45 protein-coding genes and 1 pseudogene (2 of these 46 cut by a window edge) are annotated in these 57,671 nt (G+C 70.8%); 18 read left to right on the forward strand and 28 right to left on the reverse strand.

Annotated features, from left to right (window positions below; genetic code table 11):
- Positions 1-393, forward strand: the 3' portion of a protein-coding gene (locus ABTW64_RS04140) for a DUF6418 domain-containing protein (protein ID WP_350619469.1). Its footprint begins 948 nt before the window's first position; 393 of the gene's 1,341 nt are visible here — the last part of the coding sequence; its start codon lies off the left edge, out of view; its stop codon occupies positions 391-393.
- 6 nt (positions 394-399) lie between these two features.
- Here ABTW64_RS04140 and ABTW64_RS04145 read toward each other — a convergent pair whose 3' ends face one another.
- The 5 genes from ABTW64_RS04145 to ABTW64_RS04165 are packed head-to-tail and all read right to left on the reverse strand — an operon-like array spanning position 400 to position 6,708.
- Complete coding sequence (locus tag ABTW64_RS04145; protein WP_350619471.1) at positions 400-1,809, reverse strand: lipopolysaccharide biosynthesis protein; 1,410 nt, start codon at positions 1,807-1,809, stop codon at positions 400-402.
- A gap of 28 nt (positions 1,810-1,837) precedes the next feature.
- Positions 1,838-2,896: an N-acetylneuraminate synthase family protein gene (locus ABTW64_RS04150; protein WP_350619473.1), complete on the reverse strand. Its 1,059-nt coding sequence runs from the start codon at positions 2,894-2,896 to the stop codon at positions 1,838-1,840.
- Positions 2,897-2,933: 37 nt separating this feature from the next.
- Entirely contained in the window at positions 2,934-4,637 is a 1,704-nt protein-coding gene (locus ABTW64_RS04155) for a cytidylyltransferase domain-containing protein (RefSeq protein WP_350619475.1), read from the reverse strand.
- A complete protein-coding gene (locus ABTW64_RS04160) occupies positions 4,634-5,677 on the reverse strand; it encodes a hypothetical protein (RefSeq protein WP_350619477.1) in 1,044 nt (347 codons plus the stop codon). Before ABTW64_RS04160 ends, ABTW64_RS04155 begins: the two co-directional genes overlap by 4 nt.
- Complete coding sequence (locus ABTW64_RS04165) at positions 5,674-6,708, reverse strand: polysaccharide pyruvyl transferase family protein (protein ID WP_350619479.1); 1,035 nt, start codon at positions 6,706-6,708, stop codon at positions 5,674-5,676. The genes ABTW64_RS04160 and ABTW64_RS04165 overlap by 4 nt, the downstream gene beginning before the upstream one ends.
- A gap of 137 nt (positions 6,709-6,845) precedes the next feature.
- Between ABTW64_RS04165 and galE the strand changes: the two genes are divergently transcribed.
- The gene (gene galE, locus ABTW64_RS04170) at positions 6,846-7,859 is read left to right on the forward strand and encodes a UDP-glucose 4-epimerase GalE (RefSeq protein WP_350619481.1); all 1,014 of its coding nucleotides are present in this window, start codon (positions 6,846-6,848) and stop codon (positions 7,857-7,859) included.
- Here galE and ABTW64_RS04175 read toward each other — a convergent pair.
- From ABTW64_RS04175 to ABTW64_RS04240, 14 genes and pseudogenes are all read right to left on the reverse strand, one after another.
- Complete coding sequence (locus tag ABTW64_RS04175; RefSeq protein WP_350619483.1) at positions 7,856-9,904, reverse strand: acyltransferase family protein; 2,049 nt, start codon at positions 9,902-9,904, stop codon at positions 7,856-7,858. The two genes, galE and ABTW64_RS04175, sit on opposite strands and share 4 nt — an antisense overlap.
- A gap of 257 nt (positions 9,905-10,161) precedes the next feature.
- Positions 10,162-10,282 (reverse strand): annotated as a pseudogene (locus ABTW64_RS15325) (DapH/DapD/GlmU-related protein); the annotation flags it as partial.
- A gap of 399 nt (positions 10,283-10,681) precedes the next feature.
- Positions 10,682-12,721, reverse strand: a complete 2,040-nt coding sequence (locus tag ABTW64_RS04185; RefSeq protein ID WP_350619487.1) for an acyltransferase family protein — start codon at positions 12,719-12,721, stop codon at positions 10,682-10,684.
- A 75-nt stretch (positions 12,722-12,796) separates the two neighbouring features.
- Positions 12,797-13,432: a VanZ family protein gene (locus tag ABTW64_RS04190; protein WP_350619489.1), complete on the reverse strand. Its 636-nt coding sequence runs from the start codon at positions 13,430-13,432 to the stop codon at positions 12,797-12,799.
- A 148-nt stretch (positions 13,433-13,580) separates the two neighbouring features.
- Positions 13,581-14,774 (reverse strand): elongation factor Tu, encoded by a 1,194-nt coding sequence (gene tuf / locus ABTW64_RS04195; RefSeq protein ID WP_350619491.1) that lies wholly within the window; start codon positions 14,772-14,774, stop codon positions 13,581-13,583.
- Between the two features lie 196 nt (positions 14,775-14,970).
- Positions 14,971-17,085: an elongation factor G gene (gene fusA, locus ABTW64_RS04200; RefSeq protein WP_350619493.1), complete on the reverse strand. Its 2,115-nt coding sequence runs from the start codon at positions 17,083-17,085 to the stop codon at positions 14,971-14,973.
- Positions 17,086-17,214: 129 nt separating this feature from the next.
- Positions 17,215-17,688 (reverse strand): 30S ribosomal protein S7, encoded by a 474-nt coding sequence (gene rpsG / locus ABTW64_RS04205; protein ID WP_350619495.1) that lies wholly within the window; start codon positions 17,686-17,688, stop codon positions 17,215-17,217.
- A 5-nt stretch (positions 17,689-17,693) separates the two neighbouring features.
- On the reverse strand, positions 17,694-18,062 hold the full coding sequence (gene rpsL, locus ABTW64_RS04210) for a 30S ribosomal protein S12 (protein ID WP_018171438.1): 369 nt from the start codon (positions 18,060-18,062) through the stop codon (positions 17,694-17,696).
- A gap of 301 nt (positions 18,063-18,363) precedes the next feature.
- Positions 18,364-19,020 (reverse strand): spermidine/putrescine ABC transporter substrate-binding protein, encoded by a 657-nt coding sequence (locus ABTW64_RS04215; RefSeq protein ID WP_350619499.1) that lies wholly within the window; start codon positions 19,018-19,020, stop codon positions 18,364-18,366.
- Between the two features lie 58 nt (positions 19,021-19,078).
- Positions 19,079-19,675 (reverse strand): DUF6121 family protein, encoded by a 597-nt coding sequence (locus tag ABTW64_RS04220; protein WP_502892298.1) that lies wholly within the window; start codon positions 19,673-19,675, stop codon positions 19,079-19,081.
- Positions 19,579-20,748 (reverse strand): ABC transporter, encoded by a 1,170-nt coding sequence (locus tag ABTW64_RS04225; RefSeq protein ID WP_350619503.1) that lies wholly within the window; start codon positions 20,746-20,748, stop codon positions 19,579-19,581. The genes ABTW64_RS04220 and ABTW64_RS04225 overlap by 97 nt, the downstream gene beginning before the upstream one ends.
- 169 nt (positions 20,749-20,917) lie before the next feature.
- The gene (locus ABTW64_RS04230; protein ID WP_350619505.1) at positions 20,918-24,793 is read right to left on the reverse strand and encodes a DNA-directed RNA polymerase subunit beta'; all 3,876 of its coding nucleotides are present in this window, start codon (positions 24,791-24,793) and stop codon (positions 20,918-20,920) included.
- A gap of 39 nt (positions 24,794-24,832) precedes the next feature.
- Positions 24,833-28,324 carry a DNA-directed RNA polymerase subunit beta gene (rpoB, locus tag ABTW64_RS04235; RefSeq protein WP_350619507.1) on the reverse strand — a complete coding sequence of 1,164 codons (3,492 nt, stop codon included), beginning with the start codon at positions 28,322-28,324 and terminating at the stop codon, positions 24,833-24,835.
- A gap of 273 nt (positions 28,325-28,597) precedes the next feature.
- A complete protein-coding gene (locus tag ABTW64_RS04240; RefSeq protein WP_350619509.1) occupies positions 28,598-29,770 on the reverse strand; it encodes a benzoate/H(+) symporter BenE family transporter in 1,173 nt (390 codons plus the stop codon).
- A 105-nt stretch (positions 29,771-29,875) separates the two neighbouring features.
- Here ABTW64_RS04240 and ABTW64_RS04245 point away from each other — a divergent pair, with 105 nt between their 5' ends.
- The 4 genes from ABTW64_RS04245 (at position 29,876) to ABTW64_RS04260 (ending at position 35,496) form a co-directional block, all read left to right on the forward strand.
- Positions 29,876-32,683 (forward strand): cation-translocating P-type ATPase, encoded by a 2,808-nt coding sequence (locus ABTW64_RS04245; RefSeq protein ID WP_350619512.1) that lies wholly within the window; start codon positions 29,876-29,878, stop codon positions 32,681-32,683.
- Between the two features lie 139 nt (positions 32,684-32,822).
- Positions 32,823-33,881 carry a hypothetical protein gene (locus tag ABTW64_RS04250; protein WP_350619514.1) on the forward strand — a complete coding sequence of 353 codons (1,059 nt, stop codon included), beginning with the start codon at positions 32,823-32,825 and terminating at the stop codon, positions 33,879-33,881.
- Between the two features lie 29 nt (positions 33,882-33,910).
- Positions 33,911-34,771, forward strand: coding sequence for a spermidine synthase (locus ABTW64_RS04255; protein WP_350619516.1), 861 nt, complete (start codon positions 33,911-33,913; stop codon positions 34,769-34,771).
- A 203-nt stretch (positions 34,772-34,974) separates the two neighbouring features.
- On the forward strand, positions 34,975-35,496 hold the full coding sequence (locus ABTW64_RS04260) for a hypothetical protein (RefSeq protein WP_350619518.1): 522 nt from the start codon (positions 34,975-34,977) through the stop codon (positions 35,494-35,496).
- Positions 35,497-35,590: 94 nt separating this feature from the next.
- Here ABTW64_RS04260 and ABTW64_RS04265 read toward each other — a convergent pair whose 3' ends face one another.
- On the reverse strand, positions 35,591-36,157 hold the full coding sequence (locus tag ABTW64_RS04265; protein WP_350619520.1) for a dihydrofolate reductase family protein: 567 nt from the start codon (positions 36,155-36,157) through the stop codon (positions 35,591-35,593).
- A gap of 77 nt (positions 36,158-36,234) precedes the next feature.
- Here ABTW64_RS04265 and ABTW64_RS04270 point away from each other — a divergent pair, with 77 nt between their 5' ends.
- The 4 genes from ABTW64_RS04270 (at position 36,235) to ABTW64_RS04285 (ending at position 39,261) form a co-directional block, all read left to right on the forward strand.
- Positions 36,235-36,801 carry a TetR/AcrR family transcriptional regulator gene (locus ABTW64_RS04270; RefSeq protein WP_350619522.1) on the forward strand — a complete coding sequence of 189 codons (567 nt, stop codon included), beginning with the start codon at positions 36,235-36,237 and terminating at the stop codon, positions 36,799-36,801.
- Positions 36,802-36,894: 93 nt separating this feature from the next.
- Positions 36,895-37,503 (forward strand): helix-turn-helix domain-containing protein, encoded by a 609-nt coding sequence (locus ABTW64_RS04275; RefSeq protein ID WP_350619525.1) that lies wholly within the window; start codon positions 36,895-36,897, stop codon positions 37,501-37,503.
- Entirely contained in the window at positions 37,503-38,762 is a 1,260-nt protein-coding gene (locus tag ABTW64_RS04280) for an MFS transporter (RefSeq protein WP_350619527.1), read from the forward strand. Before ABTW64_RS04275 ends, ABTW64_RS04280 begins: the two co-directional genes overlap by 1 nt.
- A gap of 10 nt (positions 38,763-38,772) precedes the next feature.
- Positions 38,773-39,261 (forward strand): SprT-like domain-containing protein, encoded by a 489-nt coding sequence (locus ABTW64_RS04285; protein WP_350619529.1) that lies wholly within the window; start codon positions 38,773-38,775, stop codon positions 39,259-39,261.
- Between the two features lie 217 nt (positions 39,262-39,478).
- On the opposite strand, the gene ABTW64_RS04290 is transcribed toward ABTW64_RS04285, so the two are convergent.
- On the reverse strand, positions 39,479-40,111 hold the full coding sequence (locus ABTW64_RS04290; protein WP_350619531.1) for a 2-phosphosulfolactate phosphatase: 633 nt from the start codon (positions 40,109-40,111) through the stop codon (positions 39,479-39,481).
- 249 nt (positions 40,112-40,360) lie between these two features.
- Here ABTW64_RS04290 and ABTW64_RS04295 point away from each other — a divergent pair, with 249 nt between their 5' ends.
- Together ABTW64_RS04295 and ABTW64_RS04300 are read left to right on the forward strand one after the other, a co-directional pair.
- Complete coding sequence (locus ABTW64_RS04295) at positions 40,361-40,918, forward strand: hypothetical protein (protein WP_350619533.1); 558 nt, start codon at positions 40,361-40,363, stop codon at positions 40,916-40,918.
- The gene (locus tag ABTW64_RS04300; RefSeq protein ID WP_350619535.1) at positions 40,911-41,447 is read left to right on the forward strand and encodes a GNAT family N-acetyltransferase; all 537 of its coding nucleotides are present in this window, start codon (positions 40,911-40,913) and stop codon (positions 41,445-41,447) included. The genes ABTW64_RS04295 and ABTW64_RS04300 overlap by 8 nt, the downstream gene beginning before the upstream one ends.
- 103 nt (positions 41,448-41,550) lie before the next feature.
- Here ABTW64_RS04300 and ABTW64_RS04305 read toward each other — a convergent pair whose 3' ends face one another.
- Together ABTW64_RS04305 and ABTW64_RS04310 are read right to left on the reverse strand one after the other, a co-directional pair.
- Positions 41,551-43,041: an ABC transporter permease gene (locus ABTW64_RS04305; protein ID WP_502892299.1), complete on the reverse strand. Its 1,491-nt coding sequence runs from the start codon at positions 43,039-43,041 to the stop codon at positions 41,551-41,553.
- Positions 43,038-43,823 (reverse strand): ABC transporter ATP-binding protein, encoded by a 786-nt coding sequence (locus ABTW64_RS04310; RefSeq protein ID WP_350619537.1) that lies wholly within the window; start codon positions 43,821-43,823, stop codon positions 43,038-43,040. The genes ABTW64_RS04305 and ABTW64_RS04310 overlap by 4 nt, the downstream gene beginning before the upstream one ends.
- Before the next feature lie 183 nt (positions 43,824-44,006).
- Between ABTW64_RS04310 and ABTW64_RS04315 the strand changes: the two genes are divergently transcribed.
- Entirely contained in the window at positions 44,007-44,471 is a 465-nt protein-coding gene (locus ABTW64_RS04315) for a Fur family transcriptional regulator (protein WP_350619539.1), read from the forward strand.
- Positions 44,472-44,514: 43 nt separating this feature from the next.
- The gene (katG, locus tag ABTW64_RS04320; protein ID WP_502892300.1) at positions 44,515-46,764 is read left to right on the forward strand and encodes a catalase/peroxidase HPI; all 2,250 of its coding nucleotides are present in this window, start codon (positions 44,515-44,517) and stop codon (positions 46,762-46,764) included.
- A 205-nt stretch (positions 46,765-46,969) separates the two neighbouring features.
- Here katG and ABTW64_RS04325 read toward each other — a convergent pair whose 3' ends face one another.
- On the reverse strand, positions 46,970-47,605 hold the full coding sequence (locus ABTW64_RS04325; protein ID WP_350619541.1) for a response regulator: 636 nt from the start codon (positions 47,603-47,605) through the stop codon (positions 46,970-46,972).
- Entirely contained in the window at positions 47,602-48,849 is a 1,248-nt protein-coding gene (locus ABTW64_RS04330; RefSeq protein WP_350619543.1) for a sensor histidine kinase, read from the reverse strand. Before ABTW64_RS04330 ends, ABTW64_RS04325 begins: the two co-directional genes overlap by 4 nt.
- A gap of 184 nt (positions 48,850-49,033) precedes the next feature.
- Here ABTW64_RS04330 and ABTW64_RS04335 point away from each other — a divergent pair, with 184 nt between their 5' ends.
- Positions 49,034-50,104: a threonine aldolase family protein gene (locus ABTW64_RS04335; RefSeq protein WP_350619545.1), complete on the forward strand. Its 1,071-nt coding sequence runs from the start codon at positions 49,034-49,036 to the stop codon at positions 50,102-50,104.
- 75 nt (positions 50,105-50,179) lie between these two features.
- Here the strand turns inward: ABTW64_RS04335 and ABTW64_RS04340 are convergent, their stop codons facing one another.
- Positions 50,180-50,815, reverse strand: a complete 636-nt coding sequence (locus ABTW64_RS04340) for an NUDIX hydrolase family protein (RefSeq protein ID WP_350619547.1) — start codon at positions 50,813-50,815, stop codon at positions 50,180-50,182.
- A gap of 106 nt (positions 50,816-50,921) precedes the next feature.
- On the opposite strand from ABTW64_RS04340, the gene ABTW64_RS04345 reads away from it, so the two are divergent.
- Complete coding sequence (locus ABTW64_RS04345) at positions 50,922-51,554, forward strand: alpha/beta hydrolase (RefSeq protein WP_350619732.1); 633 nt, start codon at positions 50,922-50,924, stop codon at positions 51,552-51,554.
- Here ABTW64_RS04345 and ABTW64_RS04350 read toward each other — a convergent pair.
- Positions 51,542-51,781 carry a glycine zipper domain-containing protein gene (locus tag ABTW64_RS04350; protein ID WP_350619549.1) on the reverse strand — a complete coding sequence of 80 codons (240 nt, stop codon included), beginning with the start codon at positions 51,779-51,781 and terminating at the stop codon, positions 51,542-51,544. The genes ABTW64_RS04345 and ABTW64_RS04350 overlap by 13 nt on opposite strands.
- A 124-nt stretch (positions 51,782-51,905) precedes the next feature.
- On the opposite strand from ABTW64_RS04350, the gene ABTW64_RS04355 reads away from it, so the two are divergent.
- On the forward strand, positions 51,906-56,513 hold the full coding sequence (locus ABTW64_RS04355; protein WP_350619551.1) for an ATP-dependent helicase: 4,608 nt from the start codon (positions 51,906-51,908) through the stop codon (positions 56,511-56,513).
- A gap of 53 nt (positions 56,514-56,566) precedes the next feature.
- Positions 56,567-57,343, forward strand: coding sequence for a DNA-formamidopyrimidine glycosylase family protein (locus ABTW64_RS04360; protein ID WP_350619553.1), 777 nt, complete (start codon positions 56,567-56,569; stop codon positions 57,341-57,343).
- Positions 57,344-57,397: 54 nt separating this feature from the next.
- On the opposite strand, the gene ABTW64_RS04365 is transcribed toward ABTW64_RS04360, so the two are convergent.
- Positions 57,398-57,671 carry the end of a YitT family protein gene (locus tag ABTW64_RS04365; RefSeq protein WP_350619555.1) on the reverse strand. It continues 365 nt past the right edge of the window, so 274 of the gene's 639 nt are visible here — the last part of the coding sequence; its start codon lies beyond the right edge, outside the window; it ends in the stop codon at positions 57,398-57,400.

Raw genomic sequence — 57,671 nt, forward strand, 5'->3', positions numbered from 1 at the left:
GATTGGGGCGGCGTGACGCTGCTCATGTACGAGATCTCTCCGACGGCATTCGTCGACCGCATGGTCGCCAATGGCCTGCGCTTCACGATGGGCGGGCCCGGGCTGATCTCGTACGTCTTCGGGTACGGCGCCGGCGCCGTGGTCTTCGCCGTGGCCGGCCTGATGGCGGGGGCCGTGCTGGGCTACCTGCTCTTCGCGATCGCACGCCTGCGGACCATCAGCTTGCTGGTGGGCCTCTACGGCGTGCGGCTGATGATCAACGTCTTCATGCTGGGCGACGTGACCGACCTCTGGAAGCCGCTGTCCTTCGCCTTCTGGGGGTGGGTCGCGATCGACCTGCTCCTCGTCCGGCTCGGCCGCAGCCGACGCGATTCCGCCCTGGCGACCGCCTGATCGGCGTCACGCGGACGCGCGGCTCCTGTGCTTGCGCGCGATCCACACAGCAGCGACGCAGCAGAAGACGACCGCCGCAGCCGCCGCCGTTCGGCCCCATAGCCAAGGGCCGCTCGAGGGCAGTATCGCCACACCCACGGACAGGGCGGTCGCTGCCATCCAGATGCCGCTCGTCCACAGCACCGGACGCGCCGGAACGTCGGCGAACCGCCGAACCGCTGCCAGGCACAGTGCGGAGAGCACCGCATACGAGAACGCAGAAGCGATCGCTGCGGCGATGACGCCGATCGACGGGATCAGCAGGAAGTTGAGCCCCAGCGCGACGGCCGCCGAGATGGCCGTCGCGATGGCGGTCGAGCGGGCGTCCTTGTGGTCGTTCATGACGGCCACTGCGAGAAGATAGGCAGGTCGGTACGTCGCGCAGAGCGAGACGACGGCGATCACCGAGGCGGCCCAATCGGGAGCGCTCGGAGCGGCGATGACGACGAGCAACGGCGCGGCCAGCGCGATCGCCAGTGAGAGCGTCGCCACCACCGCCGAATACGGCACGAGGGCGCGCGACAGCAGCCCCCGCTTCGCGTCGCGATCTCGCGAGGCGAAGAACCGCGGAACCCACGCCGACTGCGCGGCGTCGAGCACGAGGCTGAGCCCGGTTCCGATCACGTACGCCACGTAGTAGGCGCCCACCACCTCTGCCCCGAGGAAGCCCTCGACGATCAGCCGGTCGCTCATGTTCAGGACCCACAGCGTGACCCACTGGAAGACGAACCACGCGCTGAATGCGACGATCTGCCGTCCGTCGGCAAGCCCCCACTGCAGGGGGACGCGCTGGATGGTCAGGCCGATCACAGCGCTCACCAGGGCGCCGGCGAGCATGCCCGCCAGGTAGCCGACGGCCCCCCACAGCACTGCGAGGCTCAGGCCCACGATCTGACCCACGACGGCCTGGACCACGGTCATGACGAGGAAGAGCCCGACCCGCCGCGACGTGCGTGCGAGGCTCAGCATGATCCCCTGCGCCGACAGCACCCATCCGAGAGCCAGAGCGATCAGGAGCACCGCACCCCGGGTGCCGTCCGGCGCGACGAGCCCCGCCCAGAGCGGCGCGGAGCCCGCGACGACGACCAGCGCAGCGCCCGAGAACGCGAGCTGCCGCCACACCAGGGCGGGCCACGACGCCCGCCGATCGCTCGCGTCGTCATGCACGAGACGCACGATGGCGAACTGCACGCCGAGGCCGAACAGGATGGAGGCCAGGTTCGAGACGGCGAGCCCGAGCGCAACCTCGCCCACATCGCTCGGCACCAGCATGCGGGTCAGGAACGGCAGGACCAGCACGGGCAGCCCGCGCTGCACGACCGTGGCCGCGAGATAGACGGCGCCTTCTCGCCGGATGCCCCGGGCCGCGTCGCTCATGGCCACGCTCCCGGCCCCACCGCCCGGCTCAACGGGCGCTGATGTCGGTGTCGAGGATCGGCTCGCCGGCCTTCTTGTCGACGGTGAGCGCGGCGCCCACGACCTCGTCCCAGCGGGCGATCTCAACGCCGACGTTGGCGCGCAGCGGAATGAGGTGCTCCTCGGTCAGGACCGTGCCGGCGGCGAGATCGGCGTGCGCGATCACGCGGCGGCGCGCGTTGTCCACCGCCGCCTGCTGCGACGCCACATCCGGCGTGTCCGACCCGGCCAGCACCCGCATGAGCGCGAGCTCCTCGGTGAACGCCTGCAGGCCCGCCTCGTCGAACGCGTGGTAGTGATCGTTGCCGATGCCGGTCCGGTCATCGGTGTAGTGCTTCTCGAGGATCGTCGCCCCGTATGCAAGAGCGAGCTTCAGCGCGGGCACGTCACCGCTTTCCGTGGGCGGCACGTGGTCCGAGTACCCGATCGCCACCTGGTCGCCGAACTCGGCGGCCAGCGTCCGGATCGCCGAGATGTTGGCGATCTCAGCGGGAGTCGGATAGCGCAGCACGCAGTGCAGCAGCGCGATCTGAGTGGCGCCGGCCTCGCGGAGCACGGCGAGCGACGCCCGGATCTCATCGTGCGTCGCCGCACCGACGGAGACGATCACCGGCTTGCCGGTGCGGGCGATGCGACGCAGCAGCGGCACGTTCGTGAGGTCGGCGGACGCGACCTTGAACTGCGGGACGAGCGGCTCCAGGTAGTCGACGGCCTCGAAGTCGAACGGCGTCGACATGAAGTCGACTCCCTCGGCGGCGCAGTGATCGGCCAGCTCCTGGTACTGCGCCGGCCCGAACGCATCGAAGCGCTGGAACAGCTCGTGCTGAGACTGCGTCGCCTCCTTGGTCGTGTCCCAGTAGGCCGGGCTGTGCTCGCGACTGGCGAGCGTGTCGGCCTTGTAGGTCTGGAACTTGGCCGCGTGGCCACCGGCGCGGGCGACCGCGGAGATCATCTCCTTGGCACGGGACATGGACCCCTCGTAGTTCATGCCGATCTCGGCGATGATGTAGGGGTCGAGCGAGGTGGCTTCGAAAGCGTTCTTGGCCATGGACATGCCTCTCGTTCAGGCGCGCAGCGCCAGTGGGTCAGAGATTCGGGAACGGATCGAGACCCAGCAGGTCGAAGATCCGCCCCAACGTGCGGTGGTTGCTGCGCCCCGCCACGGCGCGCAGCGCAGATTCTCGCAGCTCCCGCCGAAGCGCGCTGTCCTCGACCATACGCCGCACGGCGTCGTCGAGAACGGCCGGCTCCGTCTGCGATCCGAGACCCAGCATCAGCACGCCGTTGGCGGCCGTGGCGTGGGTATGCGTGAGCTCCTTCTCGTTCTGCGCCATGCCGATCGAGGGCACGCCGAGGGTGGCGAGCTCGATCACCGTGCGGCCGGCCGACGTGAACGCGAGGTCGGCTCGCCCGATGACGCTCGGCATATGACGCACGTCGGTGAGGACCTCGAGGCGGAAGGGACGGTCCACCTCGGGCAAGGGGGCCGCCCCCAGCCCTCGGACGGCCGTGACATCGCCCGTGAAGCCGATGCGCGCGAGAGCGTCGAGCGCGCGCTCACCGAGCCGCGACGGGTCTGTGCCGCCGAACAGCACCAGCACGTGCTCGACCGCGTCCCGGAGTGGGTTCGGCGCGCGAACGTAGTCGAACCCGGGCGCGAGGATGGCGTTGTCGATCCCTGTGAGGGCGCGACGCGCTCCTTCGTGCACCGGGATGAACTCGGCCACGACGAGATCGGCCCGCGCTGCCCCCGTTCCCAGGTCTTCGAAGGTGAGCACGCGCACGCCCGGCACGCGCTCTCGGATGGCGTCGATGAGCTCCGCGGACGTGTCCAGCACATCGAAGATCACGAGATCCGGTCGGAACGCGGCGAGCTCGGCGACGAACTCGTCATCGCCATCCACCTCGCGGTTCTCGAAGGGGAGCCGATCGAAGAATCGCCGCCCGAGCGGCTTGTGCCGCGACGTGTACAGCCGCAGATCATGACGTGCCAGCTCCGTCGCCACGGCCATCGAGCGGTACACATGCCCCATGCCGAGCTCGGGAGCCGCATCGGTGCGCACGACGATCCGCAGACGGGTCATCAGATGGGCGGCGGCGTAGAGGTCGGAGAACGAGTCGATGTCGATCGCCTCCTCCGCCGAGAGCTCGATCAGCGTGATCGGGGCGATGACGCGGGTCTGGTGCGCTTCGATGTCGGCGAGACGCGCGCCGATGACGCCGCCGGTCTCGCGCAGCTCGGCCGGCAGCTGCTGCCGATTGACGCGCGCCGCGTACAGCGGGACGTTCTCTCCGTGCTCATCCCGCCCCCATCGAAGGTGGCGATCATCCGTGACGGTCATGGCTGAGCGGCTCTCTCCGCGGGAGAGGACCTCGGAGGCCCGGACGATCGCGGAAGCGGGAAGCAGCGGCGATGTGGGCTGGACGGTCAGGATGGGGTCGGTGTCGCGTGCCCCCATCCGCCGCAGGAGGGGCAGGTTGCGGATGATCTTGGTGTCGAGCGTCTCGCCCGGCGGCGTCGGCTGGTCCTCGTAGATCACGACCGCGCCGGCGCTCCGCGCGATCGCCTCGATCTCGCGGTCGTCCGTGATGACGATCACCCGGTCGGCCGCGACAGCGGACTGCGCGGTCTGAATGGCGTGCACGATCAGCGGCCGTCCGGCGATGAGGCGCACGTTCTTGCGAGGCACGCCCACCGACCCCCCGCGCGCAGGAATCACCACCCACGCATCGGATCCGGGATCGTGGTGCAGTGCGTTTCCCGCTTTCGGGCCGCCGGCCGTGCTCACGATGCCCCCACGAGCACCTGAGCCGCCACGGTCTCGTCGATCGCCGAGAAGACCTTGACGTGCGTGGCTTCTCCCGCCCGAGCCCTCTGCACGGCCGAGGCGAGGTCGTCGAGCGGGTGCGGGGTGATGCCCAGTGCCCGATAAGCCTTGGTCAGGTCGTCCGTCACGCCCTCCGCCGTGAAGAAGACCACGCGAGCACCCACGTGCAGCGCCTCGAACGCCATGGTCGACAGCGGGGAGATGAGGATGTCGGCCTGCGTCAGCGACAGCAGGAACTCGCGCGGGGTGGACCTGGCCACGCTCACGTCGCGCAGGGCGGCGTCCTCCTCATACGCGTAGAAGTCGCGCGGATGCGCTCGGATGCACAGCTGTCCCGGGAAGGAGGCCGCGAGCTGCCGGATCGTCTCCGTCTGCCGCCGATGCGCCTCGTCCACGCCGTGTGCCTCGAACGCCTTCGTCACGAAGAACACGCGGCCCGAATCCTGCGTGGCACGCGCCGGCGGCACGTCGCGCAGCCACACCGGGCCCACCTGATGGATGCGCTCGCGATCGACGCCGCGCGCGACCATGAAGTCCTCGTTGATCTGCGCGACGGTCAGCACGTGCGACGCCTCGAACGCATTCAGGACGCGGACGTTCCGGCCTCGGAAGACGCCGTAGCGCAGTTTGTCGGAGATGCCGAGCTTCGTGTCCGGGTTGAACATGAGACCGCGGATGTACGAGACGTGCGGGATGCGCAGGACCCGCGACATCACACGGTGCTTCATCATGGAGAAGCCGGACATGATGACACGGGGGCGGGTGCGCAGGACCAGCGCGATGAATTCCGCCAGCCCCGACAGCTTGGGAAGCACCCGCGCACGATACGAGAACGCCTTGACCGGCACGATGGTCAGCCCGAAGTGATGGGAGATCCGCGCCTTCTCGAGGACAGCGGCCGGGGCGTGGACGACGATCTGCTCGGTCTGGGTGGCCGCGCGGGCCAGAAGAATGGCCTCCTCGATCTCCTCGGCGACCTCGCTGCTCAGGAGGATCGTCATCGTGCGCGCGCCCCGATCGAGGAGACGGCCTCCTTCATCAGGGGCAGGGACGATTCGATCACATCCACCGCCTGGTGCAGGGACGGCCAGTTGGTCCTCTCCTCGCTGCTGAGGAGGTCGTCCACGCGGTCGACGATGCCCTCCTCGCCGTTCCAGATCGCGGAGTCCTCGCCGTTCAGGGTCACGGACTGCCCGTAGCCGCGGCCGTCCTCGGTCAGCAGCACGCTGGGGCGGTGCTGGCTGACGAAGGCGAGGTGCGCATGAACGCGGTAGCCCACGTGGAGATCGGCTTCGCCGTAGAAGTCGATCTTCGAGAGGTCATAGGCGGCGTCGAGCACCTCGAAGCCCAGGGCTCGCGCGGCCACGGCCTGCGCCACCAGGGCGGCAGAGCGCGCGGGGTCGGTCTGGCGGTCGGGAAGCACGCCGCGGTGGAAGCTGGCGACGAGCCGTGCGCCCGCGTAGCGCTTCTTGAGCAGGCCCATCAGCTTGATCGCTTCGAGCGTGTTCTGCGGGCGGGCGGGGGTGGTGAAGACGACGGTCTTGGGGGCGCCGAACGCCGGCACCGGCGTGCCCAGATGCGGGACCGAATACCAGGCCGTGCACCCGCTGCGGACCGTCTCGATCCCCATACGAGTGAGGATGCCGTGCGTGACGTCGTCGCGGACGGTCAGGGGCGCCCCGTTCGCGTTGATGCCTCGCAGCACCTCCAGGCTCCCCGCGCTCATGGAGAACTCCTGGGGCGCTCGCGCCGGAAGACCCGACCATCCGAGCCCGATCCCCGCCAGCGTCAGCCCGTTCTCCACTGCGGCGCGGACGATCGGGAAGGTGTCCTCCACCATGCGGGTTGAGACGCCGGGTCCGCCGCACATCACGAGAGCCTTCGCGTCCTCGGGCAGCTCGCCGCGCTGCCAGCGCGCCACCGACTTGATCTCGGCATCCGGCAGGAGATGCGCGAGCAGCGCGCGCCCGCGAGCGTGGATGAGGTAGTCGCCTACGTTCTTCTTCGCTCCGTGCGTGACGTAAATCGCCAAAGTGGGGTCCCCTCGTACGCTGCGTGCTGAGCCGCTGCTCACAGCGCCCCATCATCCAACGTACGAGACTACGCGGTTCTCCTGGGCACGCCCGGCGCCCGTCAGTCGTGCGAAGACCTCCTTGTATGCTGTGGCCCATGCGTGTGCTACTGACCGGAGGGGCCGGTTTCATCGGCACACACACCGCTCTCGAGCTGATCGCCGCGGGCCACGAGCCGATCATCCTGGACGATCTCTCCAATGCCGACCGCGATGCCGTCGCCCGAACCGAGTCGCTCGCCGGGGCATCCATTCCCTTCTATGAGGCGGACGCCCGGTCGGAGGTCGAGGTGCGCCGGGTGCTCCAGGCGCACGCTCCCGTGGACGCCGTCATCCATCTCGCGAGCCTGAAGTCGGTCTCCGAATCCACGTCGGATCCCCTCCGTTACTACGACGTGAATCTGGCCTCCGCCGTGTCGGTGCTCAAGGCGATGCTCTCGACCGGTGTCAGCACCTTCGTCCTGTCCAGCTCGGCGACGGTCTACGGGCTCCCCGAGCAGCTGCCCGTGACCGAGGAGACGCCGACCACACTCGCCCTGTCGAACCCGTACGGCAAGACCAAGCGCGTCATCGAGGAGATCCTCGCCGACGTCGTCACGGCGAACCCCGCGTTCCGCGCCATCAGCCTGCGCTACTTCAATCCCGTGGGCGCACACCCGTCGGGGCTGATCGGCGAGGATCCGCTCGGAGCCCCGACGAACCTCATGCCGATCGTGGTCGATGCGGCCGCCGGCCGCCTCGACGCTGTGAACGTCTACGGCGACGACTACGACACCGCCGACGGCACCGGCGTTCGCGACTACATCCACGTGATGGATCTCGCGCGTGGCCACGTGAAGGCGATCGAGAACTCGGGATCCGGTTATGAGGTGTTCAACCTCGGCACGGGCCGGCCGGTGAGCGTTCTGGAGCTGCTGGACGCCTTCGAGAAGACGAACGGCGTCGAGGTCCGCCGCGTCATCCGCGAACGTCGTCCTGGCGACGTCGCCGCGTCCTACGCCGACCCGACGAAGGCCAACCGCCAGCTCGGATGGGTTGCCGAGCGCTCCATCGCCGACGCGTGCGCGGACGCCTGGCACCGGGAGCTGCTGCGCTCCACGGTCTCCTCTTAGTCGCGCAGCCCAGGCAGCGCCTCGAGCTCGTCTCTCAGCCACGGCGCGAGCGTGCGCGAGAACGTCGTCGTCAAGTGCGTGTCGTCGAAGTACACCACGGCCCCGCCGATGAGCGCGTGACAGGTGCCGTCCGCGCAGAGGATGTCCCAGAGGTCGATCACCGGTACACCCGCGGTGATCGCCGCATCGACCAGCCAGTCGTCGGTCGGCGGACGCCAGGCGCAGGGGTCAGCGGCTGAGGAAGCCTCCGCGCAGGCGGGCGCCTTCGGACCGAAGTCGCTGATCGGCCACTCGTTCTCGGTGCCCGGGGCGGGGCGCACCGCCACGACGGTCTTGCCCGCTGCCTTCAGCGCACTCAGGCGCTGCACCGCGAGCGGATAGTTGTACTGAGCGCTGTGCTGGTAGGAGCGCGCCGTCACGATCACAGTGTCGATGCCGGGGTCACCGAGAACCTCCTCGTGCAGCCGAGCGCCCCACTCCTCGCACGCTCGGTGGCTCTCGGACGAGACCGCCTCGGGCACACCGCCCATGAAGCTCGAGCACCCGGACCGGGTACGGGCCTCAGCCGCCCACCCCGCCTCCTGGGCGACCTGCAGCAGCGGATCGGTCAGATGATCCGCATGCGAGTCACCGATGAGGAGCACGCGATGATCCGCGACGTCCGGCGCGGCCAGCACGCAGTCTCGCTGGTTCCTCTCCGCCACGCGCTCCGAGACGCATCGATCTGTCCCGATCACGCCCGTCACGGTGAACTTGTCCTCAGCGGCGACATCCGGGCGTACGCCCTCGCTGAGCGCGTACGGGTCATCGCAGTCGTTCAGGATCGCGTACGCGCCGAAGCAGCCTTCGCGGTCATCGATCTGCGCCTCGATGCCCTGTAGATACGCCTCCGTGTCCGCCCGCTGCACGTGGATGGGGATCACCGCGACAGCGACGATCAGCAACATGCCCCCTGCGGTGGCCGCGAATGTCGGGAGCCGAAGCCTGAGAACCCCCGGCGCCCGGCGGATCGGATCCTCGACGAACCGCTTCGTGAGCCATGCCAGGAGCACGGTAAAGGCGCCGATGGCGACAGCCCACTTCCATCCTGGCGCCCGCCCTTGCAGCGCTGTGAAGACGATGATGAGGGGCCAGTGCCACAGGTATGCGGAATACGAGATGTCGCCGAGGAACTGCGCAGGCCCGGCGTGGGAGACGTACTGCGGCGTCCGAGGGTCGGCGGTGTCCCCCATCCAGAGCAGCGCTGCCGTGCCGAGCACCGGAACGAGAGCGATCCACCCCGGGAACGGCGTCGCGGCGTCGAACGAGAACGCGCTGCCCACGATCGCGGCGAGCGCCGCCCAGCCCGCAATGGCATGCCAGCCTCGACGCAGTCGCAGCGCCGGCGCGAGCGCCACGAGCCCTCCGGCCGCGAACTCCCAGGCCCGCGTCGTCGTGACGAAGTAGGCGGAGGCCTGAGACCGCGCGGTTTCCGAGATCGAGAAGGCGAGGGACGAGGCGAAGACCAGCGCCAATGCGCACAGGATCGCGGTGCGGGCCGACATCCGGGACGCCTTCGCCGCGGCCCACACTGCGACCAGGATCAGCACCGGCCACACGATGTAGAACTGCTCTTCCACCGACAGCGACCAGTAGTGCTGCGCGATCGACGGCTCGTTGTGCGCGGCGAGATAGTCGACACTGTTGCCCGCGAGGTTCCAGTTCACGACGTAGAGCGCCGCGAAGACGAGCTCCCAGAGATTCTGCTCGACCACCGAGCCGGGCAGCAGCAGGAGCACCGCGAGAGCCGAGACTCCCAGCACGAGAAGGGCGGCCGGCAGGAGCCGTCGAGCTCGCCGAGCCCAGAACTCCGTCAGCCGCACGGTGCCGGTGCGTTCCACCTCGCGCAGCAGGTGCGCGGTGATGAGGTACCCGGAGATCACGAAGAACACGTCGACGCCGATGTAGCCGCCCTGCAGGAGAGCGGGCGACAGGTGGAAGATCACCACGAGCGCGACCGCGAGCGCCCGGAGTCCCTGGATGTCCAGGCGCAGAGATGACGGCACGGGCAACGAGTCTATGGGAGCGGGCGAGAGCCCCACGATCGTGTCCGAGTGCACACGCACATCGGTGTGCACTCAGCGGGCCGCGGCAGGAAGCCCCTTCAGCCGCGCGATCCCCGCGGCCACGTCGTCCGTCTGGAAGGCGTCCAGACGGGCGCGCAGCTCGCTCGTCGGCAGATCCCACCACGCCAGTGCGTCGATCTGAGCCGCGACCTCGGCCGGGAACCGGTCGCGCAGTTTGCGCGCCGGCACACCGGCCACGACCGTGTACGGCTCGACATCCGAGGTCACGACGCTGCCGGCGCCGATCACGGCCCCATTGCCGATGGTGACACCCGGCATGATGATCGCCTGTGTCCCGATCCACACGTCATGGCCGATGCGGACGCGTTCGACATCCTGCTTGCGCGCGCCGGGCGCGATGCCGAGCGAGGGGACGTACGGGAAGGCGTGCGTGGTGATGTGCGTCATCGGGTGCGAGATCGCCCCGATCGTCACGTCCCATGAGATGGAGCAGAACGACCCGATATCGGCGAAGGCGAGCTTCGCGAAGCGGCCGACCGACGTGTAACGCCCGATCGTGCATGACCGGACCGACGCGTGGTGGGCGACTCGACTGTCGCGCGCGAGCCGGGCCGAATCCAGCGTGGTCGATCGCCAGCTGACGACCGCTCCGCCACGACGGGCACGCGCGACCTCAAGAAGATTCCTCCACATGCGCTGTTTCTCTCCTGCGTCGGCGGCCCCGGCGACGTCAGTCCGGGCAGTTCTCGTGCGATCCTATCGAGCCGCGGCGAACGCACTCTCCAGCTCGCGCTGCAACCAGGGCGCCAGCGTACGGGCGAACGTGGTCGTGAGGTGGTTGTCGTCGAAGTAGACGATCGTACCCCCGATGATGGAATGACATCCCGCGTCGTCGCAGAGGACTTCCCACGGGTCCACGACATCGGCGTCGACCGACCGCGCGGCCTCGAGCAGCCAGTCTTCGATTGCCGGCGGATCCCATGCGCACGCATCGTCACCGCCCGTGCGTGCGACGCATTGCGGCACTGACTCGGCCGAGTGTGACAGCGGCCATTCGTTCAGCGCCCCCGGAACATCGCGGATCACCACGACGCGCTTACCCGCGTCGATGAGAGCGCTCAGCCGCTCCTCCGCGAGCGCACGATGGTGGATCGCTGGGTAGAGGAACGTGCGAGCGGCCACGATGACGACATCGATGTCTTCGGCGGCGAGCACCGCTTCATAGACCTCGTCCCCCCAGGGCACGCACCCCTGCCGCGCCGGGTCCCTGCCCGCCTCGGGCGACATGAACCCCGAGCAGCCGGATCGGGTACGCATCTCCAACGACCATCCGCGGTCAGAGGCGACCGCGTCGAGCGCGGTGGCGAGGTGCTCTGCGTGCGAGTCGCCGAGGAGCACCGCGCGCGCACTCGAGTCGGAGTCACCGAGCGCGCATGTCGTTTCGAGCTGGGTCGCCACCCGCCGTTCATCGCACCGGGCCGAGTCTGCGAGCACGCCCGTCTCGCGGAACCGGTCCTCCTGCGCGACCGTCGCGTTGACCGTTCCGGTCCTCGCGTAGGGGTCGTCGCAGTCGTTCAGCACGGCATACGCACCGAAGCAGCCGTCCTCGTCGTCGATCAGCGTCTGGGCCTCGGCGATGACGTCGGCGTTCTGGGCTCGGGCGGCCTCTGCGGGCAGGACGGTCACGGCCGAGACCACGGCGATACCCGCCGCCATGAAAGCGAACGTCGGGAGTCGCCGGCTCATCCACCGCCGCGGCGTGCTGCGCACCGGATCCTCGACCAGCTGCTTCGTCGCGATGGCCAGCGCGACCGACGCCGCGCCGATGACGAGGGCCCACTTCCACCCAGGCGCTCGCCCCGCGAGCGCGGTGAATCCCACGATCAGCGGCCAGTGCCATAGGTAGATCGCGTACGACGTGTCGCCGATGAGCTGGACCGGCGCCGCCTTCGCAAGGTACTGCGGCGCCCAGGTCGAGTCGCTGTCGCCCGCCCAGAGCAAGGTGGCGGTCGCGAGCACCGGGACCAGCGCGATCCAGCCTGGGAACGCGGTGTTCTCGTCGAAGAGCACGGCCGATCCCACGATCGCCCCCGCGGCCGCCCAGCTGAGCAGCGCGTGCGACCTGCCGGCCCGCAGCACCCCCGACGGCAGGAGGGCGACGAGCCCGCCCGCCGCGAACTCCCACGCGCGCGTCGGCGTGACGAAATATGCAGACGGCTGAGCCACCCCCGTGGCATACACCGAGAACGTGAACGACGCCGCGAGCACGACGAGGAGCATGACCGTGATCGCTCGCCGGTCCCGCCCCCTTCCGGCCTTGGTGGCGGCCCACAGTGCGGCGATGACCAGCAGCGGCCACACGAGATAGAACTGCTCCTCCACCGACAGCGACCAGTAGTGCTGTACGAGCGACGGGTCGTTGCTCTCGGCGAGGTAGTCGACGGAGTTGGCTGCGAGCCCCCAGTTGAGGACGTACACCGCAGCGAGCGCGATCTCGCTCAGGTTCTGCAGCAGGACGGTACGCGGAAGCAGGAACAGCGCTGCGAGCGCCGACACGATCAGAACGAGGAATGCCGCCGGCAGCAGGCGACGCACGCGCCGCGCCCAGAACTCGGTAACGCGCACGGTTCCCGTGCGCTCGACCTCTCGCAGCAGATGGGCAGTGATCAGAAAGCCGCTGATGACGAAGAAGACGTCCACGCCGATGTAGCCACCGGGCAGAGCGGCGGGTGCGAGGTGGAAGACGACGACCAGCGCCACGGCGAGGGCGCGCAGGCCCTGGATGTCGAGACGCACGACTTCCAGCTTAGGATGCGGCGCTCCTCCGCCCGGAACGCCGCCGCCGCGCCCCGCTTGGGCGAGCGCCGCGTGTCAGCGCGAGATCGGCAGCTTGAGCGTCGGCGCCTCGCCGCGGGGATCCGTCCAGAACCCCGGCTCGAGCATCTGCGTCACGAGATCGGGCGGCTCGGGCTGGTTGCGGGCGGCGAGCTCGCGGCGTGCGCGCACGTACGCGGCGTTGCGCTCCCAGATCTCGCGCTCGATCACCGTCTGATCCCGCTTGTAGATCAGCGCGCGCATGACCATCGCGAACAGCAGGCCCAGGTAGCCGCCGATGGTGTTGGCCGCCAGGTCGGTGAGCGTGGAGACCCGGCTCTCGAGGGCAAGCCCCTGGGTCACCTCGATGAAGCCCGAGAACCCCGGCAGCAGGATGGCCGCCACCCACCAGCCCCCACGGGGCAGAGCGAGCCCCAGGAGGAACCCCAGCGGCACGAACATGCCGACGTTCGCCGTGAACTCGAGCTCGGCGTAGTCGAAGCGCTCCGGCACGCCGAAGCGGTGCAGCACCCGCAGCACGCGCTCGGAGATGCCGCCGAACTCCAGCTGGCTGGGGTTCGGCCACATCGTCACGAGCAGGACGAACGCCGTGTAGATCAGCAGCAGAAGGGTCGTGATCCACAGTCGCGCGTGGCTTCGCGGCGGCGGCGGTCCCAGCGTGATGTCGCTCATGACTGCTCCTCGGGTCGGCCGGTCGGTTCTCGCGCGACGGCGGGCGAGGTGCCCCGATCCTACCCAGCCGCCCTGGGAGCCCCGGACAACGACGAAGCGGGCCGGATCCGAAGATCCGGCCCGCTCCTGAAGCAGGTTCTGGAAGAACTTACTTGATGATCTTGGTCACCGTGCCGGCGCCGACGGTGCGGCCACCCTCACGGATCGCGAAGCCGAGGCCCTCCTCCATGGCGATGGGCTGGATGAGCTCCACCGTCATGTCCGTGGTGTCACCGGGCATGACCATCTCGGTGCCCTCGGGCAGCGTGATGACGCCGGTCACATCCGTGGTGCGGAAGTAGAACTGCGGGCGGTAGTTCGTGTAGAAGGGGTTGTGACGGCCACCCTCGTCCTTCGACAGGATGTACGCGGTGCCCTCGAAGTTGGTGTGAGGGGTAACCGAACCCGGCTTCACGACGACCTGGCCGCGCTCGACGTCCTCGCGCTTCAGACCACGGAGCAGGAGACCGCAGTTCTCGCCGGCCCACGCCTCGTCGAGCTGCTTGTGGAACATCTCGATACCCGTGACCGTGGTCTTCTGCGTCGGGCGGATGCCGACGATCTCGACCTCGGAGTTGATGGCGAGCGTGCCACGCTCGGCGCGGCCCGTGACGACGGTGCCACGACCGGTGATCGTGAAGACGTCCTCGATCGGCATCAGGAACGGCTTGTCGCGGTCACGCACCGGGTCCGGGATCGACTCGTCGACGGCGTTCATGAGCTCGACGATCTTCTCGGCCCACTCGGCGTCGCCCTCGAGAGCCTTCAGGCCCGAGACGCGGACGACCGGAGCGTCGTCGCCGGGGAAGCCCTGCGACGAGAGCAGCTCGCGAACCTCGAGCTCGACGAGCTCCAGGATCTCCTCGTCGTCGACCATGTCGGCCTTGTTCAGCGCGACGAGCAGGTAGGGAACGCCGACCTGCTTGGCGAGCAGCACGTGCTCACGCGTCTGGGCCATCGGGCCGTCGGTCGCGGCGACCACGAGGATCGCGCCGTCCATCTGGGCGGCACCCGTGATCATGTTCTTGATGTAGTCGGCGTGACCCGGGGCGTCGACGTGAGCGTAGTGGCGCTTCGGCGTCTCGTACTCGACGTGCGAGATGTTGATCGTGATACCGCGCTGACGCTCCTCCGGAGCCGAGTCGATCGACGAGAAGTCGCGCACGACGTTGACGTCCGACGGGTACTTGTCGGCGAGCACCTTCGAGATCGCCGCGGTGAGCGTCGTCTTGCCGTGGTCGACGTGACCGATCGTTCCGATGTTCACGTGCGGCTTGGTGCGCTCGAACTTGGCCTTAGCCACTGGGTCCTCCTCAGGACGATTCATGGATCATCACCGGGCGCTGGATTGCGACCGGTTCTGTCCGGGGATGGTTCTCAGTCTAGTAGAGAGTCGATATGAAGTTTTCGACCCGGTTGCCGCTCGAGCGACACCGGACGTTCCGGGGTGGGGACCGCACTGAGGGCGGCCCCCACCGAGCCCATTCGGGCCGGGCGGATTACTCGCCCTTGCCCTTCTGGATGATCTCGTCGGCCACAGCCTTCGGGACCTCGGAGTAGCTGTCGAACTCCATCGAGTAGACAGCGCGGCCCGACGTCTTCGAACGCAGGTCGCCGATGTAGCCGAACATGCTCGACAGCGGGACGAGGGCCTTGATGACCTTCACGCCCTGCGCGTCCTCCATCGACTGCATCTGGCCACGACGCGAGTTCAGGTCGCCGATGACGTCGCCCATGTACTCCTCGGGAGTACGCACCTCGACCGCCATGAGCGGCTCGAGGATGACGGGGTTCGCCTTGCGGACGGCCTCCTTGAAGCCCATCGAACCGGCGATCTTGAACGCCATCTCCGACGAGTCGACGTCGTGCGAGGCGCCGTCGACGAGGGTCGCCTTGACGCCCACCATCGGGTAGCCGGCGAGGACACCCGTGTTCATCGCGTCCTGGAAGCCCTGGTTCGTCGGCTCGATGTACTCGCGCGGGATGCGGCCACCGGTGACCTCGTTGACGAACTCGTAGGTCTTGTCGGCGGTCACCTCGAGCGGCTCCAGCTTGAACTGGATCTTCGCGAACTGACCCGAACCACCGGTCTGCTTCTTGTGCGTGTAGTCGTGACGCTCGACGGCCTTGCGGATCGTCTCGCGGTACGCCACCTGCGGCTTGCCGACGTTCGCCTCGACCTTGAACTCGCGCTTCATGCGGTCCACGAGGATGTCGAGGTGCAGCTCACCCATGCCCTTGACGACCGTCTGGCCGGTCTCGGCGTTGTTCTCGACGCGGAACGTCGGGTCCTCTTCGGCGAGCTTCTGGATCGCGAGACCCAGCTTCTCCTGGTCGGCCTTCGTCTTGGGCTCGATGGCGACCTCGATGACGGGCTCGGGGAACGTCATCGACTCGAGCACGACCTGGTTGGCCGCGTCCGACAGCGTGTCACCCGTGGTCGTGTCCTTGAGGCCGATGACCGCGTAGATGTGACCCGCGGTGACCGAGTCGACCGGGTTCTCCTTGTTGGCGTGCATCTGGAAGATCTTTCCGATGCGCTCCTTCTTGCCCTTGGTCGAGTTGACGACCTGCTCGCCCGAGTTGAGCGAGCCCGAGTACACGCGGATGTACGTCAGACGACCGAAGAAGGGGTGCGAGACGACCTTGAAGGCCAGCGCGGCGAAGGGCTCAGCGGCGTCGGCGTGACGCTCGATGATCTTCTCCTCGTCCTTCGGGTCGTGGGCCTCGATGGCCGGCACGTCGAGGGGCGACGGCAGGTAGTCGACGACCGCGTCGAGCATCGGCTGCACACCGCGGTTCTTGAACGCCGAGCCGCAGAGCACCGGGTAGACCTCGCTCGCGATGGTGAGCTTGCGGATCGCGCCCTTGATCTCGGCGACCGTCAGCTCCTCGCCGCCGAAGTACTTCTCGAGCAGCGCCTCGTCGCTCTCGGCGACCGTCTCGAGCAGCTTCTCGCGGTACTCGGCCGCCTTGTCGGCCAGGTCGGCCGGGATCTCGGTGACGTCGTACTTGGCGCCCATGGTCACGTCGCCCTTGGCGTCGCCGGGCCACACCAGCGCGCGCATCTCGACGAGGTCGATGACGCCCACGAAGTCGTTCTCCGCGCCGATCGGCAGCTGGATCACGAGCGGCTTGGCCTTCAGGCGGCCCACGATCGTGTCGACCGTGAAGTAGAAGTCGGCGCCCAGCTTGTCCATCTTGTTGACGAAGCAGATGCGGGGCACGTTGTACTTGTCGGCCTGACGCCACACCGTCTCGGACTGGGGCTCGACGCCCTCCTTGCCGTCGAACACGGCGACGGCGCCGTCGAGCACGCGGAGCGAGCGCTCCACCTCGACGGTGAAGTCGACGTGACCGGGGGTGTCGATGATGTTGATCTGGTTCTTGTCCCAGAAGCACGTCACAGCAGCGGACGTGATCGTGATGCCACGCTCCTGCTCCTGCTCCATCCAGTCGGTCGTCGCGCCACCGTCGTGCGTCTCGCCGATCTTGTGGTTCACACCCGTGTAGAACAGGATGCGCTCGGTCGTCGTGGTCTTACCGGCATCGATGTGCGCCATGATGCCGATGTTGCGGACCTTCTTGAGGTCGGTGAGCACTTCCTGTGCCACTTGCGGTTCCTAACGTGTGGTGTGGAGTAGAGCTGTGGGCGCCGGGCCCGGATGGCGGATGCCGTCATCCGGGCCCGGCAGGTCGCATCCGCGAGGGGATGCGGGTGCTGATCACCAGCGGTGCGGTGTTTACCAGCGGTAGTGCGCGAAGGCCTTGTTCGACTCGGCCATCTTGTGGGTGTCCTCACGGCGCTTGACCGCGGCACCCAGGCCGTTCGAGGCGTCCAGGATCTCGTTCATCAGACGCTCGGTCATCGTCTTCTCACGACGGCCCTTGGCGTAGCTGACGAGCCAGCGCAGCGCCAGCGTGTTGGCGCGGTGCGGCTTGACCTCGACCGGCACCTGGTAGGTCGAGCCACCGACGCGGCGGCTGCGGACCTCGAGGGTCGGACGGACGTTGTCGAGCGCCTTCTTGAGCGTGGCGACGGCGTCCTGGTCGGACTTCTTGGCGGCGACGCCCTCGAGCGCGCCGTAGACGATGCGCTCGGCGATCGACTTCTTGCCGTCGACGAGGATCTTGTTGACGAGCTGCGTGACGATCGGCGCGCCGTAGACCGGGTCGTTGACGACCGGACGCTTCGGGGCGGGTCCCTTACGAGGCATCTGACTCAGCCCTTCTTCGCGCCGTAGCGGCTGCGAGCCTGCTTACGGTTCTTGACAGCCTGGGTGTCGAGCGCACCGCGGACGATCTTGTAGCGGACACCGGGGAGGTCCTTCACACGACCACCGCGGACGAGCACGAGCGAGTGCTCCTGCAGGTTGTGGCCCTCGCCGGGGATGTAGGCGGTGACCTCGGTGCCGTTGCGGAGCTTCACACGGGCGACCTTGCGCATGGCCGAGTTCGGCTTCTTGGGCGTGGTCGTGTACACGCGGGTGCAGACACCCGCCTGCTGCGGGTTCGCCTTAAGGGCGGGCGCCTTGGTCTTCGAGACCTTGGGCGACCGGCCCTTGCGAACCAGCTGCTGAATAGTAGGCACTGGTTGCTTTCTCCTTGTAGTGCTGCACGGTGACAGCGGTGGAATCCCCCGCACCGCGACGTGTTGCTCGGTGTTGCGCTGCGGGTTTCACGTAGACCCACCCGGGCGCCAGAATGTGTCGCACGTTTGATGTGGTGGGTATGCCGTGGGGGTGACCTGTTCGCAGGTCGGTCCCTTGTGTGTCGAGTCCGGCGCACGCAAGCGGGCGCGCGAATACGCACACCGAATCATCATAGCGCATCGGGCGCGTCGCGGCGTGTCGTGCCGGGATCCGGGCCGGGCGGGTGCAAGCCGCCTCGTCTCAGAAGCCGGCGCCCTCGTTGGGGTCGAACGGGGCGTCGAGCGCCTCCGACAGCTCGGCCAGCAGCGCGGCGACCTGCGGCTCGACGTACTCCACGATCGCCGCGTGGATGCGCAGCCGGTGGTGCAGCAGGATGCCGCACAGCTCGCGTCCCACGAGGTTGGCGTACTCGTCGGCCAGCGCCACCTCGCGGCGCAGCGCGGCCTTCGCCTCCTCCGACAGCGGCGGCAGGCTCGGCACCTGGGCATCCTCGGCGCTCGCGAGGCCCGAGAGCGTGAACAGGAAAGGGGCGCCCGGCACCGGCTCGGGGTCGAGGGGCAGGCCCTCGTACTCGGGGTCGAGCCCCTCGGCGGGCCGGTAGCTGCGCGCGCGATTGCGCGCGGCCTGCTGGTCGAGCTCGGCCTGCAGCAGCGGCAGGTTGCTCGCGGTGTAGTCGGCCACGGCGTGGTCGACGATGGTCTTCATGCGCGTCGACAGTCCGTGCTGCACGCCGTGGGGCACATCCGATCCGAGACCGGCGGCCGACAGCACCGGCGAACCCAGGCAGCGGCGACACGGCGCCACGCGCCCGCGGTGGGTCGCCGGCTCCCAGCGGGGCACCCAGCGCAGCCAGGCGTCCACCGCCTGGCTGACCTGCGTCTCGAGCGAGCGCTCCACGGCTCCAGCGTAGGGCGCATGGGGGCCGAGGGAAGGGTTTGAACGCGCCCCGATGCGCTTATTCGTCCTCGTCCTCGCGCTCCCACGGCCACTGGGGGCGGTGTGCGGAGGTGCGGCGCACGGCGACGGCGCCCCATCCTGTGACGGCGGCGGCCAGCGCCACGACCGCCGACGTCCAGCTGGTGGCGGCCTCGCCGACGGCCGCGGTGGCTGTCGCGACGTCGGCGCCGAAGACGAGCGCCAGGATCCACAGCGCGCCCAGATGCGCGAGCGCCGCGCCGAGGGCCACACCCAGGACCGACGGATACCCCGGGCGATCCACGCGGATCACGGCCCACAGCGTGCCCGCGAACACCAGCGCCGAGGCGGCGACCGCGAGCGGGCCGGGCACCGGCCCGAGACCCGGCGTCGAGATCACGTCACGGTCCGTGAAGAGGCTCAGCATGCCCATGCCGAACACCACGAGCGCGACATCGGCCGCGACCGCGAACGCCAGGAGCGCCGCGGGAGGAAACCTCCCGGGCGCTCCCGGCTGCGTCTGCGTGTTCGCGGCGGACCTCAGCTCAGCTGCGGGCCGGCTTCGAGCGTGCGCTCGTACTCGGCCTGGGCCTCGGCGTTGCGCTCGGTCACGCGCGCGCCGCGGCGGGCGACCCACGCACCGAACCAGATCGTGATCTCGCGGCCGAACACGAACGCGGCGATCGCGAGGGGCGACAGCAGCTGCTCCCCCACGAGGCGCATGCCGTCGCTCCGCGTGATCTGCCAGAACGGCGCGTCGACGAGAGCGCCCAGGATGTGCCCGGCGTACGCGATCAGGCCGACGAACACGCCCAGCAGCACCCACGCCGCCCAGCGTGCGCGGTTGACGATCGCGCCGAGCAGCCAGAAGCCGAGGAAGAAGACGACCACGGTCGTCCAGAAGCCCGGCGACGCGACCGCCTGCAGCGACGCGTCGGCGAGGTTGGCGAGCGTGACCTCGCCGTTCAGCGCGCGGACCGCGAGCGTGGCGGCGAAATACAGCACCGCGAAGACGAGGGCGGCCAGCAGCCCGATCAGTCCGGCCGCGCCGCGGTTGCCGCGCATGCGCGGCGGCTCCGGCGCCTGCACGAACACGGGCAGCTGCGCGGGCGGGGCGGACGGGGTCGCCGACGTCTCCGGTGCGATCGGCTCGCTCGCGGTGATCCGGGGCTCAGCGGCCGGCGCGTCGTACGCGTCGCTCGCCGTGAAGGTCTGGGTCTTATCGGCCGGCTCGAACCAGGGATCCGACCTCTTCTCAGGGTCGGACGAGCGGGTCGTGACGGTGGTGCTCGCACCGCGGCTCTCGAGCTCGTCGAGGTCGGCCGCGAGGGCCGCGTAGTCGGGCTCCTCGGCCGGAGGCGCCGGGGGCTCCTCGACCGGCGCCTCGTCGTCGGAGGCGGGGCGGCTCACGGGGGCGGCGCCGGACGGCGTGGCCACGACCTCGTTCTCGCCGGTGCCGGCGCGCGCCTCGCGCCGCGTGGCGGGGACGTCGTTCGCGTCGGTCGCGGCGCCATCCTGCGGGGTGGTCATCGGGGCATCCTGCGGGGCTGCATCCTGACGAGGCGCGTCCGCAGCGGCATCCTGCGCGGCGGCATCCTGCGGAGCGACGTCCGGGTTCCCGACGGCTCCGAGGTTCTCGTCGTCGTAGCGCCCGCCGCTGCGGGGCGCGCCATCCGTTCCCTGGGCGCTCGTTCCCTGGGCGTCACTCATCCGAAGCACTCCTCACCGGTAGGGGACTCTCCCCCGCCCGCCGAGGGTACCCCGCACCCCCGCCCCGCTCGCGGAGCCTCGCCGCGATGTCGGCTCCTCGCCGTCCGCAAGCCCGCGGGAACGACGAAGGGCCCCGGCCGAAGCCGGGGCCCTCCTCACGGATTCACGCTCAGTTGTAGGTGCCGGGCGTGAAGTCGTCGGTCGAGAACGCGTCGAAGTCGACGTAGCCGAAGTCGCCGTCCGCGAAGGCGCCGTCCGACGCGAAGATGCGGTTGGGGTACCGCTCGCTCTTCGCCTCCTCCGTCGCCTCGACCGTGACGTTGCGGTACTTCGCAAGGCCCGTGCCGGCGGGGATCAGCTTTCCGATGATCACGTTCTCCTTGAGGCCGACGAGCGGGTCGCGCTTGCCCTGCATGGCGGCCTCGGTGAGGACGCGCGTCGTCTCCTGGAACGAGGCGGCCGACAGCCACGACTCCGTCGCGAGCGACGCCTTCGTGATACCCATCAGCTCCGGGCGACCCGACGCGGGGCGCTTGCCCTCGGCCACGGCCGCACGGTTGATGTCCTGGTAGCGACGCAGGTCGACCATCTCGCCCGGGAGCAGGTCGGTCTCACCGTGGTCGACCACGGTGACCTTACGCAGCATCTGACGGACGATGACCTCGATGTGCTTGTCGTGGATCGGCACACCCTGCGAGCGGTACACGCCCTGCACGCCGCCGACGAGGTACTTCTGCACCTCGCGGGCACCCTGCACGCGCATGATCTCCTTCGGGTCGAGCGTGCCGACCTGGAGGGGCTGACCGACCTCGACGTGCTGGCCGTCCTCGACGAGGAGCGTCGCACGCTTCAGCACCGGGTAGACCACCGGCTCATCGCCGCTGTCGGGCGTGATGATGACCTTCTTGGCCTTGTCGGTCTCATCGATCGTGACGCGGCCGGCGGCCTCGGCGATCGGCGAGGCGCCCTTGGGGGTGCGGGCCTCGAACAGCTCCTGCACGCGGGGCAGACCCTGCGTGATGTCGTCGGCCGAGGCCGAACCACCGGTGTGGAACGTGCGCATGGTCAGCTGCGTGCCGGGCTCACCGATCGACTGGGCCGCGATGATGCCCACGGCCTCGCCGATGTCGACGAGCTTGCCGGTCGCGAGCGAACGGCCGTAGCAGTTCGCGCAGACGCCGACCGCCGAGTCGCAGGTCAGCACCGAGCGGACCTTGATCGACTCGACACCCGCCTCGACCAGCTTGTCGATGAGCACGTCGCCCACGTCGGAGCCGGCCGGAGCCAGGACGGTGCCGTCCTCGGCCACCACGTCGACCGCGAGGGTGCGGGCGAACACGGCGTTCTCGACGTTCGCGTCCTTGACCAGCGTGCCGGTCGAGTCGAACGCGGCGATCGGGTACTCGAGGCCCTTCGACGTGCCGCAGTCCTCCTCGCGGATGATGACATCCTGCGAGACGTCCACCAGACGACGCGTGAGGTAGCCCGAGTCGGCCGTACGGAGGGCCGTGTCGGCCAGGCCCTTGCGGGCACCGTGCGTCGCGATGAAGTACTCCGCCACCGACAGACCCTCGCGGTACGAGGAGATGATCGGACGGGGGATGATCTCACCCTTCGGGTTGTTCACCAGGCCTCGCATACCCGCGATGTTGCGGATCTGCAGCCAGTTACCACGCGCACCCGACGACACCATGCGGTTGATGGTGTTGTCCTCGGGGAAGTTGGCGCGCATCTCCTTCTGGACCTCGTCGGTCGCCTCGGTCCAGATCTTGATGAGCTCCTGACGACGCTCGGCGTCGGTCGTGAGGCCCTTCTCGTACTGCGAGGTGACCTTCGCGGCCTGCTGCTCGTACTTCGCGATGATCTCGCCCTTGTTGGCGGGCGTGATGACGTCGCTCAGCGAGACCGTGACACCCGAGCGGGTGGCCCAGTAGTAGCCGGCGTCCTTGACCCGGTCGAGCGTCGCCGCCGTCTCGGTCTTGGGGTACTCCTCGGCCAGCTTGTTGACGATCTGCGAGAGCTTGCCCTTGTCGGCCTGCTCGCGCACGAAGGGGTAGCCCTTCGGCAGCTGGTCGTTGAAGATCGCCTGGCCGAGCGAGGTGTCCACGAGGCCGTGGCGCTCGTAGCCCTCGGGCGCCTGGCCCTCGAGGAACGTCAGACCCGGGATGCGGATGCGCACCTTGGCCTGCAGGTCGAGGGTGCCCTCGTCCTTGGCCAGCGTGGCCTCCGCGACCGAGCCGAACACGCGGCCCTCGCCCTTGGCGCCGTCCTTCAGCGTCGTCAGGTGGTGCAGACCGATGATCATGTCCTGCGCGGGCAGGGTCACCGGACGGCCGTCCGACGGCTTCAGGATGTTGTTCGACGCGAGCATCAGGATGCGCGCCTCGGCCTGGGCCTCCACCGACAGCGGCAGGTGCACGGCCATCTGGTCGCCGTCGAAGTCGGCGTTGAACGCCGCGCAGACGAGCGGGTGCAGCTGGATGGCCTTGCCCTCCACGAGCTGCGGCTCGAACGCCTGGATGCCCAGACGGTGCAGCGTGGGGGCGCGGTTGAGCAGAACCGGACGCTCGCGGATGATCTCCTCGAGCACGTCCCAGACCTCGGGACGCGTGCGCTCGACCGAGCGCTTGGCGGCCTTGATGTTCTGCGAGTGACCGAGGTCGATCAGGCGCTTGATGACGAACGGCTTGAAGAGCTCCAGGGCCATCTGCTTGGGCAGACCGCACTGGTGCAGCTTCAGCTGCGGGCCGACCACGATGACCGAACGGCCCGAGTAGTCGACGCGCTTGCCGAGCAGGTTCTGACGGAAGCGACCCTGCTTGCCCTTGAGCATGTCGCTCAGCGACTTCAGGGCGCGGTTGCCGGTGCCGGTGACGGGACGACCGCGACGGCCGTTGTCGAACAGCGCGTCGACGGCCTCCTGCAGCATGCGCTTCTCGTTGTTCACGATGATCTCGGGAGCACCGAGGTCGATGAGGCGACGCAGGCGGTTGTTGCGGTTGATCACGCGACGGTACAGGTCGTTCAGGTCGCTGGTGGCGAAGCGGCCACCGTCGAGCTGGACCATCGGGCGCAGCTCCGGCGGGATGACCGGGACCACGTCCAGGACCATCGCGGCCGGCGACATGCCCGTCTGCAGGAACGAGTTGACGACCTTCAGGCGCTTGATCGCACGGATCTTGCGCTGGCCCTTGCCCTCGGCGATCTGCAGGCGCAGCGACTCGGCCTCGGCGGCCAGGTCGAACTCGGCCAGGCGACGCTGGATCGCCTCGGCGCCCATGTGGGCCTCGAAGTACTGGCCGAAGCGGTCCTGCAGCTCCTGGAAGACGTCGTCCTCCGCCTTGAGCTGGCCCACCTCGAGCGAGCGGAACTCGTCCCACATGCGCTCGAGCTTGGCGACCTGCTCGTCGGCCCGCTTGCGGATCGTCGCCATCTCCTTCTCGGCGGCGTCCTTGACCTTCTTCTTCTGGTCGGCCTTGGCGTCCTCGGCCTCGAGAGCGGCGAGCTCCTCCTCCAGCTTCTGGAGGCGGGCGGCGATGCGCGAGTCGCGACGGTCGCCGATGTTCTTGATCTCGAGACGCAGGTTGTTCTCGTGTGTCGGCATGTCGCGGTGACGCGCATCCTCGTCCACGGAGATCACCATGTAGGCGGCGAAGTAGATGACCTTCTCGAGGTCCTTCGGCGCCATGTCGAGCAGGTAGCCCAGGCGCGAGGGAACGCCCTTGAAGTACCAGATGTGCGTGACGGGCGCGGCGAGCTCGATGTGGCCCATGCGCTCGCGACGGACCGAGCTCTTGGTGACCTCGACACCGCAGCGCTCGCAGACGATGCCCTTGAAGCGCACGCGCTTGTACTTGCCGCAGGCGCACTCCCAGTCGCGCGAGGGGCCGAAGATCTGCTCACCGAACAGACCGTCCTTCTCGGGCTTCAGGGTGCGGTAGTTGATGGTCTCGGGCTTCTTGACCTCACCGAAGGACCAGCGACGGATGTCGTCGGCGGTGGCCAGGCCGATGCGAAGCTCATCGAAAGTGGTTGCGTCGAGCAATTGATGTCTCCTGTTTGGAAATCTCTGTATCGGCCGGGCTTAGATCTCGTCGATCGAGGCGGACTCGAAGCGGCTCGAGATGTTGATGCCGAGCTCCTCCGCCGCGCGGAAGGCCTCGTCGTCGGTGTCGCGGAGGTTCACAGCCGTGCCGTCGGCCGAGAGCACCTCGACGTTCAGGCAGAGCGACTGCATCTCCTTCATGAGCACCTTGAACGACTCGGGGATGCCGGGCTCGGGGATGTTCTCGCCCTTGACGATCGCCTCGTACACCTTGACGCGGCCGAGGATGTCGTCCGACTTGACGGTCAGGAGCTCCTGCAGCGCGTACGCCGCACCGTAGGCCTCGAGGGCCCACACCTCCATCTCGCCGAAGCGCTGGCCACCGAACTGCGCCTTACCACCGAGCGGCTGCTGGGTGATCATCGAGTAGGGACCCGTCGAGCGCGCGTGGATCTTGTCGTCCACGAGGTGGTGCAGCTTCAGGATGTACATGTAGCCGACCGAGATCGGGAACGGGAACGGCTCACCCGAGCGGCCGTCGAACAGCTGGGTCTTGCCCGTGCTGTCGATGAGGCGGTCGCCGTCGCGGTTCGGGAGCGTCGAGTCGAGCAGACCCGCGAGCTCCGCCTCCGCGGCGCCGTCGAACACCGGGGTGGCGACCTTGGTGCGCGGAGCGGCCTCGCGAGCCGCCTCGGGCAGCTGGGCGGCCCACTCCGGGTAGCCCTCGATCTTCCAGCCCTGCGAGGCGATCCATCCGAGGTGCAGCTCGAGCACCTGGCCGAAGTTCATTCGACCGGGAACGCCGAGCGGGTTCAGGATGATGTCGACCGGCGTGCCGTCCGCGAGGAACGGCATGTCCTCGACGGGCAGGATCTTCGAGATGACGCCCTTGTTGCCGTGGCGGCCGGCGAGCTTGTCGCCCTCGGTGATCTTGCGCTTCTGGGCGATGTAGACCACGACGCGGCGGTTGACGCCCGAGCCGAGCTCGTCGTCGCCCTCCTCGGCGTTGAACTCCTTGACCGCGATGACCGTGCCCTGCTCGCCGTGAGGCACCTTGAGCGACGTGTCGCGCACCTCGCGGCTCTTCTCGTTGAAGATCGCGCGGAGCAGGCGCTCCTCGGCCGACAGCTCGGTCTCGCCCTTCGGCGTGACCTTGCCGACGAGGATGTCGCCGGGACGCACCTCGGCGCCGATGCGGATGATGCCGCGCTCGTCGAGGTCCTTCAGCAGCTCGGGGCTGACGTTGGGGAGGTCACGCGTGATCTCCTCCTTGCCGAGCTTGGTGTCGCGGGCGTCGACCTCGTACTCCTCGATGTGGATCGAGGTGAGGGTGTCGTCCTTCACCAGGTTCTGGCTCAGGATGATGGCGTCCTCGTAGTTGTAGCCCTCCCAGTTCATGAAGGCCACGAGCAGGTTCTTGCCGAGGGCGAGCTCGCCGTTCTCGGTGGCGGGGCCATCCGCGATGACCTCGCCGACCTCGACGCGGTCGCCCGCGTCGACGATCACGCGCTGGTTGTAGTTGTTGCCCTGGTTCGAGCGGTCGAACTTGCGCAGGAAGAAGTCCTGCGTGCCGCCCTCGTCGAGCTGCAGGCGCACGTAGTCGGCCGAGACCTCGGCCACCACGCCGGCCTTGTCGGCGACGATCGTGTCACCGGCGTCGATGGCGGCGTAGTTCTCCATGCCGGTGCCGACGAACGGCGACTCCGAGCGGAGCAGCGGCACGGCCTGACGCTGCATGTTCGCACCCATGAGGGCGCGGTTGGCGTCGTCGTGCTCGAGGAACGGGATCAGCGACGTGCCGACCGACACCATCTGGCGCGGCGAGACGTCCATGTAGCCGATCTCGTCGGCGGGGACCAGGTCGACCTCGCCGCCGACCTGACGCGCGAGCACGCGGTCGTCGGCGAACGTGCCGTCGGCGTTGAGCTTCGCGTTCGCCTGGGCGACGACGAAGGCCTCCTCCTCGGCGGCGGTCAGGTAGTCGATGTCGTTCGTGACCTTGCCGTCGACCACGCGACGGTAGGGGGTCTCGATGAAGCCGAACGAGTTGATCCGCGCGAACGAGGCGAGCGAGCCGATCAGACCGATGTTCGGGCCTTCCGGCGTCTCGATCGGGCACATGCGGCCGTAGTGCGACGGGTGGACGTCGCGGACCTCGACGCCGGCGCGCTCACGCGACAGACCGCCGGGGCCCAGCGCCGACAGGCGGCGCTTGTGGGTCAGGCCCGCGAGCGGGTTGTTCTGGTCCATGAACTGCGACAGCTGCGACGTGCCGAAGAACTCCTTGATCGCGGCCACGACGGGGCGCACGTTGATCAGGGTCTGCGGCGTGATCGCCTCGATGTCCTGCGTGGTCATGCGCTCGCGGACGACGCGCTCCATGCGCGACAGACCGGTGCGGACCTGGTTCTGGATGAGCTCGCCGACCGCGCGGATGCGACGGTTGCCGAAGTTGTCGATGTCGTCGACCGAGAGGCGCAGCTCAGCCGGCTGGCCGTTGCGGATGCCCTCGAACGTCTCGTCGCCGCGGTGCAGGCGGACGAGGTACTTGATCGTCGCGACGATGTCGTCGACCGTCAGCACCGAGTCGGTCAGCGGGCGGTCGATGCCGAGCTTCTGGTTGATCTTGTAGCGACCCACCTTGGCCAGGTCGTAGCGCTTCGGGTTGAAGTAGAAGTTGTCGAGCAGCGCACGGGCGGCCTCGGCGGCCACCTGCTCGCCCGGACGCAGCTTGCGGTAGATGTCGCGGAGCGCGTCCTCCTTGGTGAGGATCGTGTCCTTCGCGAGGGTCTCCTCGATCGACTCGATGCCCGCGAACTCGGCGAGGATGTCCTCGCTCGACAGGCCGAGGGCCTTCAGGAAGACCGTGACCGACTGCTTGCGCTTGCGGTCGATGCGCACGCCGACCTGGTCGCGCTTGTCGATCTCGAACTCGAGCCACGCGCCGCGGCTCGGGATGACGCGGGCCGACACGATGTCCTTGTCGGACGTCTTGTCGGGGGTCTTGTCGAAGTAGACGCCGGGCGAGCGCACGAGCTGCGACACCACGACACGCTCGGTGCCGTTGATGATGAACGTGCCCTTGTCGGTCTGCAGCGGGAAGTCGCCCATGAACACCGTCTGGGTCTTGATCTCACCCGTCTGGTGGTTCATGAACTCGGCCTCGACGTAGAGCGGGGCCGCGTAGGTCTTGCCGCGGTCCTTGCACTCCTCGATCGAGTACTTCTCCGGCTCGAGGTAGGGGTTGGTGAACGAGAGCTGCATCGTCTCGCTCAGGTCTTCGATCGGCGAGATCTCCTCGAAGATCTCCTCCAGACCGCTCCGCTCGGGCACGTCGGTGCGACCGGCGGCCTTGGCCTCGGCGACGCGGGCCTTCCAGGCGTCGTTGCCGACGAGCCAGTCGAACGACTCGGTCTGCAGCGCCAGCAGGTCGGGCACCGTGAGCGTGTCGGAGATCTTGGCGAACGAGAGGCGGGAAGCTCCGCGACCGTTCTTGGGGGTGGTGGTGGATGCGTTGGGCGCAGCAGCCAAGGGGATAACCTCCATGAGCCCGGGCGGGGCCATAAGTTCCTTGTCGACAGGTGAGGTGCGCCGAGGATCAGTCCCGTGTGCTCCGACCCGCGCCGCTATCTGCGGGGATCGAGAGCGCCAGCCGACCACCATATGAAGGCATAGGGGTGTCCAAGGAGCGCAAAGACCTACTGTACGCGCTCCGACACGCGTTGTCCAGCGGTTCCTTGACGAAGGGTTGAACCTCGGGTATAAACCCAGGCTCCGCAGCCTCGGGCGGTCGGGATCGCGGCGTCAGCGGCGGCGCAGCAGGGCGTGCGCGATCAGGCCCGCCAGCAGGGCCCAGAAGGCCGCGCCGATGCCCAGCATCGTGACACCGCTCGCGGCGACCACGAACGTGATGACCGCCGGGATGCGGCCATGGTCGTCGGCCATCGCCGCACGCAGCGACGACGCCAGCGTCGGCAGCAGCGCCAGGCCTGCCACGGCCGCCAGCACGCCGGGCGCCGCCCCCACGAGCGTGGTCAGGGCCGTCGAGACGGCGGCCAGCACGAGGTAGACGAGCGCCGAGACGCGCACGGCACGCCAGCGCTGTGCGGCGTCGGGATGCGAGTCGGGCGATGCGGCGAGCGCGGCGGTGATGGCCGCCAGGTTGATCGCGTGGCCGCCGAACGGCGCCCCCGCGATGGTGCCGACGCCGGTGACCACCATGCTCTCTCGCCACGGCACGCGGTAGCCGTACGAGGCGAGCACGGCCGATCCGGGAACGTTCTGCGATGCCATCGTGACGACGTACAGCGGCAGCGCGATGCCGACGGCGGCCTGCCAGCCGAACGCCGGCAGCACGGGCTCGAGCATCGGCAGCACGGGGCCGTCGACGCCGCCGCCCGCCGCGGCCTCCACACCGAGCACGAGCAGTCCCGCCGCGAACGCCGCGGGAGAGGCCCACGTGGGCGCGAACCGGATGAGCACGAGCCAGACGAGCACGATCGGCAGGATGGCCAGCGGCTGCTCCACGAGGGCGCGCACCGGTGCGAGGCACAGTCCGACCAGCACGCCGGCGAGCATCGCCTGCGCGATCGGCCCCGGGATCGCGCCCACGAGCCGCGCGAGCGCGGGCCACAGCCCCGTCAGCACGATGAGCGCACCGGCGATCGCGAAGGCACCCACCGCGGCGGGCCATCCCCCCTCCGGCACTGCGCCCGCCGCCAGGAGCGCCGCGCCCGGCGTCGACCACGCCAGCACCACCGGGAGCCGCGTGCGCTGCGCGAGCCACAGCATGCCGAGCGCCTGCGTGAGGCACAGGGCCACGAGGCCGGATGCCGCCTGGCCGGGCGTCGCACCCGCGGCCTGCAGACCGGCCAGCACGACGGCCGACGAGCTCGCAAACCCGACCAGCGCCGTGGTGACTCCTGCCAGGGCGACCCGTCCGCGATCCACCCGTTCAGCGTATTGGCCCGAGCGCATCCGCCCGCCCCGGCGAGAATCCACGCCCGCGCCGACAATCCCGGGGTACCGGCATTCTCGGCGCAGCGATGGATTCTCGCGGGTCGGGGGGAGTTGACTCGGGGTATGAGCGACGCGCTCGAGCTCGATCCGGCTCTCGCCGAGGCGGAGGACGTGGCGCGCGCGCTCGGGGTCGACCCGGAGCGCGGGCTCGACGCCGAGGAGGCGGTGCGGCGGCTCGCGCGGCACGGGCCCAACGAGCTGCGCGGCACGCCGCCCGTGCCGCTGTGGCGGCGGGTGCTGGCCCAGCTGCGCGATCCGCTCGTCGTGCTGCTGCTGATCGCGGCGGGCGTGTCGGTGGCCGCCTGGATCATCGAGGGCGGGCACGGCGCTCCCGTGGACGCGATCGTGGTGCTCGCCGTGATCGCCTTCAACGTGGCGATCGGCCTGGTGCAGGAGTCGCGCGCCGCCGACGCGGTCGCGGCGCTCGCGGTCATGACCCGTGCGCAGTCGACGGTGCTGCGCGGCGAGGAGCTCGTGACCGTGCCGTCCGCGGAGCTCGTGCCCGGGGACATCCTGCAGCTGGCCGAAGGAGACCAGGTGGGAGCCGATGCCCGGCTGCTCCGCGCCTCGTCGCTGCGCGTGACGGAGGCGTCGCTCACGGGCGAGAGCGCGTCGGTGGGCAAGGACCCGGCCGCGCTGCGCGAGGTCGTGCCCCTCGGCGACCGCACCGACATGGTGTTCCGTGGCACCGCCGTGTCGGGCGGGACGGCGCGCGCCGTGGTCACGGCCACCGGCATGGCGACCGAGATGGGCGCCATCGCCACCATGCTGGACGAGACCGCCGAGGAGGCCACTCCCCTGCAGCGCGAGATCGGGCGCGTGGGCTCGATGCTGGGCCGGATCGTCGTGGGCATCGCGATCGTGATCATGCTGACGATCGCGATCGTCGAGACCCCCTCGACGGCGTCCGACTGGGTGACCATCCTGCTGCTGGGCGTCTCGCTGGCGGTGGCCGCTGTGCCCGAGGGGCTGCCGGCCATCCTGTCGGTCGTGCTCGCGCTTGGCGTGCAGCGGATGGCGCGGCGCAATGCGGTGGTCAAGCGCCTGTCGAGCGTCGAGACGCTCGGGTCGGCGTCGGTGATCTGCACCGACAAGACCGGCACGCTGACGCAGAACGAGATGACCATCCGCCGCATCGTGACCGCGTCGGGGTCGGTCGACGTCGCGGGCGTCGGCTACGCCCCGTACGGCGACGTGCGCACGGCCGACGCGGCGCTCGACGACGCCGACCCGGCCCTGCGCGCCGAGGTGCGCGCGGTGCTCGCGGCCGGATCGCTCGCGAACGACGCCCAGCTCACCGAGCACGACGGCCGCTGGGAGATCGCGGGCGACCCCACCGAGGCGGCGTTCCTGGTGGCCGAGCGCAAGCTCCCCGGGCTGCACGACGAGCTCGCCGCCGCGCGCCGGATCGCCGAGGTGCCGTTCTCGAGCGAGCGCAAGATGATGTCGACCGCGCACCGCGACGCATCCGGGCGCGCGCTCATCCTGTCGAAGGGCGCACCGGATGTGCTGCTCGAGCGGTGCTCGCACGTGCTGGTCGGCAGCGAGGCCGTGCCCTTGAACGACGCCCTGCGCGAGCGCCTGCTCGAGGCGGTCGAAGCGCTGTCCGCCGAGGCGTTCCGCACGCTCGGGGTGGCCGCCCGCGTCGCGGGGGAGATCGACCCGGATGACGACGAGCCCGCCGTCGACGCCGCCTCCGAGCGCGACCTCGTGCACCTGGGGGTGGTCGGCATCATCGACCCGCCCCGCTCGGAGGCCGCAGCCGCCATCGCCGAGGCCCGCGCCGCGGGTGTGCGCGTGGTGATGATCACGGGCGATCACCCCACCACAGCGGCGCGGATCGCCGCCGACCTGGGCATCGCGCCGCGTGGCGCGCACGCGGTCACCGGGCGTGAGCTCGACGCGCTGAGCGAGACCGACCTGATCGCCGTGGCCCGGCGCACGTCGGTGTACGCCCGGGTGGCGCCCGAGCACAAGCTGCGCATCGTCGACGCGCTGCAGGCCGACGGCCAGACCGTGGCGATGACGGGAGACGGCGTGAACGACGCGCCCGCCCTCAAGTCGGCCGACATCGGCATCGCGATGGGCATCACCGGCACGGAGGTGACGAAGGAGGCGGCCAAGATGGTGCTCGCCGACGACGACTTCGCCACCATCGTGCGAGCGGTGCACGAGGGCCGGGTGATCTTCGACAACATCCGCAAGTTCCTGCGCTACCTGCTCTGCTCGAACATGGGCGAGGTGCTCACGATGTTCTTCGGCGTCGTGCTCGTGGGCGTGATCGGCCTGTCGGACGCCGGCGGCGAGGGCATCGTGGTGCCGCTGCTGGCCACGCAGATCCTGTGGATCAATCTGGTCACCGACACCGCACCGGCACTCGCCATGGGGCTGGATCCCGAGATCGACGACGTCATGGCCCGCCCGCCACGCGGACCGCGCGAGCGCGTGATCGACGGCGCCATGTGGGCCGGCATCGCCTCGACGGGCATCACGCTGGCCGCCGCGACGCTGCTGACCATGGATCTGTGGCTGCCGGGCGGCCTGGTGCCCGGCGGCGAGGACTCGCTCGAGGTCGCGCGCACGGCGGCGTTCACGACCCTCGTCCTCGGCAACCTGTTCGCGGCCTTCAACGCGCGTTCGGCCACCTCGTCGGCGTTCCGCGGGATGTTCGCGAACCGCCGGCTCTGGGCCGCGATCGCGCTGGGCGTCGCGCTGCAGGTCGCGGTCGTGCACCTGCCGCCGCTGCAGGTGGCGTTCGGCACGGCCGCGCTCGACCTGGGGCACTGGATGGCCGCGGTGGGGCTCGCGTCGCTCGTGCTGTGGGTGGAGGAGGTGCGCAAGCTGGTCATCCGGGCCCGCTCGCGCAGCTGATCCGCAGTCCCGCTGACCGCTCGCCGGCTGAGCGCTCGCCGGCTGAGCGCTCGCAGGCTGAGCGCCGCCCAAGCCGAATGTCACCGACCGGCAACCCACGGGTCATCCGGCGTTCGCGTCGGGGGCGCATCATCGGGGCATGTCCGCTGCCGCCTGGATCACCGATCGCGCCGCCGTCGTCGACGAGGAGCGCGTGTCCGACGAGACGCTCACCGACAGCGGCGCCTGGCCCGGCGCCGCCGAGGTCGTCGAGCGCTGGCTGACGACGGCGATCCACCGCAGCGCCGCTCGCGGCACCGACGGCACCGCGCTCGAATCGGTGCGGGTCTCGGCCGACCTGCGCGGCAGCGATCTGGCCTCGCTCGAGATCGACCTGCGGGGCCTGCGTCTCTCCCGCGCGGATGTGCTGGGATCGGCCGAGCTGCCGAGCCGGTTCGCCGGGGGCACGGATCCGGGCGACACGGATGACGACGACACGGATGACGACGACATGGGCGAGGAGGGCGCGGCCGCCCTCCGGGCCGGGCGCACCCTCGTCGCGCCCCTGACCACGCACGCCGAGGCCCCCGCCGTGGTCGCACGCACGCCTGCGCTGGCGCGCTCGCTGCGCATCACCGCCGACCCCATGCAGCTCGCCGGGGTGCCGGTGTCGGCGTCGATCGGGCTGCGCAATCTGCCCTTCGACTGGGTCGTGCTCGAGACCGCCGACGGCGCGCTGCACGGCAACGCCGAGATCGACGACCGGGCGGCGCAGGGGCTGCAGGGCGATGCGACGGTGACCCTCCGCCCCGACGACCTCCTCGCACTCACGGCGCGCCTCGCGGAGCCGCTGCTCGCCGACGCCGGCGTGCGCATCCTGCGCTCGCGCATCCAGGTCACGCAGCCCGAGCGCGATGCCGTGCGCGTGCGGGTCGGGGCGGTGCTGGCCCGCGGCCGTCTCACCGCGTCCGCCTGGCTCGATGCCGAGGTGCGCATCGGCCCCGGCGGATCGGTCACGGTGCAGCGGATGCGCACCGGCAGCGGGAACCTGCTGGTGCGCGTCGCGCTCGGCCTCGTACGCGGCCGCATGCGCGCGCTCGAGGGGCGCACCTTCACGCCCGACGACCTCGGCCTCGAGGGACTGGATGTGACCGACCTGCGCGTGTTCGTCGACGACGCGGTCACGGTCGCCGCGCGCTTCTCCGACACGCGCCGCTGAGCGAGGCCTCGCGGCCGTAGCCTGGACGCATGGGCCGGCAGCGACGAGACGACGCGCAGACACCGTCGGCGCGGCTGTCCGACGGCCGCACCGCGCGCATCCTGCCGAGCGCCTACGCGAGCGGCTATGAGGTCGACGTCGACGGAACGCCCCAGTCGCACGTCGACCCGTCCGATCCCACGCACCTGCACTTCGAGTACGTCGCCCGCATGGCGGCCGTCATCGACCAGCTTCGCGACGGTGCGCTGACGGCGGTGCACCTCGGCGCGGGCGGCCTCACGATCCCGCGCTACATCGAGGCCACCCGCCCCGGATCGCGCCAGCAGGTGATCGAGATCGAGCAGGCGCTGGTCGACCTCGTGCGCGACAACCTGCCACTGCCGCGCGGGGCGGGCATCCGGATCCGGATCGGCGACGCGCGCGAGGGGCTCACGCGCCTCCCCGCCGCGATGGCCGGCGCGGTGGACCTGCTGGTATCGGATGTCTACTCGGGTGCGCAGACTCCCGCGCACCTCACCACGGTCGAGTTCTACCGCGCGGCCGCGGCTCTGCTCGCGCCCGCGGGAGTGCTGCTCGTGAACGTGGCCGACGGATCGGGGCTGGCGTTCGCCCGCCGGCAGGTCGCAACGATCCGCGAGGTGCTGCCCGAGGTCGTCGTGCTCGCCGAGGTGCAGGTGCTCAAGGGCCGCCGCTTCGGCAACCTGGTGATCGCGGCGTCGGCCGCGCCCCTCCCGACGGAGTGGCTGCCGAGGCTCATGGCCGCGGGCCCCCACCCGGCCAAGGTCGCGCAGGGCACCGAGATCGACGCGTTCGTGCAGGGCGCCCGGCCTTCGGTCGACGGCGACGCCACCGCATCGCCCAAGCCCAGCGAGGTGCTGTTCGAGCGCTGATCGGCGGCGTTGCCTCGGGGGCGGTCCGGGGGCGGTCCGGGGGCGGTCCGTGGCGGTCGGTGGGCGGTGGTCGGTGGGCGGTGGTCGGTGGTCGGCGATCCTGGGGCGCCGATCCGGATGTCGTGGGCGTGGCCTGCGGCCGCTCGCGCGGGTCCTCGGTGACACTGGGTGGGCCGATGCGCGCGCGGAAGGGAGCCAGGCGAGTGAGCTACATCCATGGGTACGACCCGGACACCCTGCGTGAGATCGTCGACCCCGCCGAGTGCCGCGAGCGCCTCGCCGAGATCGGCCAGCTGCGCAGCCTTCCCGCCATGCTCGAGCGCGTATGGCTGCTGAAGGTGCTCGGCGAGCTCGACGAGGCCCTCGTGCTGTCGGAGCAGGCGGTGCGCCTGGCACGCATGTCGGGCACGCGCAAGGATCTGCTGCGCGCGCGCATCCTGCACGCCACCGTGCAGCAGTGGCGGGGCGCCTACGGCGCGGCCGAGCACGAGCTGTCGACGTGTGCCGACGAGGCCGAGGGCCAGGGATGGAACTCGATCGCCGCGTTCGCGCTGCAGCACCGCGGCAAGACCCGCTACGACGCCGGCGACATCGCCGGGGCGCGCGCCGACTTCAAGCAGACGCTCTTCCTGCGCCAGGAGGCCGGCGCGAGCGACGCCGAGCTCGAGCCCACGATGCTGTGCATCGAGGCGGCCGACCGCCGTCGCACATCGGTCGCGAGCTGACGCGGCTTGGGCCCGACGACCCCTCCGGGATTCGCCGGCGCCTCGACTTCAGGATGCTCGGGCTCTGATCGAGGGCACGGGCGCCCGCATCGGTTCAGCGGCGCACATACTCCTCCACGACGACGCCCGACTGGAACGGCCGGACGGACACCAGGTCGAAGCGGCGCGACTCGTACGGCGCGTGACCGAACAGCGGGATGCCCGATCCGAACGCGAACGGGTTGCGCTTGAGCACCAGCCGATCGACCTCGTCGATGAGGGCCCCCGCGAGCTCTCCTCCACCGCACAGCCAGATGTCGAGACCTTCCTCGGCTTTCAGCTCTCGGACGGTGGCCACGGGATCGGACGTGAGGGTGACGTCCGGCGCGACCTGCCTCGCAGTGCGGCTGGCGACGTACTGGCGCAGGTGAGGGTAGGGGCTGTCCACGCCGATCTTGAGGCCGGGCAGCAGCGAGTTCCAGCCCAGGACCACGGTGTCGAAGCGCGCGGCGGGAGGCTGGAGCCCGAGCGCACTCAGCACGTGGGCCGGGATCGCATCGCCGTACTCCTCGAACAGGACGGGTGCGTGGTCGCCCTCGACGAGGAAGGCGTCGAAGCCGCCGTCGGGGGCAGCGATGCAGCCGTCGAGGCTGACGGCGACGTAGTAGACGAGTTCGCGCATGCGGGCTCCAATCACGACAAGTGCAGTGGTTGGAGCCAATGTACGACGTCCGTCGTGGTTGGCGCTACCCTCGTCTCATGGTTCGAAACGACGACCGTCGCGCGATGCTGGCCGACGCGGGCATCCGCGTGCTCGCCGAGGCCGGCGCGCGAGGCCTGACACACCGAGCGGTCGACGCAGCCGCCGGCACGCCGCGCGGCACGGCGTCGAACTACTTCCCCACACGAGACGCGCTGATCGCCGAGCTCGTCCGCCGAATCGAGGAGCGCCTCACGCCGGACCCGAAGGCGCTCGGCTCTCGCGCGCTGCAGAAACCCAGCCGACAGCTTTTCGAGGCGTATATCCGCGACATCGTCGCCCGTCTCACCGCCGAGGCGGACGTCGCGCTCGCGCTGTTCGAGCTGCGCCTGGAAGCCGCCCGGCGGCCTGCCGTCGCGGAAGCGCTGGGAGCCTGGCGCCGGCGCGGGCTCGAGGGCGATGTCGCCTTCAACGAGGAGGCCGGGCTGCCCGGCACGCGCGAGGAGATCGCGCTCTTCCACTACGCGATCGACGGCCTGATGCTCGACCGCCTCACTGTGCCGATCGACCCGAAGACGTCGACGGACGCGATCGTCGAGCAGCTGGTGGAGCGGTTGCTGCGCTGACCCGGCCTCGCCGCACGATCGGTGACAGGGCACGCCGCGCCGGGTTCCTAAAGATCTCTTGCTAAAGAAGTCTTTAGATTCTATCTTCATGGCGTGACCGCATCCCGCCCCGCGCCGCGCATCGTGTCGAACGCCGAGCAGATCAAGGCCCTCACGCATCCGCTGCGCGTCCGGCTCATCGACCTGTTCCGCGGCGAGACCCAGCTCACGGCGACGCAGTGCGCCGAGGCCACGGGCGAGTCGGTCGCGAGCTGCTCGTTCCACCTGCGGCAGCTCGAGAAGTACGGCTTCCTCGAGCGGGGCGAGCCACGTGGCCGGGAGCGACCGTGGCGCGCGCCGCGCGGGCAGGAGATGACGCTGCTGCCCGAGCCGGGCGACCGGGAAGCGATGCGTGCGACGCAGGCGGCCGGCCAGGTCTACCTCGACGTCTCGCTCGAACGGCTGCGTGCCTGGATGGCGCGGTCGATCGACGACGACCCGTCCTGGACGTTCGCCACGGCGCAGCAGCACTCCAGCTTCTGGGCCACCCGGGAAGAGCTCAGCGCGCTCGCGGACCGCATCGCCGAGCTCACGGCCCCGTTCACCGGTCGCGCGGGCGATCCGTCCCTGCGACCTCCCGACGCGCGATTGGCGCGCCTCCTCGCCGTCACCTGGACGGAGATCCCGGCACCGGGCCCAGTCGACGGCGACGAGGAGCACTGATGGCGATCGATCCGACCGCGGCCGGCGACCAGTCCGAGGGTCGGTCAGCCCCGAAGCAGGCGCTGCGCACCCCGGTCTTCCGCACGCTCCTGGTCGGCTGGACGCTGACCAACGTCGCCGACTCGCTGCTCAGCCTGATCCTGGCCGTCTGGGTCACCGAGCTGACGGGATCGGCCGCACTGGGTGGCGCGACGTTCGTCGCGCTGGGGCTGCCGGCGATCGCGTCGCCCTTCATCGGCGCCCTGGCCGACCGCGTCTCCCGCCGCCGCATGCTGGCGGTGTCGTACTTCGCGGGAGCGCTCGGCCTCGTGCCGCTGTTCTGGGTGCAGCGAGCCGATCAGGTGTGGATCGTGTTCGCCGCGACACTGCTCTATGCGCTGATCTCATACGTGACCGGCGCGTGCCAGTCGGGCATCCTGCGCGACATGCTGCCGGATGCCGCCCTGCCCCATGCGAACGGGCTGCTGCAGACGATCGACCAGGTGCTGCGCATCGTCGGCCCCGTCGCGGGAGCCGGCCTGTACGCATGGATCGGGCCGCTGCCCGTCGTGGGCATGGCGATCGGCGCGTTCGCGGCGGCCGCGGCCGTGTTCGCCTTCGTGCGCATCGACGAATCGGCTGGCGGCCCGCGCGAGGAGCACATCGTGGCGCATCTGCTCGGCGGCTTCCGGCATCTGTTCCGCACCCGTCCGCTGTCGGGGATGACCTGGGCGCTGATCGTCGGGATGGGCGCGGTCGGTCTGATCAATGCCATCGTTTTCGCCGCGATGGAGGCGATGGGCCTGCCTCCCGCGCTGCTCGGCCCCATCAACGCGACCCAGGGCGTGGCAGGGATCGTCGCGGGGCTCACGACCGCTGGCCTGCTCGAGCGGATCGGCCGCACGCGCGTGTTCGCGATCGGGCTGACGGCGACCGGGGTGGGCCTGCTGCCGCTGTGCTTCCAGATCCTGCCGCTCGTGATCGCCGGGCTCGCCGTCACCGGCTACGGCGTCGTGGCCCTCGTGATCGCGTACGTGACGGAGCGGCAGATCTCGACGCCCGAGCGGCTGCAGGGGCGCGCCGCGGCGGCGTCGCACGTGGCGATGAACCTGCCGATGGTGGCGACCACCGCCGTGGGCGCCGCCGTGGTCGCCCTGGTCGACTACCGCGTGATCGTGGCCGTGGGCACGCTGATCGTCTTGGGCGTGGGCGCGACGTCGTTCCGGCTGACGCGCGACGCTCCCGGCGCATCCGGCCGGAATGTCCCCGCCCCGGGATAGGTTTCAGGATGTGTCGGACCTGGATCGCGTGAAGGTGTGGGCGCAGGCGCTCATCGCCCTGCATCTCGATGCGACGTGGACGTTCGGCTTCGACAACGCCAAGCGCCGCGCGGGCCTGTGCGACTACACCCGCAAGCGCATCTCGGTGTCGCGCTACCTCGCCGCGCGCTACGACGACGACACCAACCACCAGACCCTGCTGCACGAGGTGGCGCACGCGCTGGCCGGCCCGGCCGCGGCGCACGGCCCGGAATGGAAGCGCGTCGCGCGCGAGCTGGGCTACGTCGGCGGCACCACGCACCGCGGCGAGACCGCCAACGAGCTCGCGCCCTGGGTGGGCGTGTGCCCGGCCGGGCATCTGGCCTACCGGCACCGTCGCCCCACGCGCGCCATGTCATGCGTGAAGTGCGCGCCGCGGTTCGACGCCCGTCACCAGTTCCGCTGGCAGCGCCGCGAGATCACCGCCGCCACCCGCCTCGCCGCCGCGACCCCGCGCTGACGGCGCCGCCGGGCGGGGGCGGGACGGGGGTGCGGGGCGGAGGCGCGGGGGTGATGCCGGGGCCCGCACGGCCCCGGAGATCCGCACGGCCGAGGAGATCCGCACGCCTCAGGATCACTCAGGACCACGACATCCTGAACGGTGCAGATCTCCTGAAGCGTGCAGCCGACCCCGCGCCGCCAGGCTGCCGCAAGCGAACCTCCGGCCGGGAGGCGACCTAGAAGGCCGTGAACACTCCGTCGCGCAGCACGGGCACGACGTCGAGGTCGTCCACCTTCGCGGCGGCGAGCACCTGCGGGTGGCGCGGATCGCCCTCGAGCTCACGGCCCGAGCCGCTCGAGGTCAGCAAGTGCTTGACCGCGCGGCGCAGAGCCGCGAACGACTCGGCCGCAGCGACCGCCTCGGGCGACGAGTGGTCGATGCCGAGCGGCGTGAGCGCGTCGATGACGGCACCGGCACCCAGGTGGTCCTCGACCGCGAAGCGCAGGCCCCCATCCGGCGTACGCTCGCCCGCCGCGATGATCGCGACGCTGGTGCGCGCCGCGCGGCGCTCCTGCTCGGCCTTGACCGCGCGGGCGACGGCGGAGGCGTTGCGCAGCGCGCCCACGAGCACGACCGGGGCGTGGGGCAGGCGGCTCGCCGCCTCGGCGACGGCGGCGCCGTTGATCGAGGAGGCGGCAGCATCCGAGAGCGCCACGTCGCCGCCGTCCGACACCGTCGCCGCGACCGTCGACGAGAAGCGGATGACGTCGACCACGACATAGACGTCGGCGGGCGCCAGCCGTGCCACGCCGTCGAGCCCCCAGTCGAGGCGCACCTGATACGTGGACTGGTCGAAAGGCGAACTCACCGCATCAGCCTACGGCGGCGGCGCATCCGGTCCCGTGTTCCTGTCGCGGGGCGTCACATCCTGCCGGGCGGGTCCGACCGTGTCCCACTTGTGGCCCGAATGACCCTGGCTTGGGGGCCACGAGTGGGACATGCTGCGAGCGGTACCGGCCACAGCTGGGACACGGGACGTCGGGCCACCACGAGCCGGAGACACGGCCGGATGCGCAAGCGGGTGACGGCGCCTCGGGGTCGGTGCCAGAGTGGCGGCATGCGGATCCTGCTGAAGCTCGCGCTCGACATCGACGCCGAGGCCGCGTGGCGCGCGCTGCACTCGCCGGCCGCGCTCGCCGAGCTGTACGGGCCCCTGCTGAACGTCGAGCCGATGGCCGGCGGCGGCATGCCGACCCGGTGGACCGACGGGGCCGACGCCCCCGTGCGCTACAGCTCGTTCGGGATGGGGCTGGGCGCCCATCTGATCGCCGTGCACGACCGGCGCACGACCGACGGCCATGGCGAGGTGCGCATCCTGCGCGACACGGGCATCCCGCTCACGGGGCCGCTCGCCACCCTCGACGTGTGGGACCACCAGATGGCCGTGGCGCCCCTGCCGGGCGATCCGGCCCGCACGCTGTGGCGCGAGCGCCTCGTGATCGGCGGGCGCGCCGCGCCGGCGCTGTGGGCGCCGCTGTGGGCCGCATGGCAGTGGCGCGGCGCTCGGTTGAAGCGCCTGGCGCCGACGTGGGCGTTCGACCCGCCGCCCGCCGAACCGGACGCCGTCGGGCCGGCCGAGCCCGAAGACGCGGAAGCGGGGGCCGCGGATGAGTGAGCAGACCGCAGCGAAGCCGCCGGCGTCGACGCCCCCCGCGATCACGATCCGCCGAGCCATGCCGGATGACGCGGGCCGGCTGAGCGAGGTGCACGTGCGCACCTGGCAGATCGCGTACGCGGGGCTCATCCCCCAGGCGGTGCTCGACTCGCTCGACATCGTGGCCCGCGCCGCCCGCTGGCGCACCACGCTCGAGAACCCGAAGCCGCAGGGGCGCACCTGGGTCGCGCTGGAGGGCGACGACATCATCGGCTTCAGCTCGTCGGGCCCCGCCCGCGACCCGGATGCCCCGTGGCCTCTTGAGCTGTGGTCGCTGTACGTGCATCCCCGCAGGCACGGCACGGGCGCGGCGCAGCTGCTGGCCGACGCGGCGATCGGCGAGCTGCCGGCGTTCCTGTGGGTGCTCGACGGCAACGACCGCGCCATCCGGTTCTACGAGAAGATCGGCTTCTCCTTCGACGGCGCGACCAAGGACGAGCGCACCGGGGGTGTGCTGCTGCACGAGCGCCGGATGGTGCGCGGCATCTGAGACGCGGGCCCACCGCACACCCCGCACCGGCCGGGCGGCACCCCACCGGCCGGGCGGCGCCCCCACGTGCAGGGGCGACCGACCGAACGGGCGGGGCGGGGCGTCAGTCGGCCGCGAGGGCCTCGACGGGCGCGACGCGCGTGGCCAGGCGTGTGGGGGCGACCGCCGCCACGAGGGTGAGCGCCGCGGCGGCGAGCACCACCGCGCCGACGGTGATCCACGGCACGGCCGGGAGCACCAGGAACGCGCCGATGCCCATCTGCAGCGGAACCGACCCGAGCACCGATTGCGCTCCGGCCCAGCCGTACGCCACGCCCAGCAGCAGGCCGAACACGACCGAGGTGAGCGTGATGTGCGTCGCCTCGAGCAGCACCACGCGGCGGATCTGCGCGTTCGACAGGCCCAGCGCGCGGAGCAGGCCGAGCTCACGCCGGCGCTGCACGATGCCGATCGTGAGCAGGTTGACGAGCCCCACCGACGCGATCACGGCTGAGACGCCGACGAGCAGCATCATCGCGGCGGCGAACTGGTCCAGCACCTCGAGCCGATCCATCGGGTATCCGCTCGCCTCGGCGCTGCGGATCATCACGGCCTGCGCGGTCTCCGCCGCCACGGCGAACATCGTCACGAGCGTCACGCCGATCACCACGCCGATGGCCATCCGGCTCGACCGCTCGGGGTAGCGCAGGGCGTTCTCCGACGCGAGGCGCGCGACCGCCGAGCCCCCGAACATCCTGCCCACCAGGCGCAGCAGGGGCGGCATGATCCACGTCGCGCCGAGCACGAGACCGGTGAACGACACCAGGCCGCCCAGGAACGCGGGAGCGACGCCGAGCGGGTTGGCCATGCCGATCATCGCTCCCAGGCCGAGCAGCGCCGCGCCGATACCGATCAGGATGACCGCCGTGACGTTGCGCGCCGGGCGCGCGAACTCGTCGTGACCGCGTTCGACCGATCCGCCCAGGGCCTGCAGAGGAGTGACGCTCAGCACGCGGCGCGAGCCGACCCAGGCTGCCGCCCACGTGGTGAGGGCCACCACGGCCGCCGGGATGAGCAGCGTCGCCTGCGCGACCTCGTAGCCGGTGTCGCCCAGCAGCCGCGCCCCCACGGCGACGCCCGCCGCGGCGAGCGCGAGCCCGATCACGAGGCCGAGGGCGGCGCCGATCGCACCCACCACCAGCCCCTGCGCGGCGACCTCGCCGCGCTGCGAGCGTGCCGTCGCCCCGATCAGGCGCATCAGCGCGATGCGGCGCGTGCGGCCCGCGACGATGGTCGAGAACGTGTTGGCGGTCACGATCGCGCCGACGTACAGCGCCAGCGCGAGCAGCACCACGCCGAGGATCGCGATCACCGCCAGGGCCAGCTGCGAGTCGCCGATGTAGGGGTCTGCCGCGATGAACGATCCGATGTACCCGGTCGCGGTGAGCAGCAGCACCCCGAATCCGCTCGACAGGGCCGCCACCAGGATGCTCGCGCCCATGCCGCGCTCGCGCAGGAACGCCAGGCGAGTGAGCCAGGACGCCGTGCCGGACGTCTCGGGCACGACCGTGCCCAGCGCCGGCGCCGACCCCGCGGGGCTTGCCGGGGCGCTCACGACGCCACCTCGACGGGCGCGGCCGCGGGCTGCTCGGTCGCGAGCATGTGGGCGGAGATCTGCTCGGCCGTCTGCTGCGGCTTGTCTGCGGCGATGCGCCCGTCGGCCAGGTACAGCACGCGGTCGGCGTGGCTCGCCGCGATCGGATCGTGCGTGACCATGGCGATGCTCTGGCCGTGATCGCGGCTCGCCGCCGCGAGCAGCGCGAGCACCTCGCGACCGGTGCGCGAGTCGAGGTTGCCGGTGGGCTCGTCGGCGAACACGAGGTCGGGCGCCGTGGCCAGCGCCCGGGCGATCGCGACGCGCTGCTGCTGGCCGCCGCTGAGCTGATGCGGTCGGTGTCCGAGGCGCGGGCCGAGCCCGAGCGAGTCGATCAGGCCGTCGATGCGGGCGCGTTCGGCCTGCGAGGGCGTCCGGCCGTCGAGGTCGAAGGGCAGCAGGATGTTGCCGCGCACGTCGAGCGTGGGCACCAGGTTGAACGCCTGGAACACGAAGCCGACCCGGCGGCGGCGCAGCAGGGTGAGCTCGGTGTCGCGCAGACCGGTGATCTCGGTGTCGCCGATCCATGCGCGGCCCGCGGTGGGAGCGTCCAGGCCGGCCATGATGTGCATCAGCGTGGACTTCCCCGAGCCGCTCGGCCCCATGATGGCGGTGAACTGGCCACGCCGGATGCCGACGCTGACGTCGTCGAGCGCCCGCACCTCGCCGTCGCCGGATCCGTAGGTCTTGGTGAGGCTCTGCACGCGCGCGGCGAGGCCCATGTCGGTGGTCGTGATCTCCATGACAGCGACGCTACGGACGACCGCCCGCCCCGCGGATCGCCCGGCAGGGCCATCCGCGTACATCGAGCGGATGATGTCGGCACCGTGCGGTATACCGGATATGCGGCGACACGCCGCGTTCGGCGGATGCCGGTGGCATCCGCTAGATTTGAATCGTTCAGTTCTTCGGCAGATCGGCTTCCCGTGACCCAGTCGCACGACACGCCTCACAGCGATGTGGAGCGGGCGCTGCGCGGGGCGTCGCTGCGCGTCACGGCACCCCGCGTCGCGACGCTCGAGGCGGTCGGCCGTCACCCGCACGCGGATACCGAGACGATCATCCGGGCGGTGCGCGAGCACGTGCCCACCGTGTCGCACCAGGCCGTGTACGACTCGCTGCACGCGCTGACCGAGGCCGACCTCGTGCGGCGCATCCAGCCGCACGGCCTCGTCGCGCGGTACGAGTCGCGCGTGGGCGACAACCACCACCACCTCGTGTGCCGCTCGTGCGATCTCATCGTCGACGTCGCGTGCGTGCACGGCGAGGCCCCGTGCATGGCCCCCGCCGACCCCCATGGCTTCGCGATCGACGAGGCCGAGCTCATCTTCTGGGGCCTGTGCCCCGACTGCCAGGCCCAGGCGTCCCTGCCGGGGCCCCCGGCATCCTGACCCCCGTTCCCATTCCCATCCCGTTCCACCCCGAAAGGCGAACATGACCGAGAGCACTGCCTCCTGCCCGTTCGGCTACGACAAGGCCGACGGATCGGCCCCGGCCGGATCCGTGCAGCCCGCAGCCGTCGACAGCGAACCCGCCCTCCCCGGCACCGGCAGCGACGCTGCCCCCGCCGCAGGCAAGCGCGTCCACCCCACGATGGGCAGCGCCAACTCGGAGTGGTGGCCCAACAAGCTCAACCTCAAGATCCTGGCCAAGAACCCCGTGGTCGCGAACCCGCTGGGCGAGGACTTCGACTACACCGAGGCGTTCAACAGCCTCGACCTGGCCGCGGTGAAGGCCGATCTCGCCGAGGTCATGACCACCTCGAAGGACTGGTGGCCCGCCGACTTCGGTCACTACGGCCCCTTCATGATCCGCATGGCGTGGCACTCGGCCGGCACGTACCGCTCGCACGACGGCCGCGGCGGCGCCGGCGCGGGCCAGCAGCGATTCGCGCCGCTGAACTCGTGGCCCGACAACGGCAACCTCGACAAGGCCCGCCGCCTGCTGTGGCCCGTCAAGAAGAAGTACGGCCAGAAGATCTCGTGGGCCGACCTCATGATCCTCGCCGGCAACGTCGCACTCGAGACCATGGGCTTCCCGACCTACGGCTTCGCGGGCGGCCGCCCCGACGTCTGGGAGGCCGACGACGACGTGTACTGGGGCCCCGAGAAGGTCTGGCTCGACGACGAGCGCTACACGGGCGACCGCGACCTCGAGGCGCCGCTGGCCGCCGTGCAGATGGGCCTGATCTACGTCAACCCCGAGGGCCCCAACGGCAACCCCGACCCCCTGGCCTCCGCGCGCGACATCCGCGAGACGTTCCGCCGCATGGGCATGAACGACGAGGAGACCGTCGCGCTCATCGCCGGCGGACACACGTTCGGCAAGACGCACGGCGCGCACAAGGACGACCTGCTCGGTCCCGACCCCGAGGCCGCGCCGATCGAGGAGCAGGGCTTCGGCTGGAAGAACGGCTACGGCACCGGCAACGGCGAGGACACCGTCACCTCGGGCCTCGAGGTGACGTGGACCTACCACCCGACCCGCTGGGACAACGAGTTCTTCCACATCCTGTACGCGTACGAGTGGGAGCTCATGCAGTCGCCCGCCGGTGCGAACCAGTGGAAGCCGAAGGACGGCGCGGGCGCCGACATGGTGCCGATGTCGCACTCCGACGGCAAGCGCGAGCCGCGCATGCTGACCAGCGACCTCGCGCTGCGCGTCGACCCGACCTACGACGAGATCTCGCGTCGCTTCAAGGATGACCAGAAGGCGTTCACCGACGCGTTCGCCCGCGCGTGGTTCAAGCTGACCCACCGCGACATGGGTCCCAAGGCGCGCTACCTCGGCCCCGAGGTTCCCGCCGAGGACCTCATCTGGCAGGACCCGCTGCCCACCGCCACCGCGTCGACCCAGCAGTCGGACATCGCCAAGGCCAAGCAGCTCATCCTCGACTCGGGCCTCACCGTGCAGCAGCTGGTGTCGACCGCGTGGAAGGCGGCGGCCACGTTCCGCTCGTCCGACAAGCGCGGCGGCGCCAACGGCGGTCGCATCCGCCTCGAGCCCCAGGTCAGCTGGAAGGTGAACCAGCCCGAGCAGCTGAAGCCGATCATCGCGCACCTCGAGCAGATCGCGGCCGAGTCGGGCCTGTCGTTCGCCGACGTCGTGGTGCTCGCGGGCAACGTGGGTGTCGAGCAGGCCGCCAAGGCCGGCGGCGTCGAGGTCGAGGTGCCCTTCACCCCGGGCCGCGTCGACGCGACGCAGGAGCAGACCGACCCCGAGCAGTTCGCCTGGCTCGAGCCGGTGGCCGATGGCTTCCGCAACTACGACAGCGGCTTCCTGAAGCTGCCCAGCGAGTACCTGCTGATCGACCGCGCCAACCACCTCGGCCTCAGCACCCCGCAGATGACGGTGCTGGTCGGCGGCCTGCGCGTGCTCGGCAACAACTGGGACGGCTCCGACATCGGCGTCTTCACCGACAAGCCGGGCGTGCTGACGAACGACTTCTTCGCGAACCTGCTCGAGCTGGGCATCCAGTGGACGCCCGACCCCGACGAGCAGACGTTCATCAGCACCACGGGCCTGACCGGCTCGCGCGTCGACCTGGTGTTCGGCGCGAACAGCGAGCTGCGCGCCGTCGCGGAGGTCTACGCCTCGGACGACGCCAAGGAGAAGTTCGTCAAGGACTTCGTCGCCGCGTGGGTCAAGGTCATGGAGAACGACCGCTTCGACCTCAAGAAGTAATCTCACTCCCGCGATGCCGCTCCTGCCCTCGGGCAGGGGCGGCATCGTCGCGTTCGGCCGCGTCCGGGAGCCGCCCGTTGAATCGCGGTGCGCCGCCCGGCGGCATGCCCTCCAACCGCCCGAGTGCACACCAATGTGCGTGTGTTCTGGCGGGCGCGCGGGCAAGCCGAGTCCACACGCACATTGGTGTGCACTCGGCAGGGGATCACACCAGCCCGTGCTCGAACGCGAACACCACCAGCTGCACCCGGTCGCGCAGCGACAGCTTCGTCAGGATGCGGCTGATGTGCGTCTTGACCGTGGCCTCGCTGAGGAACTCGCGCGCCGCGATCTCGGCGTTGCTCAGGCCGCGCGCGGCGAGCGCGAAGATCTCCCGCTCGCGCTCGGTGAGCGAGCCATACGTCGCGGGCACGGGCCGCCGGGAATCCGTGAAGCGGGCGAACAGCTCGCGTGTCGCCGCCGCCGCGATCACCGACGAGCCCGCGTGCACCGTGCGGATCGCGGCGAGCAGGAACTCGGGCTCGGCATCCTTCAGCAGGAACCCGGACGCCCCCTGCCGGATCGCCCGAGCCGCGGCCTCATCGAGGTCGAACGTCGTCAGCATCACGATGCGCGGCGCATCCGGCTGCTGCAGGAGGGCCGCTGTGGCCTCCAGCCCGTCCATGACGGGCATCCGGATGTCCATGAGCACGACGTCGGGACGGGTCGCGCGCACGACCTCGAGCGCCTCGCGCCCGTCGCCCGCCTCACCGACCACCTCGAGGTCGGGCTGCGACGCGATCAGCATGCGGATGCCGGCGCGGAACAGCGCCTGGTCATCGACGAGAACGACCCGGATCATCCGTCGATCCTCTCAGCCGCTTCGCCACCCGCGCGGATCGGCAGGACGGCCCGCACGACCCATGCGCCGTGCTCGGCGCCGGCGTCGAGCACGCCGCCCACGAGCTGGGCGCGCTCGCGCATGCCGATCAGTCCGTGCCCGGCGGGCTCTGTCGCCCGCGGCTCGGCCGCGACGCCGTTGCGCACGTGCAGGTCGACGCGCTCCGGCATCCACGCCAGCCCGACGTCGACCGGCCCGCCGTCGCCATGCCGCAGGGCGTTGGTGAGCGCCTCCTGCAGGATGCGGTACACCGCGAGCTGGACGGCCGCCGGCGGCGAACCCGTCGGGGCCGGATCGACATCGACCCGCAGGTCGACACCCGCGGCGCGCACCTGCTGGTACAGCCCCTCGAGGTCGGCGAGCGAGGGCTGCGGTCCCTCGCCCTGCTGATGCCGCAGCTGCGTGAGCAGCAGCCGCACGTCGGCGAGCGCCGCCCGGGCCGTCTGACTGATCGTGCCGAGCGCGGCGGTGGCGGCGTCCGGATCCGCTGCGGCGGCGTAGCGGGCGCCGTCGGCCTGAGCGATCACCACCGCGAGCGAGTGTGCGACGACGTCGTGCATGTCGCGGGCGATGCGGCCCCGCTCCTCCTCTTCGGCGGCCCGCACCTCGGCGGCCCGCTGAGCGCGGCGCGTCTCGCGGGCGCGCAGGATGGATCGCGTCAGCGCGCCCAGCGTCCACGACAGCATGAGCGCGAACAGAGCCGCCAGGAACGCCGCGACGACCGTGAACGCGTACTCGAACACCGACGGCCCCGTGCCGGTCCACACCAGTGGCAGAACGACCAGGTAGACCGCGATCGCCACCGCCCCGACGAAGGCCGACGCGCAGCCCAGCCAGAACACCAACCGCGATCCGTACGCGGCTGTGGCGAACAGCACCACGAAGATCGCCAGGTTCGCGGGCATCGGGGGCTGGCCGGTGCCCATCTGCCACAGGGCGCCCGGCCAGGCGACCGCGAGCGCGATGGGCGGCGAGACGCGGCTGAGCATCAGCGCCGCGACCATCAGGATGACCGTCGCCACGGTCGCGAGCCCGGATGCCGAGCCGATCACGTTCATCGACGCGAACGACAGGAGCGCGAAGACCGCGCCCACCACGCCGTCGATCAGCCACTGGGTGGGCGACACCTCGCGGAGCAACCCGGCCAGGGGGTGCGCCGGACGGGTAGGGGCGGCGACGGGTTCGGGGGAGGTGCGGCGGTCCATCCCCTTCACCGTAGGCGTCGGTGCCCGGCGGCGCGTCCGTCCACCGATGTATCCGGGTCGCCGGGCTGCCGGGCCGCAGGGCCGCAGGGCCGCCGGGCCGCCGGGCCGCCGGGCCGCAGGGCCGCCGGGCCGCCGGGCCACCGCGGGAGCCGGACGGCGGCCGGCGCGGCCGTAGGCTGATGCGGTGGACCCCCTGCATGACGCCCTCCGCCGCGACTTCGCCTCCGACAACTACGCCGGGGCCCACCCCGAGGTGATCGCCGCGATCGCGGCCGCCAACGGCGGGCACGTCACGTCATACGGCGAGGATGCCCACACCGCGCGCCTGCAGGAGCTGTTCCGCGAGCTGCTCGGCGACGGCGTCGAGGCCTTCCCCGTGTTCACTGGCACGGGCGCTAACGTCGTCGGGCTGCAGGCCATGATGACGCGCTGGGGCGCCGTGATCGCGCCAGCGCTCGCACACATCAACACGGACGAGGGCGGGGCGCCCGAGAAGGTCGGCGGATTCAAGATCGTGCCCGTGGCGACGGCCGACGCCAAGCTGACGCCCGAGATGATCCGCGCGGTCGCCGGCTCGCGCGGCGTGCACCAGGCAGTGCCCCAGGTGGTGTCGATCACCCAGTCGACCGAGCTCGGCACGCTGTACTCGCGCGACGAGGTGGCCGCCATCGCCGACACGGCCCACGAACTCGGCCTCACGGTGCACATGGACGGCGCCAGGATCGCCAACGCGGCCGCCGCGCTGAACATGCCGCTGCAGGCATTCACGCGTGACGCGGGGGTCGACGTGCTGAGCTTCGGCGGCACCAAGAACGGCGCGATCGGCGCGGAGGCCGTCGTGGTGCTGAACCCGGATGCCGTGGTCGGCATCCCCTATCTGCGCAAGTCGGCGATGCAGCTCGCGTCGAAGATGCGCTTCGTGTCGGCGCAGCTCGTCGCGCTGCTGACCGACGACCTGTGGCTGCGCAGCGGAGCGCACGCCAACGCGATGGCCGCCCGCCTGCGGTCGGGCATCGAGGCGGGGCTCGCGGACAGCTCCATCCGCGGCGTCGCATTCACCCAGCCGACGCAGGCGAACGGCGTGTTCGCCGCGCTGCCGGAGGGCGTCGCCGACCGCCTGCGCGAACGGTTCCGCTTCTACGACTGGAACGAGGCGACGCGCGAGGTGCGCTGGCTCACGAGCTTCGACACCACCGAGGCCGACATCGACGCGTTCGTCGCCGCGATCGCGGAGGCGACGACCACCTCCGCCTGACGCGTATCAGTCGAGCGCCTCGAGCGCCTCGGAGGAACGCCGACGACGCCGAGAGGGGCGCCTCGCCCGGGACGCTCAGCGCAGCGCGCCGACGCTCGCGAGGGCCGTGCGGATGAGGGTCGAGCGGCCGCCCTCCATCTCCGCGGCGAGAGTCTCGGAGGCCGCCTCCTCCGGGCTCATCCAGGTGACCTCGAGCGCATCCTGTCGTGGCTCGCACGTGCCCGTCACCGGCACGACGAAGGCCAGCGACACCGCGTGCTGGCGGTCGTCGTGGTACGCGCTGACGCCCGGGATCGGGAAGTACTCGGCCACCGTGAACGGCACGGGCGATGGCGGCAGCAGCGGGAAGGCCATGGGGCCGAGATCGTTCTCGAGGTGGCGGAACAGGGCGTCGCGCACGGTCTCGCCGTACCGCACTCGGCCCGACACGATGGTGCGGGTGATCTCGCCGATCGGCGTGGCCCGCAAGAGGATGCCGACCTGCGTCACGGCGCCTGTGCCGTCGGTGCGCACCGGAACCGCCTCGACGTAGAGCATCGGCAGGCGGCGGCGGATCTCGGCGAGCTCGATGTCGGTGAGCCACGCCGGGTTCGCGTTGCCGCCCGGCACGCCGCCGAAGCCGCCCGCACCGGCGGCGGCGAAGTCGGCCGCGCCGCGATCGTCGATCGGGTCGGGCTCGTTCGGGTCGGGGTCAGGAGTGCGCACGGCCATGTGTCCTGTATACCCGCCTCTTCCGACCTCGACCGCGACGGACGGCATCGAGTCCGTGACGGATGTCGGCGGCACGGGGCAGGATGGGGGCGTGCCTGAGTCTCCGATGCTCGATGATGCCGCGGCGCTGTGGTCGGCGGATCCGGCGGGACGCCCGCTGCTCGTGCTGCTGCACGGCTACGGCTCCGACGAGCGCGACCTGTTCGCGCTCACTCCGCACCTGCCCGCGGAGTTCGCCGTCGCGGCCGTGCGCGCGCCCCTCGCACCGCCGTTCCCGACGCCCGGCCACTCCTGGTACCCGATCGACGGGCTGGAGAGCCGCGACGCGACCCACGTGACCCGCGCGGCCGAGAGCCTGCTCGCGTGGCTCGACCGGGTCGCGAGCGAGGCGGCGAGCGTCGGCCTTCTGGGCTTCTCGCAGGGGGCCGCCGTGTCGTTGCAAGCGCTGCGGCTCGCCCCGGAGCGCTTCTCCTTCGCCGTCAACCTGTCGGGCTACGCGACACCGGGCGACCTGCCGCGCGATGCCGAGCTCGCCGAGCTGCGGCCGCCCGTGTTCTGGGGCCGCGGCACGCTCGACGACGTCATCCCCGACTTCCTCGTGGCGCACACGACCGACTGGCTGCCCGGCCACAGCGATCTCGTGGGGCGCATCTACCCCGGCCTGCGCCACGCGGTCTCGGAGCAGGAGCTCGCCGACGTGCGGGTCTTCCTCGAGAAGCAGCTCGGTCAGCTCGGCTGATCGTCGCGGTCCGACGCCTCGCCGCCGTCGCCACCGCCGTTGCCGTCCCCGTCGCCGTCCTCGCTCTTCGAGCCGAACAGCATCGCGACGACCGGGAAGAACGCCAAGCCGAGCGCGAGGCCGAGGCCGATGTTGTCGAGCGTCAGTCCGAACAGCATGCCGAGAGGCAGCGCGAGGGCGATGCCGAGCCCCCAATTCGGCTCGTTCTGCCGCTTCTGGTCGCTCATGCCCCACACCGTACGGCGATGAGCGTCGCATCGCCTCCGCCTCCAGAGGGAGAACGGGTGGCCGGCACAGAGCCGCCTGGTCAAGCCTGACGCCCATGTCGGTGGCCCGGGGCAGGATGGTCGGGTGGATGTACTCGACCGGTTCGCCCCCGCGACGCGGGAGTGGTTCCGGGGTGCGTTCCGTGCGCCGACCGACGCGCAGGCCGGCGCCTGGAACGCGATCTCACAGGGGCGCCATGCGCTCGTCGTCGCGCCGACCGGATCGGGTAAGACCCTCTCGGCGTTCCTCTGGGCGATCGACCGGGTCTTCCGCGAGAAGGAGCCGAGCGCCGAGCGCACGAAGATCCTGTACGTCTCGCCGCTGAAGGCCCTCGGCGTCGACGTCGAGCGCAATCTGCGCTCGCCCCTCGTCGGGATCTCGCAGGCGGCGCGCCGCCTGGGCGTCGACGCACCGGATGTCACGGTGGGAGTGCGCTCGGGGGACACCCCCTCGTCCGACCGCCAGCGCCTCGTGCGGCACCCGCCGGACATCCTGATCACCACGCCCGAGTCGCTGTACCTGATGCTCACCAGCCAGGCGCGCGAGACACTGCGCGAGGTGCACACGGTGATCGTCGACGAGGTGCACGCCGTGGCGGCCACCAAGCGCGGCGCGCACCTCGCGGTGAGCCTCGAGCGACTCGACGAGCTGCTCGAGCGGCCCGCGCAGCGCATCGGCCTGTCGGCCACCGTGCGGCCGATCGACGAGGTGGCGCGGTTCCTCGGCGGCACGGCCCCGGTCGACATCGTGGCCCCTAAGGCCTCGAAGACCTTCGAGCTGAGCGTGACCGTGCCGATCGCCGACATGCAGAACCCGCCGCCCGCGGCCGGAGCCGCACCGGCCGCGGAGACGGGCGACGACGGCGAGTGGTTCGCTCCCGAGCAGACCGAGATGACCGGATCGATCTGGCCGCACGTCGAGGAGGCGATCGTCGACCGCATCCTGGCGCACCGCTCGACGATCGTGTTCGCGAACTCGCGGCGACTGGCCGAGCGGCTGACGGCGCGGCTGAACGAGATCTACAGCGAGCGGCTCGGGCTCGACCTGCCGGATGCCGAGATCCCCGCGGCCATGATGGCGCAGGCCGGTCAGACCGCGGGAGCGGATCCGGTGCTCGCCAAGGCGCACCACGGCTCGGTGTCGAAGGAGCAGCGGGCGATCGTCGAGGAGGAGCTCAAGTCGGGCGCGCTGCGCTGCGTGGTGGCGACCAGCAGCCTCGAGCTCGGCATCGACATGGGCGCGGTCGACCTGGTGATCCAGGTCGAGGCGCCGCCGAGCGCGGCCAGCGGCCTGCAGCGCGTCGGCCGCGCGGGCCACCAGGTCGGAGAGGTCTCGAAGGCCGCGCTGTTCCCCAAGCACCGCAGCGACGTGCTGCATACCGCGATCGTGACCGAGCGGATGCTGGCCGGCCAGATCGAGTCGATCGCCGTGCCGCAGAACCCCCTCGACATCCTGGCGCAGCAGACCGTCGCGGCCACCGCGCTCGGTGCGATCGAGGTGGAGGCGTGGTTCGAGACGGTGCGCCGCAGCGCGCCGTTCCGCTCGCTGCCGCGCAGCGCGTTCGAGGCGACGCTCGACCTGCTGGCGGGACGCTACCCCTCGGACGAGTTCGCCGAGCTGCGCCCCCGTCTGGTGTGGGATCGCGACGCCGGGACGATCGAGGGACGCCCCGGTGCGCAGCGCCTGGCCGTCACGAGCGGCGGCACGATCCCCGACCGCGGCCTGTTCGGCGTCTTCATCGCGGGCGAGACCCGCAACGCGCGTGTGGGCGAGCTCGACGAGGAGATGGTCTACGAGTCGCGCGTCAACGACGTCTTCACGCTCGGCACCACGAGCTGGAAGATCGTCGAGATCACCCACGACCGTGTCAACGTCGTCCCCGCCTTCGGCCAGCCCGGCAAGGTGCCGTTCTGGCACGGCGACGGGCTGGGCCGTCCCGCCGAGCTCGGCGAAGCCCTGGGCCGGTTCGCGCGCGAGCTGAGCTCCGGCGCCGCCGACAAGGCCGAGGATCGCCTGAGGGAGGCGGGGCTCGACGACTTCGCGCGGCAGAACCTGCTGGGCTACCTGGCCGAGCAGAAGGAGGCCACGGGCACGCTTCCCACCGACCGTGCCCTGACCGTGGAGCGCGGTCGCGACGAGGTCGGCGACTGGCGGATCATCCTGCATTCCCCGTACGGCATGCATGTGCACGCGCCGTGGGCGCTGGCCGTCAACGCCCGTATCCGCGAACGACTCGGCGTCGAGGGGTCGGCGGTCGCGAGCGACGACGGCATCATCGCGCGCATCCCCGACGCCGAGTCGGAGCCGCCGGGCGCCGAGCTGTTCGTGTTCGACCCGGACGAGCTCGAGCGCATCGTGACCGACGAGGTGGGCGGGTCGGCGCTGTTCGCCTCGCGGTTCCGCGAGTGCGCCGCTCGCGCCCTGCTGATGCCGCGGCAGAACCCCGGCAAGCGCAGCCCGCTGTGGCAGCAGCGTCAGCGTTCGGCGCAGCTGCTCGAGGTGGCGCGCCGGCATCCGACGTTCCCGATCATCCTGGAGACGCTGCGCGAGGTGCTGCAGGACGTCTACGATCTGCCGGCGCTGCTGCGGATCGCGCGCAGCATCGGCGAGCGGCGCATCCGGCTCATCGAGACCGAGCCCTCCCAGCCGTCGCCCTATGCCCGCGACCTGCTGTTCGGCTACGTCGGCGCGTTCATGTACGAGGGCGACTCTCCCCTGGCCGAGCGGCGCGCGGCCGCGCTGTCGGTCGACCCTTCGCTGCTGAGCGAGCTGCTGGGCAAGGTCGAGATGCGCGAGCTGCTCGACCCCGATGTGATCGCGCAGTTCGAGGCCGAGGCTCAGCGCCTCGCACCGGATCGTCGCGCGCGCGGACGCGAGGGCGTGGCCGACCTGCTGCGGGTGCTGGGTCCCCTGTCGGTCGAGGAGGTCGCCGCGCGACTGGAGGAGCCCGCGGACGCGGCGCCGCACCTGGACGCGCTGGTCGAAGCCCGGCGCGCGATCCGCGTGTCGGTCGCGGCGACCGACCGGTACGCGGCGATCGAGGATGCCGGGCGTCTGCGCGACGCGCTGGGCGTCGCGCTGCCCGTCGGCGTGCCGGTGGCGTTCCTCGAGCCGCTGCCGGATCCCCTCGGCGACGTGGTGTCGCGGTACGCCCGCACCCACGGCCCCTTCACCACCGCGGCGGTCGCCGAGCGCCTGGGCATCGGGCCGGCCGTGGCGCGGCATGCCCTGCAGCGACTCGAGGCACAGGGCCGCCTCGTCAGCGGCTTCTTCCTCGCCGAAGCCGGGGTGAGCGACGAGCCGGAGTGGTGCGACGCCGAGGCGCTGCGCCGCATCCGGATGCGCTCGCTCGCCGCGCTGCGGGGCAGCGTCGAGCCGGTGGCGCCCGCCGCGTACGCGCGGTTCCTTCCCGATTGGCAGCACCTCACGCGCCCGCTCGAGGGCGTCGACGGTGTGCTCGCGGCCGTCGATCAGCTCGCGGGCGTGCCCATCCCGGCGAGCGCGTGGGAATCGCTCGTGCTGCCGGGCCGCGTGCGCGACTACACGCCCGGGATGCTCGACGAGCTCACCGCGACGGGCGAGGTCGTGTGGTCTGGACACGGCTCGCTGCCCGGGCGCGACGGATGGATCGCCCTGCACCCGTCGGATGCCGCCCCGCTGACGATCGCCCCCTCGGAGATCGAGATCGCGCCCGAATCGCTCGAGGCGCGGCTGCTCGTGGCCCTGGCGGGCGGTGGAGCCTACTTCGCGGCCCAGCTGCGCGACATGCTCAACGCGACCGGGGGCGCCCCCGAGAGCGAGACGGCCGTGGTCGAGGCGCTGTGGAACCTCGTGTGGGCCGGCCGGGTGACGAACGACACGTTCGCGCCGATCCGGTCGCTCCTCGGCGCCGGCTCGCAGGCGCACCGCTCGGCGCGCCGCACGCCGCGCGCGCGGCTGTACCGCGGGGCGTCGCTCTCGCGGCCGTCCTTCTCCGGCACCGCGGTGACGCCATCGGCCCGCCCACAGGCATCCGGCGGACGATGGTCGCTGCTGCCCGACCCCGAGCCGGATGCCGCCGTGCGTCACACGGCCACGGCGTCGCTGCTGCTCGATCGCTACGGCGTCGTGACGCGCGGGGCCGTGCAGAACGAGGGCGTGCCCGGGGGGTTCGCGCAGGCATACCGGGTGCTGGCGAGCCTCGAGCAGGCCGGGCACTGCCGCCGCGGCTACCTCATCGAGAAGCTGGGCGCGGCCCAGTTCGCCACGTCGCCCACGATCGACCGGCTGCGGCAGTTCTCGGGCCTGGCCGATCCGCCGCCCCTGCGCGCCGTCACGCTCGCCGCCACCGACCCGGCCAACCCCTACGGCGCTGCGCTCGCCTGGCCCGCCCTGGACGCGGTGAAGCACCGCCCGGGCCGGAAGGCCGGCGGCGTCGTGGTGCTGGTCGACGGCGCGCTGGTGCTCTATCTCGAGCGGGGCGGGCGCACGGCGCTGGCTTTCACGGACGACGAACAGGTGCTGGCCGCGGCGGCAGGCGACCTCGCCCGCACCGCGCGCGAGCGCCGGCTCGAGACGCTCACGGTCGAGCAGGTCAACGGCGAGTTCGTCTACGGCACCGCGGTCGGGCGCGCGCTGCGCGAGGCCGGATTCGTGGAGTCGCCCAAGGGGCTCACGCTGCGACGCGTCACGGCGGGAGCCGCCCGTGTCTGAGACAGCCGCGTCTGAGACAGCCGCGTCTGAGGCAGCCCTCGCGGGGGTGAGCGATGCCTGAGGGCGACACCGTCCATCGCGCCGCGCGCCGGCTCCACGCGGCGCTGGCCGGCCGGGCGGTCACGCGCTTCGACATCCGCGTGCCGGGCAGCGCGACCGCCGACCTGCGCGGGCAGACCGTGCACGCGGTCGCCGCGCGCGGCAAGCACCTGCTGATGCGCGTCGGCGAGCACACCCTCCACTCCCACCTCAAGATGGAGGGCGAGTGGCACGTCTACCGGGCTGGTGAGCGCTGGCGCAAGCCGGCGTTCAAGGCGCGCGCGATCGTCGCGACCGCGACCGCCGAAGCGGTCGGCTTCGACCTCGCGATGGTGGAGGTGCTGCCCACGCGTGACGAGGCGCGCGTGGTGGGGCACCTCGGTCCCGACCCGCTGGGCGCCGACTGGGACGCCGATGAGGCCGCGCGCCGCGTCGCGGCGGACCCCCGGCCGATCCACGTCGCGCTGCAGGATCAGCGCCACGTCGCAGGGTTCGGCAACGAGTACGCGAGCGAGCTGCTGTTCCTGCGCGGCGTGCATCCGGAGCGCCCCGCGACCGCAGTCGACGTGCCGGCGCTGCTCGCGCTGGGCGTACGCACCATCCGGCGCAACGTCGAGCTGCCCGTGCGGGTCTTCACAGGCGACAGCAGACGCGGACAGGAGCGCTGGGTCTACGGGCGGGAGCACCGGCCGTGCCGCCGCTGCGGCACGCCCATCCTGCGCGGCGCACTGGGAGCGTCGGCCATCAGCGAGCGGGTCGTGTACTGGTGCCCGCGCTGCCAGCCCGCCTGAGCCCGGACCGATCCTGGACCGACGCCACCGCCGGCGCGCCGCCGCGTCGCCACCTCAGCGGCCGATGTAGCGCCCCTCGCGGTGGTTCAGCGCGAGCACCACGCTCATGACCACGGCACCCAGGGCACTGAGCACGACGGTGTACCAGGGCAGCACGAGCAGCGAGAACAGCACCACGAGCACGTCGAGCGTCATCTGCGTCCAGCCGGCGCGGAAGCCGGTCTTCTCCTGCAGCAGCAGCGCGACGATGTTGACGCCGCCCACGCTGGCGCCGTGGCGGAACAGGATGAGCAGGCCCACGCCGGCGAGCAGATTGCCCGCGAAGACG

It is taken from the genome of Microbacterium sp. NPDC096154 (assembly GCF_040302945.1).
Lineage (GTDB): Bacteria > Actinomycetota > Actinomycetes > Actinomycetales > Microbacteriaceae > Microbacterium.

Excerpts from the sequence above, each read along its gene's own strand:
- ABTW64_RS04265 (WP_350619520.1), bottom strand. The coding sequence starts at position 36,157 with ATGCGCGAACTCGTCTACTACGTCGCCGTCAGCCTCGACGGCTGCATC.
- ABTW64_RS04145 (WP_350619471.1), bottom strand. The coding sequence starts at position 1,809 with ATGAGCGACGCGGCCCGGGGCATCCGGCGAGAAGGCGCCGTCTATCTC.
- ABTW64_RS04245 (WP_350619512.1), top strand. The coding sequence starts at position 29,876 with ATGAGCGACGCGCTCGAGCTCGATCCGGCTCTCGCCGAGGCGGAGGAC.
- ABTW64_RS04295 (WP_350619533.1), top strand. The coding sequence starts at position 40,361 with ATGCGGATCCTGCTGAAGCTCGCGCTCGACATCGACGCCGAGGCCGCG.
- ABTW64_RS04190 (WP_350619489.1), bottom strand. The coding sequence starts at position 13,432 with ATGAGCGACATCACGCTGGGACCGCCGCCGCCGCGAAGCCACGCGCGA.
- ABTW64_RS04340 (WP_350619547.1), bottom strand. The coding sequence starts at position 50,815 with ATGGCCGTGCGCACTCCTGACCCCGACCCGAACGAGCCCGACCCGATC.
- ABTW64_RS04330 (WP_350619543.1), bottom strand. The coding sequence starts at position 48,849 with ATGGACCGCCGCACCTCCCCCGAACCCGTCGCCGCCCCTACCCGTCCG.
- ABTW64_RS04350 (WP_350619549.1), bottom strand. The coding sequence starts at position 51,781 with ATGAGCGACCAGAAGCGGCAGAACGAGCCGAATTGGGGGCTCGGCATC.
- ABTW64_RS04280 (WP_350619527.1), top strand. The coding sequence starts at position 37,503 with ATGGCGATCGATCCGACCGCGGCCGGCGACCAGTCCGAGGGTCGGTCA.
- ABTW64_RS04160 (WP_350619477.1), bottom strand. The coding sequence starts at position 5,677 with ATGACGATCCTCCTGAGCAGCGAGGTCGCCGAGGAGATCGAGGAGGCC.
- ABTW64_RS04360 (WP_350619553.1), top strand. The coding sequence starts at position 56,567 with ATGCCTGAGGGCGACACCGTCCATCGCGCCGCGCGCCGGCTCCACGCG.
- ABTW64_RS04310 (WP_350619537.1), bottom strand. The coding sequence starts at position 43,823 with ATGGAGATCACGACCACCGACATGGGCCTCGCCGCGCGCGTGCAGAGC.
- ABTW64_RS04150 (WP_350619473.1), bottom strand. The coding sequence starts at position 2,896 with ATGGCCAAGAACGCTTTCGAAGCCACCTCGCTCGACCCCTACATCATC.
- ABTW64_RS04255 (WP_350619516.1), top strand. The coding sequence starts at position 33,911 with ATGGGCCGGCAGCGACGAGACGACGCGCAGACACCGTCGGCGCGGCTG.
- galE (WP_350619481.1), top strand. The coding sequence starts at position 6,846 with ATGCGTGTGCTACTGACCGGAGGGGCCGGTTTCATCGGCACACACACC.
- rpsG (WP_350619495.1), bottom strand. The coding sequence starts at position 17,688 with ATGCCTCGTAAGGGACCCGCCCCGAAGCGTCCGGTCGTCAACGACCCG.
- ABTW64_RS04225 (WP_350619503.1), bottom strand. The coding sequence starts at position 20,748 with ATGAGTGACGCCCAGGGAACGAGCGCCCAGGGAACGGATGGCGCGCCC.
- katG (WP_502892300.1), top strand. The coding sequence starts at position 44,515 with ATGACCGAGAGCACTGCCTCCTGCCCGTTCGGCTACGACAAGGCCGAC.
- ABTW64_RS04300 (WP_350619535.1), top strand. The coding sequence starts at position 40,911 with ATGAGTGAGCAGACCGCAGCGAAGCCGCCGGCGTCGACGCCCCCCGCG.
- ABTW64_RS04240 (WP_350619509.1), bottom strand. The coding sequence starts at position 29,770 with ATGCGCTCGGGCCAATACGCTGAACGGGTGGATCGCGGACGGGTCGCC.
- ABTW64_RS04325 (WP_350619541.1), bottom strand. The coding sequence starts at position 47,605 with ATGATCCGGGTCGTTCTCGTCGATGACCAGGCGCTGTTCCGCGCCGGC.
- ABTW64_RS04345 (WP_350619732.1), top strand. The coding sequence starts at position 50,922 with ATGCTCGATGATGCCGCGGCGCTGTGGTCGGCGGATCCGGCGGGACGC.
- ABTW64_RS04250 (WP_350619514.1), top strand. The coding sequence starts at position 32,823 with ATGTCCGCTGCCGCCTGGATCACCGATCGCGCCGCCGTCGTCGACGAG.
- ABTW64_RS04270 (WP_350619522.1), top strand. The coding sequence starts at position 36,235 with ATGGTTCGAAACGACGACCGTCGCGCGATGCTGGCCGACGCGGGCATC.